32 protein-coding genes and 1 pseudogene are annotated in these 45,588 nt (G+C 42.5%); 3 read left to right on the top strand and 30 right to left on the bottom strand.

Annotated elements, in window-relative coordinates; translation table 11 throughout:
* Positions 1-557 precede the first annotated feature (557 nt).
* From H065_RS0123945 to H065_RS0123915, 7 genes are all read right to left on the bottom strand, one after another.
* Complete coding sequence (locus tag H065_RS0123945) at positions 558-2,258, bottom strand: glycosyl hydrolase (protein WP_017815640.1); 1,701 nt, start codon at positions 2,256-2,258, stop codon at positions 558-560.
* A gap of 280 nt (positions 2,259-2,538) precedes the next feature.
* Positions 2,539-4,227: an ABC transporter substrate-binding protein gene (locus H065_RS0123940; RefSeq protein WP_017815639.1), complete on the bottom strand. Its 1,689-nt coding sequence runs from the start codon at positions 4,225-4,227 to the stop codon at positions 2,539-2,541.
* Positions 4,228-4,299: 72 nt separating this feature from the next.
* A complete protein-coding gene (locus tag H065_RS0123935; protein ID WP_017815638.1) occupies positions 4,300-5,238 on the bottom strand; it encodes a carbohydrate ABC transporter permease in 939 nt (312 codons plus the stop codon).
* Positions 5,239-5,248: 10 nt separating this feature from the next.
* Positions 5,249-6,214 (bottom strand): ABC transporter permease, encoded by a 966-nt coding sequence (locus tag H065_RS0123930; RefSeq protein ID WP_017815637.1) that lies wholly within the window; start codon positions 6,212-6,214, stop codon positions 5,249-5,251.
* Positions 6,215-6,299: 85 nt separating this feature from the next.
* Entirely contained in the window at positions 6,300-7,850 is a 1,551-nt protein-coding gene (locus H065_RS0123925) for a response regulator transcription factor (RefSeq protein WP_017815636.1), read from the bottom strand.
* The gene (locus H065_RS0123920; RefSeq protein WP_017815635.1) at positions 7,847-9,628 is read right to left on the bottom strand and encodes a sensor histidine kinase; all 1,782 of its coding nucleotides are present in this window, start codon (positions 9,626-9,628) and stop codon (positions 7,847-7,849) included. The genes H065_RS0123925 and H065_RS0123920 overlap by 4 nt, the downstream gene beginning before the upstream one ends.
* A gap of 108 nt (positions 9,629-9,736) precedes the next feature.
* On the bottom strand, positions 9,737-11,908 hold the full coding sequence (locus H065_RS0123915; protein ID WP_017815634.1) for an alpha-galactosidase: 2,172 nt from the start codon (positions 11,906-11,908) through the stop codon (positions 9,737-9,739).
* A gap of 271 nt (positions 11,909-12,179) precedes the next feature.
* On the opposite strand from H065_RS0123915, the gene H065_RS0123910 reads away from it, so the two are divergent.
* Together H065_RS0123910 and H065_RS0123905 are read left to right on the top strand one after the other, a co-directional pair.
* Positions 12,180-13,022: an AraC family transcriptional regulator gene (locus tag H065_RS0123910; RefSeq protein ID WP_017815633.1), complete on the top strand. Its 843-nt coding sequence runs from the start codon at positions 12,180-12,182 to the stop codon at positions 13,020-13,022.
* Between the two features lie 355 nt (positions 13,023-13,377).
* Positions 13,378-14,676, top strand: a complete 1,299-nt coding sequence (locus tag H065_RS0123905) for a molybdopterin-dependent oxidoreductase (RefSeq protein ID WP_017815632.1) — start codon at positions 13,378-13,380, stop codon at positions 14,674-14,676.
* A gap of 326 nt (positions 14,677-15,002) precedes the next feature.
* Here H065_RS0123905 and ligA read toward each other — a convergent pair whose 3' ends face one another.
* The 21 genes from ligA to H065_RS27245 form a co-directional block, all read right to left on the bottom strand.
* Complete coding sequence (ligA, locus tag H065_RS0123900) at positions 15,003-17,024, bottom strand: NAD-dependent DNA ligase LigA (protein WP_017815631.1); 2,022 nt, start codon at positions 17,022-17,024, stop codon at positions 15,003-15,005.
* Positions 17,025-17,231: 207 nt separating this feature from the next.
* Entirely contained in the window at positions 17,232-19,571 is a 2,340-nt protein-coding gene (pcrA, locus tag H065_RS0123895) for a DNA helicase PcrA (protein ID WP_017815630.1), read from the bottom strand.
* Between the two features lie 297 nt (positions 19,572-19,868).
* Positions 19,869-20,558, bottom strand: coding sequence for a heptaprenylglyceryl phosphate synthase (gene pcrB / locus H065_RS0123890; RefSeq protein ID WP_017815629.1), 690 nt, complete (start codon positions 20,556-20,558; stop codon positions 19,869-19,871).
* 243 nt (positions 20,559-20,801) lie between these two features.
* On the bottom strand, positions 20,802-22,226 hold the full coding sequence (locus H065_RS0123885) for an undecaprenyl-phosphate glucose phosphotransferase (protein WP_017815628.1): 1,425 nt from the start codon (positions 22,224-22,226) through the stop codon (positions 20,802-20,804).
* Positions 22,223-23,128: a glycosyltransferase family 2 protein gene (locus tag H065_RS0123880; RefSeq protein ID WP_017815627.1), complete on the bottom strand. Its 906-nt coding sequence runs from the start codon at positions 23,126-23,128 to the stop codon at positions 22,223-22,225. The genes H065_RS0123885 and H065_RS0123880 overlap by 4 nt, the downstream gene beginning before the upstream one ends.
* 216 nt (positions 23,129-23,344) lie before the next feature.
* Complete coding sequence (locus H065_RS0123875; RefSeq protein WP_017815626.1) at positions 23,345-24,301, bottom strand: glycosyltransferase family 2 protein; 957 nt, start codon at positions 24,299-24,301, stop codon at positions 23,345-23,347.
* Positions 24,302-24,454: 153 nt separating this feature from the next.
* Positions 24,455-25,327 (bottom strand): dTDP-4-dehydrorhamnose reductase, encoded by an 873-nt coding sequence (gene rfbD, locus H065_RS0123870; RefSeq protein ID WP_017815625.1) that lies wholly within the window; start codon positions 25,325-25,327, stop codon positions 24,455-24,457.
* Positions 25,327-26,346 carry a dTDP-glucose 4,6-dehydratase gene (gene rfbB / locus H065_RS0123865; protein ID WP_017815624.1) on the bottom strand — a complete coding sequence of 340 codons (1,020 nt, stop codon included), beginning with the start codon at positions 26,344-26,346 and terminating at the stop codon, positions 25,327-25,329. Before rfbB ends, rfbD begins: the two co-directional genes overlap by 1 nt.
* 85 nt (positions 26,347-26,431) lie before the next feature.
* Complete coding sequence (gene rfbC, locus H065_RS0123860; RefSeq protein WP_017815623.1) at positions 26,432-26,977, bottom strand: dTDP-4-dehydrorhamnose 3,5-epimerase; 546 nt, start codon at positions 26,975-26,977, stop codon at positions 26,432-26,434.
* A gap of 11 nt (positions 26,978-26,988) precedes the next feature.
* Positions 26,989-27,732 (bottom strand): sugar phosphate nucleotidyltransferase, encoded by a 744-nt coding sequence (locus H065_RS0123855; RefSeq protein ID WP_017815622.1) that lies wholly within the window; start codon positions 27,730-27,732, stop codon positions 26,989-26,991.
* Between the two features lie 17 nt (positions 27,733-27,749).
* Positions 27,750-28,112: a GtrA family protein gene (locus tag H065_RS0123850; protein WP_269430635.1), complete on the bottom strand. Its 363-nt coding sequence runs from the start codon at positions 28,110-28,112 to the stop codon at positions 27,750-27,752.
* Positions 28,105-29,040, bottom strand: coding sequence for a glycosyltransferase family 2 protein (locus H065_RS0123845; protein WP_017815620.1), 936 nt, complete (start codon positions 29,038-29,040; stop codon positions 28,105-28,107). The genes H065_RS0123850 and H065_RS0123845 overlap by 8 nt, the downstream gene beginning before the upstream one ends.
* Positions 29,021-30,118 (bottom strand): DegT/DnrJ/EryC1/StrS family aminotransferase, encoded by a 1,098-nt coding sequence (locus tag H065_RS0123840; protein WP_017815619.1) that lies wholly within the window; start codon positions 30,116-30,118, stop codon positions 29,021-29,023. Before H065_RS0123840 ends, H065_RS0123845 begins: the two co-directional genes overlap by 20 nt.
* A gap of 17 nt (positions 30,119-30,135) precedes the next feature.
* A complete protein-coding gene (locus tag H065_RS0123835) occupies positions 30,136-30,699 on the bottom strand; it encodes an acyltransferase (protein WP_017815618.1) in 564 nt (187 codons plus the stop codon).
* Positions 30,696-31,118: a sugar 3,4-ketoisomerase gene (locus H065_RS0123830; RefSeq protein ID WP_017815617.1), complete on the bottom strand. Its 423-nt coding sequence runs from the start codon at positions 31,116-31,118 to the stop codon at positions 30,696-30,698. Before H065_RS0123830 ends, H065_RS0123835 begins: the two co-directional genes overlap by 4 nt.
* Positions 31,119-31,249: 131 nt before the next feature.
* Positions 31,250-33,400: a glucosyltransferase domain-containing protein gene (locus H065_RS0123825; protein ID WP_017815616.1), complete on the bottom strand. Its 2,151-nt coding sequence runs from the start codon at positions 33,398-33,400 to the stop codon at positions 31,250-31,252.
* A 192-nt stretch (positions 33,401-33,592) separates the two neighbouring features.
* Positions 33,593-34,564, bottom strand: a complete 972-nt coding sequence (locus tag H065_RS0123820; protein WP_017815615.1) for a glycosyltransferase — start codon at positions 34,562-34,564, stop codon at positions 33,593-33,595.
* A 17-nt stretch (positions 34,565-34,581) separates the two neighbouring features.
* On the bottom strand, positions 34,582-35,862 hold the full coding sequence (locus tag H065_RS0123815; RefSeq protein ID WP_017815614.1) for an ABC transporter ATP-binding protein: 1,281 nt from the start codon (positions 35,860-35,862) through the stop codon (positions 34,582-34,584).
* Between the two features lie 43 nt (positions 35,863-35,905).
* Positions 35,906-36,688, bottom strand: a complete 783-nt coding sequence (locus H065_RS0123810) for an ABC transporter permease (protein WP_036630733.1) — start codon at positions 36,686-36,688, stop codon at positions 35,906-35,908.
* A gap of 33 nt (positions 36,689-36,721) precedes the next feature.
* Positions 36,722-39,895 carry a glycosyltransferase gene (locus tag H065_RS0123805; RefSeq protein WP_017815612.1) on the bottom strand — a complete coding sequence of 1,058 codons (3,174 nt, stop codon included), beginning with the start codon at positions 39,893-39,895 and terminating at the stop codon, positions 36,722-36,724.
* Between the two features lie 161 nt (positions 39,896-40,056).
* A complete protein-coding gene (locus H065_RS27245) occupies positions 40,057-41,193 on the bottom strand; it encodes a class I SAM-dependent methyltransferase (RefSeq protein WP_017815611.1) in 1,137 nt (378 codons plus the stop codon).
* Positions 41,194-41,573: 380 nt separating this feature from the next.
* Here H065_RS27245 and H065_RS0123795 point away from each other — a divergent pair, with 380 nt between their 5' ends.
* Complete coding sequence (locus H065_RS0123795; protein ID WP_017815610.1) at positions 41,574-44,036, top strand: Wzy polymerase domain-containing protein; 2,463 nt, start codon at positions 41,574-41,576, stop codon at positions 44,034-44,036.
* A 184-nt stretch (positions 44,037-44,220) separates the two neighbouring features.
* Here the strand turns inward: H065_RS0123795 and galU are convergent, their stop codons facing one another.
* On the bottom strand, positions 44,221-45,117 hold the full coding sequence (galU, locus tag H065_RS0123790) for a UTP--glucose-1-phosphate uridylyltransferase GalU (protein ID WP_017815609.1): 897 nt from the start codon (positions 45,115-45,117) through the stop codon (positions 44,221-44,223).
* Positions 45,118-45,393: 276 nt separating this feature from the next.
* Positions 45,394-45,588 (bottom strand): annotated as a pseudogene (locus H065_RS26665) (UTP--glucose-1-phosphate uridylyltransferase); the annotation flags it as partial.

Raw genomic sequence — 45,588 nt, 5'->3', positions numbered from 1 at the left:
TAAAGTGTTTGACTTGCTCATTCCTTGCTGACGTTCGATTACTCGAACATTTTAATTCAAATCCCATTTGTTCAGTTTTCAAGGAACTTACTTTTCTTAACAACTCTTAGAGTATATCATTTTCAGAAAAGCGTGTCAACCTCTAAATTTTCTTATTGATTTGTGATGTCTCAAGGCGACTTAAATAATATATCATATCTTTTTTAAGGAAGCAAGTGTTTTAGCATTTTTTATTTTGAGGCGGTTATATCATATAGACTGCTGCTTTATGAAACAGCTATTAGATCGCTTCCTTCTTCTGTGTAGGTCGCTTCTTTCTTCTATATAGTTCTCCTCTTCTTTCTTCTATTCATTCTTCTGTAATATAGAAGAACCCTCATAATCGTATTTGATTCTGTAATTCAATCCACATTGGGTATCTCTATCTGAATGAATTGACGCTAAATCGGTAAAAGCGCTGGCTATGCCATTCTGGCACGTTCTGGCGCTTTTACCGATTTGCTTATCCTCAACTTATCCAGGGAATCAGATTGGTCTATTTATACTGCTGTCGGTTCTCAGTTGTTCTTTTGATGAGGTGTAACAGCAATTGGTGCGGAACTTGCACTGCTTCCGGCTTTATTTACGGCCTGGATCGTATAATAGTAGGTTTGGTCATTGGTTAATCCCTTGTTGGTATAATGGGCGTCCTTGCGTTTTGAGGTGATTGCTTTGCAGGGACCCTTTACTGTATCCGCACGCAATAGGGTATAACTGTCGGCTCCGGTTACTGGATTCCAGCTGATCTTTACTTTTTCGCTGGATGGTTTGGCATCTATTCCACTTGGCGCTGCAGGAACAGCACCGTCTGTTGAAGGATAGTTTTTGATATCCGGCAGTTCATCCAGGGTTATGACATAAGGGTGATTGTAGACTTTCTTTAAATGTGCCAGCGAATTGGTCTTTTCATCATGAGTTCCCCATGTACTGAACCAGCTCCAGTCGGCATGATGGGATGCCAGTAGATCCGGATCGGGAATAGCGCCGTTCTCTGTCATTGCTATCAGCTTGCGATCTTTAATAAGTGAAAGCAGCTGATCGTATTTGCCGACCTGAACATTATAATCTCCTCCCGGAGGATAGGAATCGTAGCTTACGATATCGACAACATCATCGCCAGGATACCATTCTGGCGAAACCGAGTTCCAGACCCAGATCAGATTGTTCAATTGGTGTTCATTGGTTAACCGATCATACAGCAGACGGTACAGCTCTTTGGAAGGTTCCGGTCCTTTTGCTCCCCACCAGAACCAGCCTCCTTCGGCTTCATGCAGTGGACGGAAAAGGACGGGGACGTTGGCTTCTTGCAATTTCTTCAGCTGTACGGCGATTGTATCGATGTCTCTCAGCAGAAGGGTGTATTCTTCCGAGTCACGGTGGGACAACGCATACTGAACATCAAAGGTAGTAGAATCGGTATAGAATCCTCTCCACCACTCTTTGCCCGGTTGGTCAATCAAGTCCTTCGGGGCATTCCAGTGCCAGAGAAAAGTAACGATGCCTCCCTGACGATCCCAATCAATCGCTTTTTCCGTCTCGGTAGTGGCTGCGCCATACGCTATACGTGATGGCGAATAATCCATCAGGTCAAAACCGACGATAGCCGGCTTTTTGTCCAGATGGTTCTGCAGCCATTCCACATTGGAATAATCCTGCTGTCCGGACAGAATCTGATGGCCGTAACTGTCGACCAGATAACTCATCAGTGATCGGGCTGCCGGGGATGCATCAGGATTCACCAGCGATTTGGAAATGGGATGGGCAGGCTCCTTTGTTACCTTTTCAATAGCGAAATAGTCGATGTCATAATATCCCCAACCTTTGTCGAGCCGGATCGTGTTGGCGCCCTTTTTCAATATGGATTTGGTGACGGCAATTTCCTTAAAACCGTTGGTTGATGGAAAGTCTACAATTCCGGCTGAAGATCCGTTCACAAATATATTGGTCTGTTTGGCTCCTTTGGACGCGTTATATCGAATCTTAATTTGATACAGACCCGCCTTGGGAGGATTGACGGTTACGGTAATCGCATCTCCCTCCTCATCGAATCCGGTAACATAGCCGCTGCCGGAATAGCCTTTGGCCGACGTGGATATGCTTACTCCTTTTAATGCTCCTTTCTCTGCTTCGTAAATACGGGATTTTCCTTCTGCCGGAGATAATGCAATTGTGGAGCTGAGCATCACAGCAGCCAGCAGTACCATACCTGTTTTTTTCACTTTATTTCCCTCGCTCTCATTTTTTTGTTTTGGTTTTGATTTTTCAAGATATGCTGTAGTCGTGGAAATGTTCAGCGTTGTCGAGTTATTGCCTGCTTTACTGTTTTAATTTGGGTAAGTTTATTGAACGCATATTTGTAATCGCTTACAATACAGGGCTGTAATTGGCGGCTTGTTTATGTCATGGTTTGGACAAGCCGCCGTGTGCATCATCTTTTCTATTTTATTTGTATAATTACATATCTCCTGGAAAAGTCATCAACCTATACTTGGAAAAAGATCATTTGGTGGACCAGAGTTGAATTCGATCCTGGATATGCTGTGTATAGACTTTCTCCATTTCCTGCACACCGGCTTGGTCCAGCTCTGCCATGTATGCATCCCATACCCGGTCGAAATCTTCCGGCTTGGCCATAACGGCTTCGGGAATCCGTTTCCATGTAATATCCTTCATCTTGACACCCAAAATGACGGAAGGATCTTCATTAGGCAACGATATGGTGTAGGCTGCTCCATACGCTCTTGGCTGAAAGTCTTCTTCAGTCGGAAAAAGGTCTTTCCAATGCTCGGCTTTGTAAGCTTTTAATGTCTCTTTCTCTGCCTCGCTATAATTGGAGCTTAGCAGTTCCGGATAATTGCGGGTAAAGTAATTGCCGGTAGAGTCCTTGATGCCATCGCCATAATGAACCATCAGGTTCCAGTACAACGCGAGACCGGATTCTTTCTGGAAAGCTGCACCATCATTGTTGGCCCGCTCCTGTACTTCCGGTATAAGTGAGCGTTTGCCATTTTTGACTGTATAATGCTTGCCTTCTATTCCCCAGTTATTCAGGATCTGTCCTTCCTCTGATGCGAGAAAATCAAGGAACTTGATCGCACGTACCGGATCTTTGCATGTGCTGGAGATCGAGATACCGTATCCTCCGTCAAAGCCGGCGAGCCAGAAACTCGTATCTTTGTATTCCTTGCTCATGGTGACTGGATAATGACCATACGTCTGGTCGAACTTGCCTGCTGCTCTCAGGGCGTTCTGTCCGTCTCCATAATCCCACTCCGGATCAGCCAGACCGAGAATGCGTCCTGATGCGACTTTTGCCTTGAACTGATCGGTCTTCTGCACAAAGCTCTCCGGATCAAGCAGACCGATCGCGTTCATATGATTCAGCCAGCGGAAAAATTCCTTTTCCTCGGGGCGACGGAAATGATAGGTCGCCTGATGTGTATTTTGGTCGATATAATATTCGCCATCATCAGGTCCCCCAGTAGTCTGAAATCCAAGATTGGTCACCTGATACATATGCCAATCATCCGCGTTCAGGGACATACCGATATTCTTATTGCCATTCTCATCGGTCGGATGCTTGGTGATGTAGGACTGGATCGTCTTTTCAAAATCCTTGACGGTACGGATATCCGGGTATCCGGCTTCCTTGACGACACGGTGCTGAAGTTCAAAACCGGCGTCTGCCCTGATCTTCTTCTCCTCTACAGCGGACCAGGTTGGAATCGCATAGATGGATGGGTCCTCCAAGCTGTACTTGGTACGTACCAGCTTGTCTCCGAGCATTTTCTTGATATTCGGCGCATGCTCGTTAATTAAATCGGTCAGATCCAGCACGGCACCTGCGTCGACAAGTTTGCCCACATCCGCCTTGGCTGCGATCAGATCCGGGTAATTGCCGGTTGCTGCAATCAAAGACAGCTTTTGTACCGGATCTCCTACGGCGAACTCCGCATTTAGCGTAACTCCCGTTTTTTCCTTGATCACTTTGCCGACTTCATCGTTCATATTGTTCCAATTGGTACTGGAATCTTCAGAAAAATAAGTAAATGTAATGGGCTGTGTATCATCGCCGCTGGTCCCGGACGTATTCTCTCCCGGGGTATCTGTACTGCTGCAGCCTGCAAATGCTGTCACCATTGTTAATGATAGTAGCGCAGCTGCGATCGTTTTGTTGCCTGGCTTCATGAAGCTATCCCCCCATTTATAATAAATCATTGACCTGAAGCGAAATGGAACCTGAGTGGATTGGCAGCGGTTTTAACTTTTGACGGCTCCAAGTGTCATTCCTTTTACAAAGTATTTCTGCAGGAATGGGTATACGACAAGAATGGGTACTGTCACGATAATGGTGATCGCCATTTTGACGGACTCGGGTGATACCTGGGTCATCCGGTCAGCTATATTCGAAATATCCTGGGAATTGGTAGCGCTGGTCGTTGTACTCTGCAGAATCTTCATCAGTTCATACTGCAGCGTCGTTAGCGACTCATTGGAACCATTGAACAAATACGTATCAAACCAGGAGTTCCACTGTCCCACTGCCAGAAAAAGCGCTACGGTCGCCAGTGCCGGTTTGCAAAGCGGAAGGATAATACGCCAGTAAATCATAAAGTCGTTGGCTCCATCCAGTTTGGCAGATTCCTGCAGCGCATCAGGCAATCCGTCAATAAAAGAACGAATAACGAACACATTAAATGCACTGACCAGCCCCGGTAAAATGTAAACTGCAAAGGTATTAATAAAATGCAGATCTTTCATCAGAATAAACCCGGGAATCATTCCGCCGGATACATACATGGTGATCGCCAAAAAGATGGAGATCCATCTTCGGGCGCCAAAATCGCGGCGGGCCAGTGTAAAGGCCAGCATGGAACCGCTGATCAAGCCTGCTATCGTCCCGATCACTGTTCGCAAAACGGAGTTCTGAAATCCGGTAATCAAACCGCTGTACGTAAAGATCAAATCATAGTTTTTTAATGTGAATTCTCTTGGCCATATGGTGATCCCTCCTCTGACGGTATCGACCGAATCATTCAGGGAGATGGCCAGTACGTTCAAAAACGGATAAAGCGTCAGAATCGTTACGATAACCATCGACACATAAACAATCACTTCCAAAATCCGGTCCTGCGGTGATTTCATCTGCAGCTTGCTTTTGGTTCTACGGACCGGTGCAGTGCTGTTGACAGTTCCCATTTCGTCCTCCTTACATAATGCTTTCTTTGGTAAAACGCTTAAAAATGCCATTGGCGGCAAACAATAAAAGCAGACTAATCATCGAATTGAAAATATTGATCGCTGTCCCGAACGAATAGCGTCCCATGGCCAGTCCATGGTTAAGCGCATACAAATCAAGCACTTCGGAATAATCGATAACCATGTGATTGCCCAGCAGAAACTGCTTTTCAAAGCCGTTACCCAGCAGATGACCAATGGACATGATGAGAAGGACAATGATGGTTGGCCGGATGCCAGGCAGTGTAATATGCCACATCTGTCTTAATCGACTCGCTCCATCGACCCGTGCGGCTTCGTAAAGCTCCGGACCAATTCCTGAAATGGCAGCCAGATAGATGATCGCGTTCCAGCCTGTTTCTTTCCAGATATCTGCACTGGTGACGATATACCAGAACCAATGTCCCTGTGACATAAAAGAAATCGGCTGATCGACCAAGTTCAGGCTCATTAATATGCTGTTGACCACACCGCCATCCGTGGACAGCATTTTGGAGACGATCCCTGCAGCGACTACCCAGGAAACAAAGTGAGGCAGGTAAGAGACCGTCTGTACAAATCGTTTCATGACTCCCATACGGACTTCGTTAAGCATCAGGGCAAAAATGACCGGAACTACGAATCCTGCAATCAAGCCCATAAAACTCATGGCCAGTGTGTTGCGAAGGACCTGATAGAAATGATCATCCTGGAACAATGTGCGAAAGTGCTCCAGGCCTACCCACTTTTGTTCGAAAAAGCCTACCCCCGGTCTATATTTTTGGAAGGCCATGGTCCAGCCCCATAAAGGAAAATACTGAAAAACAAAAACCCAGAGCACAAATGGAATCGACATGTAATACAGATACTTTTGGTTGTTTAATGCTTTCCATCTGCTTTTTTTCGCTTGGGCAGTGTTTTTGTATACGCTTTCCTTCTTCGATAATATTCTGCTCATATTCCCCCTCCTTTCCTGATTTCCATCATAAATCAGAGAGAGAACATCGCCCATACAGCGGATTTCGGTAAAAATCATCTACTAATTATGGATTTTTAAAGTCGGATGGTGAGCAGCCTTCGTATTTTTTGAATTTGCCGTGGAAATAATTAACGCTTGTGTAGCCGACCTGCTCGGATACTTCATATACTTTCATTCCCTGCTGCAGCAGTTCTTTGGCTTTTTGGATCCGTACTTTGTCCAGATAAGTGTTGAAGTACTCTCCTGTTTTGTTTTTAAATATCTGACCGAGGTATGCTGTGCTGTAATTGAGCATTCCAGCCAGTGTCTCCAATCTCAAAGGGTCACTGTAGTGTCGATGGATAATATGGATCATGATCTTGAGTTCTTTTTCCTTGCCTTCCGGTTCTGCGTGTTGGGCTAATGCCAGCAGAAAGGAATGTGTCTCGTCCAGCAGATCTTCCAGATGCTCATAGGCAAAAATGCCTTTCATAAATTGCGAAATCTGTTCAGTCTCCCGCCTGGTTGCAGGGAACCCGTTTGTCAGTTTGTGTACGATCGCGTTGATTAAATGGAAAAACGATTCCTTGATATAGCGCTCATCATACTGTTGTGCAAGAAAAAAGGACAAACCATTCTCCAGTAGCGGCCGAACCATCGACTGATTGCCTGTATCGAGACTGTAATACAGCTGCAGGATCAACTCCTCCATGATCTCCTCGGGACTGCTATCCTGTGCATACGGGTTATCCGGCAGCGGACAGCGTGAAGCATTATGCCTGAGCAATTGTCCCTTTTTGCTGAAAAAGGCATGCTTCAATGACGATTGGGCATGTAGAAAAGAGCGGCTGATCTCTTCTACAGTTGATACCGCGCCACCTGTAGCCGCAATAAAATGACAGCTGCCAAGTGTGTTATGAAGCAGTTGGTACAATTCCGCCTGCTGCTTCCGGCCACGCAGCGGATTCTGAAGGAACAGCACCACATAAGGAAAATAGACGGTCACCGTCCCTCTTCCGGTATGCTCTATGCGTGATTTTAAACTCTCCCTAAATGAATGTACCTTCCCGGATCCATCATCTTCAGCACCCTTCGGAAGCAGGGCAACTATCTCATAACTATCCCATACTATTCCGGCTGCCCGGGCTGTACTATGTAAAGCAGCAGCATCTTCGCCGATATTCCGGGGTACAAGCAGACGCTGCAGCAGCCAGTCACGATCGGCTGTGGTGATTCGATCCTCCTCATATTGACGCTGCTGCTCTTCAATCTGCTCACGAATCCCCTGGAGCATCTGGGTCATCTCCCGTGTATCTACCGGTTTGAGCAGATAGCCGGCAACCCCGTACTTGATCGCCTGTTTGGCATATTCGAAATCAGCGTAGCCACTCAGTATAATGACATGCAGCTTGTAACCGCAGGACGACATACACTCAAGCAGCTGTAATCCGTCCATCAGCGGCATCCGAATATCAACGATAGCCATATCCGGGCGCTCCTGCTCCATTACTTTCAGTGCTTCTTCTCCATTAGCTGCTGCAGCAATAACCTCAAAGCCCAATTCCTTCCATGGAATCAATGTCTGAAGTCCAAGGCGAAGCTTCGGCTCATCATCCACAATTACGACCTTGATCAATGATCATCGCCTCCTGGCACAAAAAATGTGACTGTAGTCCAGCTCCCGTACCTGCTCTCGATCTGCAAAGCGCTGTCTTTGCCGTACAGCAAAACAAGCCGATCGTTAACATTGTGCAGGCCGATTCGCTGCTCTTTGGAATCATCTGCAGGAGAAGCGAGTTCCTGCTGCAGATACTGAAGATGCTCATCCGTAAAACCGGTACCGTTATCGCTTACTTGAATTTGTGCTCCGCCCGAAACCTTTTTTACTTCCACGCAAACAGAGCCGCCTTCGGCACGATGATCCAGACCGTGCACAATGGCATTTTCCACCAGGGGCTGGATAATGAGCGGGAGCACCTGGATGTCTTCCATGCCTGCCTCTACGGTTAATTGATACTGCAAGCGGTCTTCATACCGGAACTTTTGAATATCCAGATAACCACGCACACGCTTCAGCTCCTCGCCAAGCGAAATCATGCGGCTGCTGACTTCAAGGCTGCTGCGCAGCAGCGTACTGAGCAGCCATACCACTTCTGCGATATCATCCTGCTTGCGAATATGGGCTTCCATCCGGATCGATTCAAGCGAGTTGAACAGAAAGTGAGGATTAATCTGGCTGGCCAGCATTTTGAATTTCATTTCATCCTGTCTTTTTTCGATCAGGTTCTTCTCCCGGTTCGTGGCCTCCACTTCATGAAACAATCGGTCTATATCCTGGACCAGCGCATTAAACTGCCTGGACAAAAGACCAATCTCATCATTCCCGTCAATATGCAGCAGCGTCTGCCAGGAACCGGAACGAATCCGGGATACATGCCGGCTGAGCCGATGCAATCTTCGGGACAGCAGCACTGCAGAAGCATAGGTAAGCAGAGCCGCAAACATCAGACTGGATACAATTACAACAGCTCCCAGGAAGATCACATGATTGGCATCACGGGTAATCTCCGAAATGGAGAAGATGGAAATGGTTCGCAAACTGTTCCAGCTATCCTGCGGCTGTAATGTGGCTACGACGACTTTGGATGCTTTTCCATGCAGCGATATATTATAGCTGCCTGCCGGAAGACGCAGTATATCGGAATTCGTACCGACCTCCGCTATGTCACGCCCGGATACTTTGACAGTATTGGAAACGATCAGCCGATTCTGACTGTCCACGATCATCGTGGGGAAGGACTCCTGTGCCAGAATGGAGCGCAGCCGCTGCTTGTTGACATTAATAACCATCACTCCCTTTTGCCCGGAAACGTATAAAGGAAACGAACGAGCCAGGCTCAGTTCGTCCGCTTCTTTTCGTTCATCTGGAATCCGGTTCCAGCCGACGAGACCTTTTCGTGCTAACGCTTCCTGGTACCATGGCTGGGTGGTGATCGCTGCATCCGGCTGCATAAACTCCCAGTTATTCAGCGCACCCGGATTGGTCGCATAGATACGAATGCCCGAGATCTCCGGGTGCAGCTGAAGATATTCGCGAATGTTAGTGTAGTTATGATAGGCCTGAATCACTTCCGTATAGCTGCTGTATGTCTGACCGGCAGTCTTTTTCAACTGATTGTCATTCATCAGACGATTCGAAATGTCCAATGGCACCTTGATCAGTTCCTCTGTCCGTTTTTGCACGCGTTCCACATTATCGGATACCTGTACAAAAGCGCTCTCCACGACCACTTCGCGCAATCTTGCGGTCAGAAAAAGGCCGCAGAGCAGCAGAGGAAGAACGGCTGTTGAAATGAACGTCACTGCCAGCTTTTTTCTTATTTTCATATCATTCATTATTCGGACCAAAAACATAATTCATCCTCCGGTAACAAGACTTTCCTATACTTAAAAAAAGCCCCTTCCTGCTTAAAAGGGGCTTATCTTATCTCTATCCGTGGGTACGTACTCGCCTTGATTTTCCTATTGTATGGCTTGAAGTCTAAAGCAGCGGCTCTGGTAGTCTTTCGGTTCGTAGCTAAGCGGCAGGCCCAGCTGCATCAGTCGATCTCCTCCATACAGGCTGCTTTCCCCGCCACCTTCACGTTCCACTGTGTATTCCAGCTCCGGGTCCAGTCCGTTCAGACGCAAAATTCGTTGAGGTGCATTGGGCACAGCCATCACCTGGAAGGCATAGACCAGCGCCTCTGTCTTATCCGCCGAAACGAACATCCATGATGATCCATTGCCTTCAAAAGGACTTTGCAGACGGTATAGATCTCCCTGCTGAACCAGACCGCGAACCTGCTTGTAGCTGGCGACCTGGCGCTGAACGGTGTCTTTTTCCTCATTGGTAAATTGTGTAAGATCCAGTTCGTAGCCAAAATTACCGGACATGGCCACACTGCCGCGGAAATCAAGCGGTGTATTCCGTCCTACTTGATGGTTAGGAACGGCCGACACATGGGCACCAATTGTACTTACCGGATAAACCAGACTTGTTCCATATTGGATCTTTAGTCGTTCCACTGCATCGGTATTGTCGCTGGTCCATGTCTGCGGCATATAATACAGCATTCCCGGATCAAACCGGCCGCCTCCACTGGAGCAGCTTTCAAATAGAATATCGGGAAACTGTGAAGTGATCCGTTCCAGCAGTTCGTACAATCCGAGTACATAGCGATGAGCGGTCTCGGCCTGACGTTCCGGCGGCAGTGCTGCCGACCCGATCTCGGTCAGGGCACGGTTCATATCCCATTTCACATAGGCAACAGGTACCGTCGAGAAAATCTCCGCGAGGGACTCATAAATATAATCTCTTACTTCCGGACGGGTATAATCAAGTACAAGCTGCCATCTGGCTTCGCTGCGTCTTCTGCCCCGCACATGAAGACACCAATCGGGATGCTGGCGGTACAGCTCACTATCCGGTGAAATCATCTCCGGTTCAAACCAGAGTCCGAATTGCATGCCTAATCCGTTAATGCGCTTCGCCACATCGGCCAGCCCATCCGGCAGCTTACGGCGATCTTCATACCAGTCGCCCAGAGAGGAATTGTCAGCATCACGTTTGCCAAACCAGCCGTCATCCAGTACGAATAATTCAATTCCCAGTCTGGACCCTTCTTCTGCAATGGCAACCAGCTTGTCCGCACTAAAATCAAAATAGGTCGCTTCCCAGTTGTTGACCAGAATCGGTCGTTCCTGATCCCGGTACTTTCCACGGCATAACCGATTACGATACAAACGATGGTACGTCCGCGACATCTCTCCCAGTCCCTGTGCGGAATATACCATCACGGCTTCCGGCGTCTGGAATTGTTCTCCGGCATGCAGCAGCCAGGCAAAATCAAATGAATTCACACCGATGCCCAACCGGGTACAGCCAAAAGAATCCACCTCTGCCACCGCTTCAAATCCGCCGCTGTAGACGAGACTGAACCCATAAGCTTCTCCATGATTCTCTGAGGTCTCCGGCGTAACCAGAGCAGCAAACGGATTGAACTGATGACTGCTCATCCCCCGTTTGCTGTCGATACGAATCTCGCCCTGCAGAAGTGATCTGCGCTGGATATTGCCTTCCCTTGCCCAGGCTCCGGACAGGTACATCATTTCCATATTATCGTGTCCGAACATATCCACACTTGTGCTCAGGGCACGCAGCAGGCGTATCTTCTGCTTTCCCTGGTTGATCAAGCGGGCCGAGCGCACGATAACATTACGCTCTGCGAAGATGGAGTACAGCAGCACAACCTGAAGTCCCGAATAGCCATCTCTCAAAACGAGCTCAAGCGTATCCGCTTCCGATTCATTCTCCACATATACTGCCGGAAGTCCGTCTAATTCCGGTTTCCCTTTTAGCAGCCGATAACTGTCGTACTTTAGCTCCGTGACCCGGGTCCCGTCCTCCAGTTCAACTTGATACGCCGGGTTGCGAAAATCTCCGCTGCCGTACTGTGGATATTCCTGCGGCAATCGATCGAGTCCTGTTCCCGGAGACGTATGGATCAGAAGTTCATTCATTGTGGCCCGGTGCTTCAGCGTGGCTCCCCAGTACACATGTACAGGATAACCATCCACGATCTGAATCAGATAGCTCATCCCGGAAGATTGCAGATGAAATAAACCCTTCTCCTCTTGAACAATAATGCTCATCATCAACACTCCTTCATTTTCGTTAAGCGTTATGTATGCTGGATATCTCATAAACTACTGTGGCTTTTGCAATTTTTATACCATATGGTTTGAGACTTCCAGAATATATGGTTTGAGGATTGTTTTAACCTTGACAGAGAATAAGATTTACATATAGAAACAATATATGAAATCGTTTTCTTCGTACATGGCATGATGATTAGAAAATATGGTATTTTGATAGATACTATTGAATTTCCGATAGACAAATTAGAAATAAGGAGATTAGCGGATGATTGAGTATTTGCCAAGAAGCAAACAGCACACCGAACTGTATCTTACTCAATTCGGCATGGAGGACTGCATACCCAGTCACCAGTTTGGTCCTGCTGTACGAACGCACTATTTGCTGCATTATGTTTTCGAAGGGGAAGGAATTTTTGAGGTGGACGGAGTCAGGCACTCTATTGGGCCGGGACAAGGATTTTTGATCTGTCCTCATGTCGTTACGTATTATGCAGCGGATCAAGTGAACCCTTGGTCCTACGGATGGATCGGATTTAACGGAGCGCTGGCTGAATCGCTGCTGGAACAGGCAGGGCTGAACCTTTCTACACCGATCTTGGAGTACGAACCAAAAGAGCGGATCTATGAGCATTTGCAGTGGATGATTCAGTCCAATGAAAATCAGCAAGCCCGGGAAACCCGGTTGATGGGATTGTTGTACCTGATGTTGTCGCTGCTGGTAGAAAAGGGACCCAAAACACTGCCTCCTCCGGTGAACAGCCGGGCGGATGTCTATGTGGAGCAGGTGAAAGATTTTATTGAAATGAACTTCTCCCAGAAGATTACGGTGGAGGATATTGCACACTTTATCGGACTGAATCGGAGCTATTTGTGTTCGTTATTTACAAAAACAACCAAAGGGAGCATACAGGACTACCTGATTCGCTACCGGATGGAGATGGCTGTAAAAATGCTGGTAAATACGGATCTTACGATCGGCAATATCGCTCGTTCGGTTGGCTATGTGGATCCTCTGCTCTTCTCCAAGATTTTCAAAAGGATAAAAGGCATGTCTCCCAAAGCCTATCGCAGTGCATCTCCGCTTCAGGGTAAAATGCCGATAGACTGAAAGAGCAGTGGATGGGGGAGCGGTTCATCTTTCTTTGGCCTGTATAGAATGAGTTAGCATACCCGCGTCTATGAATTGCTGGGGTCCAGTTTATTCTCTCGCGTTCTTCTTGCTCAAAGGTTTATAATAAATTTTAGATATTAGCTTAACTTTGTATATCAGATTTTGAAAAGTTTCAGATGGATATGACCGCTGCATTTGTACGAATCGGAAGATAATTTTTGATCTATTTTGAGCATGGCTGCGAATATGCTGATAAGGTGTATTTTGCTCGTGGAATATCTATATAGAATGTTCGTCTGGACACCAATATATGATTTCAGGCGGATGACCGATTTTGAAGGGGGAACTATGAATGGGACGCTGGATTGCTGCAGTACAAAAAGGATTTGGTAAAAAGCTGATCCGGCTGCATAGCTGGAACGCATGGTTGGTCGCCCTGCTCGCGATTACCGGACTCGTTCTCGTAGGCGGGTTCTGGAGGGAGATTCTCGGGGAAGGAAGAATATGGATTCGCTGGATTCATATTATAGGAGGATTGGCACTGCTGGTACCTGTTGTGTACTATCTGTTCCTGGCATCCAAGCACTGGAAACAAATCCGGGAGAAGCCGAATCAGAAAATGAATGTCATTCTGGTCATGATTCTGCTGGTTGGATGGATCATCTCCGGCATTCTGTTATGGCTGCTTCGGCAAGTAGGCCCTGCTGTAGCAAATACCGCTTTATTTATACATGATCTGCTCACCTGGGTGGGACTGCCTTATATTATTTATCATTCGCTTACACGCACAGCTTGGCTTAAAGATCCCAAAAAGCGCAGTATCCGTCTGTCCGATGATTCTGCTGGCAAACCTGCGAATGCAGCGCCAAAGGGAAATGCTGCTGCATCTGTAACAAGCAGACCTTCTGCTGCACAGACTCCTTCTCCTTTTTATACACGTCGTGCCTTTTTGCGTTCGGTGATCGGTGTGGGGCTGGCAGTCTCGGTGGGTCCAACCTTTATCCGCTGGCTGGGCAGCTCCTTGCAGGGCGGAGGTGGCTGGGAGGAAATGGCGGCAAGTAATCCAAACAAAATGATTCCCGATCCCAAGCCGATGCCGGCTTCTCTGCCACCGGAAGGCGGAGGTGCTCAGGGCGAATTCCGCGTCTACACGGTTACACCGATTCCTTCATTTGATAACAGCAACTGGTCGTTTACAATCGATGGCTTGGTCGATCGTCCGCAGACATGGAACTGGGAGCAGTTTTTGAAAATCAAACGCTCGGTACAGGTAAGTGACTTTCACTGTGTAACTGGCTGGTCCGTATACAAAAACACATGGGAAGGCATTCCACTGAACGACTTTTTGAAAATGGCTGGTGTTAAACCAACTGCCCAAACGATCAAGTTCTATTCCGGTGATGGCGTGTATACAGACTCGATCACACTGGAGCAGGCGCAGCTAAAAGATATCATGGTTGCTGTACTGCATGACGGCAAAATTATTCCAGCTGATCTGGGCGGACCGGTACGACTGGTTATTCCCAAAATGTATGCCTACAAATCGGTAAAATGGCTTAACCGTATCGAGCTCATTGCAGAAGATCATATCGGATATTGGGAACAGCGTGGTTACGACAAAGATGCTTGGTTGCCGGATAATCTGTCCTGATCGTTTTCGTAATAAATATATGTATTTACTGGATCATGATACAAATCTGATGCAGGACCTTGAGAATGTAAGGAAGGTTCAAATACATTAAACACATCGCAAATTAGCGATAGACATACCAAAAAAAGACGAGAGCCCTTATTACGGGGGCATCTCGTCTTTTTAATATGCAACTATTTGTAATACAAATGCTCTTGCTTAGAGGCTTGAGTGAGCATAAGATCTCTACATGCCAAGGTCTCTACATATATCCTTGTAGATACTTCGGTACATGTATCGCTTGAGACTGCCCCATGCCTCCCAACCCCAGCTTCAGATTCGGTTAGCTATTCCAGTTCCAGCAGCTGACGAAGCTGCTCTTCATCTTCGATGACTTCGATACCCAGATCGCGGGCTTTGGTCAGTTTACTGCCAGCTTTTTCGCCAGCGATAACGATATCCGTTTTTTTAGATACACTGCCGGTTACTTTGGCTCCCAGTTCTTCCAGACGCGCGGCCGCATCATCACGAGTCATCGTATGCAGTGTACCGGTGAGTACTACTGTTTTATTGGTAAAGTAGGAGTCGGATACGACTACAACAGGTGCTTCCGGTACCTGAGGCTGTACGCCAAGTTCCAGCATTTTCTCAATACTTGCACGCATGAATGGATCTGCGAAAAATTCTACGATACTCTCTGCGACAATCATGCCTACATCCGGTAGCTCCACCAGCTCTTCGGCTGTCGCATTCATGATCTTGTCCAGATCCCGATAATGTTCGGCCAGCATCCGCGTTGTTGTTTTACCTGTATTCGGTATACCGAGTGCATACAGGAAGGAAGCCAGATCACGGGTTTTGCTGTCTTCGATAGCCTGGAGCAGATTGCTCGCTTTGCGTTCGCCAAAACGCTCCAGACTGACCAGATCATCAAACTTCAGGTTATAGAGGTCAGCAGGCTCGCGAACCTGCAGCTCACTTTGCAGCTGCGTCGCCGTTTTGACGCTGAATGTCTCGATATCCATCGCATCTCTGGAAGCAAAATGAGTAATTCGCGCAACGATCTGCGGCTCACAGCCCAGCTTGTTGTTACAGAATAAATGCGCGCCACGCTGTTCCAGCGGGAATCCACAGGCCGGGCAATTCTCCGGATATACAATCTCTTCGCCGTCATTTTCCTCGGATACCTTGCCCAGGATCTCGGGGATAACATCATTGGAGCGGCGAATATAGACACGTGTACCCAGAGCATGCTTCAGGTTTTTGCGTTCAATATCGCCAATATTGTTCAGTGTACAGTTCTGTACGGTTACACCGGCGAGCTCTACCGCTTCCACACGTGCGAGCGGCGTGATTTTACCGGTGCGTCCTACATTCCAGGATACGGATTCCAGAATCGTACTGGTCTCTTCCGCTTCAAATTTATAAGCAATCGCCCAGCGCGGGAACTTGTCTGTATAACCGAGCACTTCACGGGTACGCATATCGGTGATTTTTACAACTGCTCCATCAATCAGATAATCCAGACCGCTGCGGCGTGTCTGAATCTCTTCCAGCTGGACAATCACATCGTCAAAATTCTCGAAATACGAAATATACGGATTGACCCGGAAATGATTATCTTTCAGGAACTGCATCATTTCCTGCTGTGTAGCGAACCGAATACCATCCATGTAACCGATATTATAGAAATAGGCACTCAAACGGCGCTTGGCGGTTACTTTGGGATCCAGGTTGCGCAAAGCACCTGCTGCTGCATTGCGGGCATTTTTGAGTTTGTCTTTGTCCGAAGCTGTCTCGTTATAGGCAGCCAGTACGGACAGGTTCATAATGCCTTCTCCCTGTACTTCAATCTTGCCATCCTTAAAAGGAATAGACAGCGGAATGGAACGGATCGTTTTGATCTGCTCCAGTATGCCTTCTCCGACAACGCCGTTACCGCGCGTAGCTGCTTGAACAAGGCGACCGTTTTCATAAGTCAGATTGAGTGTAAGACCATCAAACTTGAGTTCGACCGCATAGGTTGGTTCGGGAAGTGGTGTATCCGGGTTCTTGGTATTGTAATCATTGATCAGCTTGCGGGCACGGGTATGCCAGCTGGACAGCTTCTCCAGATTTTGCGCTTTGTCCAGACTCCAGAGCGGAGCCAGATGACGATGCGGCAGAAATCCTTTGAGCAGTTCGCCACCTACGCGCTGTGTTGGTGAGTCCGGCAGGACAACACCACTTTCCTGTTCCAGCTGCAGCAGACGATCATACAGGGCATCATACTCTTTGTCATCGACCAACGGCTCATCCAGTGTGTAATAGTGGTAACTGTAATTATTCAGCTCGGCGACGAGCTTTTCCATTTCGTTCATCGGGTCCATGAATGGCATCTCTCCCGTATCTAATATGTAAGTCCCTGATCAGCCAGCGTAAAGGCGATCATGGACTCGGCTATTTCATTTTCGTCATGCAATGTATTCCCTTATTCGAAAAAATAGAACCGAATCCTAAAATATCCGGTTCTATGAGGAGACATACGATACTAGCTGTCTTATCGTTGGTTAAACCCTATCGTGCTGTATCCGATTTTATTCCACTTTGGTAATAGGTGCGAAGCCTGCCAGCAGACGCTTCAGCCCGGTAGGTGCAGGGAAAGCAATCTGCAGTTCCATATCATTGCCTGTTCCTTTGACTGCAACAATCGTACCGATGCCCCATTTGCCATGAGACACTTTGTCCCCTGCCTGGAATCCATCGCCGCTGCCAGTGGCTACCGGCTTCGGTGCCGATCCATTACCTGTAGTAACAGTTACGCCGGAAGACGTTGGTGTCTGGCGCGGAACCGCACGTGCGGAAGATCCGCTACCAAAGGCGCTGGAGTTATCCCGTTTGCCGCCAAAGCTGCTGGTCGATCCGCCAAATCCACGGCTTCCGCCTCCATAGCTGCTAGTGCTGCCACGACGATAATTATTCGGTGCCACTTTGGTATCTTCCTTGTATTCTTCGGGAATCTCTTCCAAGAAACGGGATGGTGGATTCGCGGTTGTCCGTCCGAACAATGTACGCATCTGCGCGCAGGAGAGGAACAACTGCTTCTCTGCACGGGTGATACCTACATAAGCAAGGCGGCGTTCTTCTTCCAACTCATCATTATCCATAAAGGCACGGCTGTGCGGGAAGACTCCTTCTTCCATACCAATAATGAAAACGGTCGGGAATTCCAGACCTTTGGCACTGTGCATGGTCATCAGTACAACCGCATCTTCCTGCTCCTCCGGCTTGTCCCCTACGGTATCAATATCCGCAATCAGAGCCAGATCGGTCAGGAACGAGATCAGTGATTTGTCTTCGTTGTTCTTCTCGAATTCCATCGTTACCGACAGGAACTCTTCAATATTCTCTACCCGTGCTTTGGATTCGAGTGTATTCTCGCGTTGCAGTTCGACCCGGTATTCCGACATTTCCAGAATCTTCTCGGTCAGTTCGGTTACGGACAGGTACTCTACCATCTGATGCAGAGCTGCGATCATATCATAGAATTCCACCAGTGCATTACGCGTACGACCGGCAAAGCCCAGGTCATCTACAATCTCTAACACCCGGAAAATAGAAATTCCGCGCTCACCTGCAGCTGCAGCCAGCTTGGCTACACTCGTATCACCGATACCACGCTTCGGTACATTAATGATCCGCGTTAAGCTGATATCATCATCCGGATTAGACAATAGACGAAGATATCCGAGGATATCTTTAATCTCTTTGCGATCATAGAACTTGATGCCGCCGACGATCTGATAAGGAATATCGGATTTGATCAGAATTTCCTCTATAACCCGGGACTGGGCATTGGTACGGTACAAAATAGCGTGATCCTGATAAGGTCGGCCTGTTTTTACACTTTTATGAATTTCCGAAGTGACGAAATATCCTTCATCATGCTCAGAGTCGGCACGATATACTTTGATCTTGGCTCCGCCTTCTTTATCGGTCCACAATTTCTTGGGTTTGCGGCCGCTGTTGTTGCCAATAACTTCGTTGGCTGCACTCAGAATATTGGAAGTGGAACGATAGTTCTGTTCCAGCAGAATCGTCTTGGCTTCCGGGTAATCTTCTTCAAAATTCAGGATGTTGGTAATATCCGCTCCACGCCACCGGTAGATCGATTGGTCACTGTCACCGACTACGCAGATATTATGGTGCGCATCCGCCAGCATTTTACAAAGCATGTATTGTGCACGGTTGGTATCCTGATACTCATCGACGTGGATGTAGCGGAATTTCTTCTGGTAAAATTCCAGCACTTCCGGCACTTCCTTGAACAGCTGGATCGTCGTCATGATCAAATCATCAAAATCGAGCGAGTTGTTGGCACGCAGCTTGCGCTGGTACATCGTATAGACTTTGGATGCCAGACCTTCAAAATAATCACCGATCTTCTGCTCGTACTGGGCAGGCGTTACCAATTCATTTTTGGCAGTGCTGATCATTGCCTGAACAGCCTTCGGCTCGAATTTCTTGGTATCCATATTCAGATCCTTCATGCAGGAACGGATAACAGACAGCTGATCACCGGAGTCCAGAATGGAGAAATTGGAAGTAAAACCAATCCGTTCGATATCTTTGCGCAGAATACGAACACACATGGAGTGAAACGTAGATACCCAGATCTCGCGGCCATCACGGCCTACCAACTGGGAGACACGATCCTGCATCTCACGTGCAGCTTTGTTGGTAAATGTAATCGCCAGAATTCCCCATGGAGCTGACTTGCGGGAATCAATAATATGGGCAATACGGTGGGTCAGTACCCGAGTTTTACCACTGCCTGCACCTGCCATAATGAGTAGCGGTCCATCTGTGGCGAGCGCGGCTTCTTTTTGTCTGGGATTCAGGCGGTTGATTGCATCCTGTATATTTACAGTCGTCATTTAGAAGTCTTGCCCCTTTCAAAATGGGAATAGGATATAAAAATAAAGTGTCAGGCGATTGGTTTGCTTGATAAAAGCCTGTATATGTTGAACCATGTCATGTGGTGTGTACAAATCAAAGCGTGGATAGTGAGTCAAGTATGGTTAAACGTTAATGGGCTGCCTGCTGTAACAGGCACAGATTATTGAGGTACATTACATTATTACATTAAACTGTTTAAGCAGTTCGTATTATCATTGTTAGGATCACATTGTATTTTGAATCATCCATATAAATGATCCCTGTAAAAGAAAGATTCAGCTTTTCACTGCAGTTACCGTCTCCAGTGCATGGTCCAGATCGCTATAGAGGCTGTTGCCCACAATAATTGTATCACAGACCTGCCGGGCTATTCTGGCCGTCTCTGCATTATGAATACCTCCACCGTAAAACACACGGGCTTCACCGGCAGCACGACGGATATCCGCAGCAAGCTCCATGTCTCCAAAGCGGCCGCTGTATTCGATATAAATAATCGGTAGCTTCAGCAGACGGTTAGCTGCCTGCGCATATGCTGCAGCACGGTCGCCATCAATAGCAGTCAATGCATCAGTCAGACGGGCTACCGTCGAATCCGGATTCAGTACAATATACCCTTCCGGCAGCATCCGTTCCCAGGGAATCAAATGGCTGTACTGCTCAATCGCCTGTACATGCTGTCCAAGCAGCCATTTACTCTGGTCGGTGTTCAGCACCATTGGAATCATATACAGATCGAATCCCGGTACAACTGCTTGCAGATCCGATACTTCCAGTACACAGGAAAGCTCATACCTGCGCACACGGGACATCAGATCCACTGTATTGTCATAGGTTACACCGGACGAACCACCAATCATGATAGCATCGGTACCGGACATACAAATACGATCCAGATCTTCGTCCGAGATCAGACGGTCAGGGTCCAATTTGAATACGTGCTGCCACGTTTTAATTTCATCTCTCAACCTTCATTCCTCCGTCTTTCTGCAACCTTCAGAATAAGTCTATGACAGTGCTTGTACAGTGTCAATTTTTTGTTCGTATTTGATGGGAACAAAGTTATATTATACGATATTTCGCCGTGTGTTTGCACCTTAATTTGCAAATAAAAATACCCCGTCTGTAAGAACGAGGTATTGAGATGTAGATCTCTTCTCTAAGGTTGTTCACTTACATTAAATTTTGATGCGTAATTCGGATATTAAATCTTAATACGCATTCTTATTCATAAATCCATTACGGATCGTTTTGAAAATAATCTTGATATCGAATAACAGCGACCAATTTTCAATATAGAAAATATCGTGATTGATTCGTTCCTCGATCGATGTGTCTCCACGCAGTCCATTGCTCTGTGCCCAGCCGGTAATACCTGGGCGAACATGGTGCTTGACCATGTATTTGGGGATTTCCTCCCGGAACTGCTCCACGAAATAAGGACGCTCCGGCCGTGGGCCGACTACGCTCATATCTCCAATCAGTACATTAAAGAATTGCGGAAGTTCATCCAGACTCGTACGCCGGATAAATGAACCAAACTTGGTCTTGCGTGGATCATCCGCTGTTGTCCAGCCCGTATCAATCTGCCCTTCCGGAATGACACGCATAGAACGAAACTTGAACATCATAAATGTACGCCGATTGAGACCAACGCGTTCCTGCTTGAAAATAATCGGTCCGGATGAAGTCAATTTGACTCCAATTGCTACGAACAGCATAATCGGCGAAGTTACGATAATAGCTGCCAGTGAGAATATAATATCGAACAGCCGTTTGAAAATACGGTTGGCTGCAATATCCAGCGGAATATCACGTACATTGATCATTGGCATTCCGGCAAAATTATCAAAGTAAGGACGTGCCGGCAGATAGTCAAAGAAGTCAGGAATAATCAGCGTTCGTACCCCTGCTTTTTCACATTCAGCGATAATAAGCGGATACTTATTATGCGCATCCAGTGGCAATGCCAGAATGACCTCATCGATCATCATCTCATGAAGCTTGCGCCCCAGATCATCGATTTTGCCTAGTACCGGTTTGTACTTTTTCAATTCAATTCCATCGAAGGTACGATAGTCATCGAGGAAACCGACAATTTCATAGCCCATTTCCGGGTACTGCATGAGATTGTCATAGAAACGCTTGCCGAGAGAACCAGCACCCAGGATAAGCACAAACTGCTTGTTAAATCCCTTTTGACGGGCACGTTTCAGTACCAGCTTGATTACATAGCGATAAGTCATAATCAGCAGCAGATTCAGTACCACATACAGCAGCAGATAGTAACGCGAGATATTGATCTCTTTGAAAAAGAACAAAGCACCAAGCAGCATAAAGATACTGACTGCATGGGTCTGCACAATTTTGAGCAGTTCATCGGCAAAACGCTTTTTGCGTTTGGGAGAGTAGAGACTGCTTATCGTTCCGATCAGGATAGCAATTACACCATAGATCAGACTCCATTTACCATACGTCTCGAACGGCAGTGCCCCGTATCCTGCAGGCGGGCTGTCATAAGGCAGAATATCACTCTGGAACTTGATAAACCAGGCGATCAGAAAGGAAATTTGAATCACAGAGAAATCCGCCAGAATATACAGTCTGGTCAAAAAGCGCTGATTTTTGCGGATCACGTATGGACTCTCCTTTCTGAATCGGATACCGGCGCCGGAGTGGCACGCAGTAATTTATTTTTGAGAAGGGATAGCACCAGTTTGACACAGATCCCTGTGTAGACAATGCCATTGGTGATAAAAGAATACTTTTGCCGGTAATGCTTGCGATGGAATAACCACATCGCCCGGTGGAACTCATAAATAATCTTGAATGGTTTGCGCCGGCTGCTGGCACCCTTGTGATGCACGATAAAGGTATCGGCGCAATAATGGATCTCCCAGCCTGCTTCCTTGATCCGGTAGCACCAGTCGATATCTTCGCCGTACATAAAGAATTCTTCATCCAGTCCGCCGATCTGCTCAATCACTTCGCGGCGTACCAGCATAAAGGCACCTACGAGGGAGTCTACCTGGTACGATTCATCCGGACTGAGATAACCCAGCTGGTAACCATTAAACTTCGGATTGTCCGGGAACAGCTTCGAGAAACCAAAAGCATAATAGAACGATGCCGATGGAGTCGGGAAGCCGCGCTTGCACGCTTTGTCCAGCGAACCGTCCGGTAGAATAATTTTGCAGCCTGATGCTCCTGCCGTGGGGTGTGCATCCATGAAAGACACCATCGTCTCCAGGGTATCCGGCTGAACGATGGTGTCAGAATTGAGCAGCAATGTATATCGTCCCCGGGCAATCTTCATCCCGATATTATTGCCTTTGGCAAAGCCACCATTATCCTGATTAGCGATGAAGACAATATTCGGGTAAGCTGCTGGAATACGCGTAGTGGAATCATCGCTCGAATGGTTATCGACAACGATAATTTCATAGGAATATTGGGTACTCGAACGGTAAACCGATTCGATACAATCCATTGTCAGCTGACAAGTATTATAATTTAAGATTAAAACGCTAACGTCCATAATAACGCTCCTGCCTGAATTGAAAGCATTCTATAAATAAATGTAAAAATTAATTTTTGAATTGATGAACAGATTCCAATACACTTAATAATCTACTACATCGAAATTATATCATAGATATGAAGTAAAGAGTTAGTTTGAAGATTATTCCAGAAACTCTGTTCTTATTTTCGCTTCATATCATTATGCGAGATATAAATTATCTAAAATATACTCTTAAATATAACCGATTATAATCAGAAAACGAAAAAGCAAATTTTCTATAAAAGATTGTCTATATAATCTGCATTTTCGCAAAAACTTTAGTTTGGCTGCAAAATCAGTTCTTGGAGTAACAAATGCCTGAAGCTGTTCAATCATGCTCTGATTTGTCAGTTGAGCTCCATAGATTTTTTGGAATTCCTGTGCTTGTCTAACTAGTAGCTTCTGATCTTTATGCTTTTTATAACTGCGCCATTTCTTTTTCACTTTTTGAAAAGTAGTTGCTTCACCGCCAACTGCATTGTTGCTATGCTGCCGGTAATAGATTGAAGGCTGCGGATCAAATTGTACCTTCCCCATACTGGAGATGACTAGGTACATCCACCAATCATGCATCTGAATATTGGATAAGTTAACATCGTCCTGAGTATTCATTAGAAGCCGAAGCGTCTGGTAATTAAATGAGACAGTAGCTCCAACTGCTATATTTTGAATAAGTGCATTATAAAAAGAGGGCTCTCGTGCAGGCTTTCCCGGCCAGATCACAGTGGGATTTAGCTGAGCATCTGTTAACTGAGTTGCAGTAAATATCATTGCCGGAATTGTGATTCCGTATGGTTGTTCTTGTTCCATTTTTTCTAACTGATGTACAGCACGTACAGTTTTATCAGACATCCATACATCGTCCTGATCACAAAAACAAAAATAGGCTGCTTTTTGATCAGCTTGCTGCATTAATGTCCAAAAGCTGGGGATCACACCGATATTTTTTCCCTTTAGCAACTGGATCCGTCCTCTATAGCGATTACAATAGTTTTCTATTATAGCAACTGTGTTATCACTGGAACCATCGTCCCGTATCAATACTTTAATATGTTCATATGGTTGCTGTAATATGCTATCCAGTTGATCACCTATGTATTTTTCTCCGTTATATGTTGATAAAAGCACCTGCATTGTGCGACCAGACATCGATTTTCCCACCTTTTATCCTTTGCTGGCTTATAGTTTTAATTACATGTTATAAGTGAATAGATATAATTACAAAGGCATTCTTCGCATTATAACAACGAAGAATGCCTTTGTAATTATATCTCTAGATAGATTATAGATTCAACTCACTATTTAGCTTAAATTCTGCTTGTACTCCAATAAGAAAGCTGTTAATCCCTCTTGCCAGGAACGTATATCCTCAAATCCGTTGGTACGAATGGATAGATGTTCCATTGTAGAATTGATCGGGCGTGGAGCAGGTCTTGGGAAATCTGCTGTAGTACATGGTTCAAGCTTGGCAGTAATAGTGATTCCAAGAATATCCTTGGCTTGTTTAAAAATCTCACCAGTAAATTCATACCATGTGCATGCTTCGCTATTAGAAGCATGATAAATACCGTATTTCTCTGTAAGCATTAACTCCGAAAGAAACTCTGCTAGATCCACGGTATAGGTTGGCGAACCTTTCTGATCATTCACTACTTTCAATTCCGGCTTTTCTTGTCCCAACTTCAGCATTGTTTTCACAAAATTACTACCATGCATTCCGTATACCCAGGATGTCCGCACAATAAAATAGCGACTGGATAACGTCTGCGTTAATACTTCGCCAGCACGTTTGGATTTGCCATAGATCCCTTGTGGATCTGTAGTATCATATTCGTGATACGACGCCGTACTTTTTCCGTCAAATACATAGTCTGTGCTAATATAGATTACTTTAGCCTGGATAGCTTCGGCAGCAACTGTAACATTCCGGCTACCGATAGCATTTACTTTATAAGCACTATCTATGTCTGATTCAGCGGCGTCTACAGCTGTATAAGCTGCGCAGTGAATAACTACCTCTGGATGAAATGAACTTATTACTTGCTGGCATTGCTGCTGATTGGTAATATCCAATTTCGTACGGTCACATGCCATGACCGTATGTCCTTTACGTTCCAATACAGCTACCGTATCTATACCAAGTTGCCCTGAGGCTCCGGTAACAAGAACTTTCATTATTGGTCACCCAGACGGCTGCCATATTGTTTTTGGTAGTATTCTTGATATTCACCTGAAGCGATACGACTCCACCATTCCTTATTATCCAAATACCATTGAATAGTAGCTTTAATGCCCGACTCGAAATTGTGCTTCGGTTTCCAGCCAAGCTCATTCATTGTTTTGGTAGGATCAATACCATAGCGACGATCATGTCCTGGGCGATCTTCTACATATTTAATAAGAGATTCAGGCTTGTCCAGTTGTTCCAAAATCGTTTTAACAATATGAATATTGGTACGTTCATTATTACCACCAATATTGTATACTTCGCCATTTTTCCCTTCATGGATAACGAGATCGATCGCACTGCAATGATCTTCTACATACAGCCAATCGCGAATATTCAGACCATCACCATATACAGGCAAAGACTCATCTGCCAGTGCACGGGAGATGATTAACGGGATCAGTTTTTCCGGGAACTGGAATGGACCATAGTTGTTGGAGCAGCGAGTAATATTCATTGGCAAACCAAATGTCTCATGATAAGCACGTACTAACAAATCACCGCCGGCTTTACTTGCCGAATAAGGGCTATTCGGTGTAAGTGGTGTTTCCTCGGTAAAGAGGCCTGTTTCGCCCAACGTACCGTACACTTCATCGGTAGATACTTGAACAAATTTGGTAATCTTGTGCTTCTTCGCTACATCAAGTAATACCTGCGTACCCAATACGTTTGTTTTTACAAACACGTCCGGTTCCAGAATACTGCGATCGACGTGAGATTCAGCCGCAAAGTTGACAATGATGTCTACTCCTTGCGATACCAATTCATCCATTTTGGAGGCATCACCAATATCAGCTTTGACAAAAGTATGATTCGCATTACCCTCAATAGCTTTCAAATTCTCCAGATTACCTGCATATGTCAATGCATCCACATTGATAATCTGGTATTCCGGATGCTCACGCAGCATATACAGTACAAAATTGCTGCCGATAAAACCAGCTCCGCCAGTAACAAGTAGTTTCATAATTATTCCTCCTATATCAATGAACAAGATTCAGCTTAAACGCTGAATCTTGTCTAATCGTTTGTCTGCAGAACCATATTGATCCTTAGAAATTCAATTCGGCATCTTTTAACAGTGGATGTTTTTTATCTTTCTCCGATAAAATAGGTTCTGAGACAGGCCAGTCAATTCCTATAGCAGGATCATTCCATAATATTCCCCGATCATGTTCAGGTGAATAATACTGATCTACTTTGTAGGATACTTGAGTATTAGCTACAAGAGTGCAAAACCCATGTGCAAACCCTTGTGGAACAAGCAACTGGCGTTTATTATCCGTACTCAGAATAAATCCCATCCATTGACCAAATGTTTCTGATTCCTGCCGTATATCGACAATCACATCATAAATGGCCCCAGAAATCACATGGATAATTTTCGTTTGTGCTTTGGGATTTAATTGATAATGTAGTCCTCTCAAAACTCCCGCTTCTACAGAAAGAGATTGATTATCTTGAATAAAACGATGATGTACCCCTAGTTCATTCATTACACGTTCGTTATAACTTTCCATAAAAAATCCCCGGTTATCTCCGTGAATAATCGGTTCGAGCAGTTTTGCACCTTCCAGTTTTAGAGCCGTCGACTTCATGGTGTTCCTCCTTACAGTTTGAGCTTACCGAATTCTTCACCAAATACGATATCCTGCGCCAGCTCATTGGCTCTTGCCAGAGAAGCATGAGTTCCTGCATCTGTCCACCAACCCTGCAAAATATCGAAAGATAGATCACCGCTAGCAATATAAGCATTGTTAACATCGGTAATCTCAAGCTCGCCACGATCAGAGGGCTTCAATGTTTTAACAATATCAAATACTCGGCTATCAAACATATAAATACCGGTCACTGCAAAATCACTTTTCGGATTTTTAGGCTTTTCTTCGATCGATACAATACGATCTCCTTCCAGCTCAGCCACGCCAAAACGTTGAGGATCCTGCACTTGCTGCAGCAAAAGTTTTGCACCCTTTTTTTGTTCGCGGAAATTCTGTACAAATGGAGCAATATCATCCGCAAATACATTATCGCCAAGAATAACTACCATCTGATCACCGTTCACAAACTGTTCTGCCAGATCAAGGGCCTGAGCAATGCCGCCTGCTTCATCCTGAACTTTATATGTAAAGGTAACCCCCATTTCATGTCCACTTCCCAACAGATTAACAACGTCTCCCATATGCTCCTTACCTGTTACAATCAATATATCCTGAATACCGGATTGTTTAAGTTTTTGCACAGAATGAAAAATCATTGGATATTTGCCTACTGGCAGAAGATGCTTATTAGTCACTTTGGTTAATGGGAATAATCTTGTTCCTGTACCACCTGCCAAAATAATGCCTTTCATAATAAATATGCCTCCGTTCATTTTCCTTTGATAATAAATTTGGTTAGTAAAAAAGTTATGGGTATCGTAATTACAATCGTAATAATAGGTACGATTTTCGTAGATAAACCTGCATACTCAATAAGTATATTAAGCAACACTAAATTAATCAAATATTGTACTATATATACAACAGGATATTTGATGAATTTACGCAATGAGATTTTTTCCTGAAATACAAAGACCGAATTCAAATAATATGATAATAAAATTCCTGCTACATATGAAATGGAATAGGCCATATTATAATTCATAATATTAAGTAGCAACAAATACATGAGATACGTAACCAATGTATTAAAGCCACCACTCAACAGATACTTGATAAATGGTTTATTCATATACTTCATCAACTATGAATGAAGGTCTGTTTCGACTTTCATCCAATATTCTCCACAAATACTCTCCGATGATACCAAGCATTACCATAATGATACCAAGCAAAAATGTGATTAATGCAATAATAGTCGTCCATCCCTGAATTGGTATTATACCTGATAATGCACCAGCCACTACATAGACACCATACAAAAAACTTAATAATGCCGTGATCACGCCCAACGCTGACATGAAACGAATAGGCATATATGAGAAACTAACAAATGAATCGATAAACAATTTTATTTTTTTGGACATTGTCCAGCGTGATTTGCCTAGCTTGCGTTCTTGGCGAACATATGGTAAATATTCGCGATCATGACCAAGCCAGTAGATCAGACTCATTACATTCGTATTTTTTTCTCCAATATCGATTACTTCGCGGGCAACCTGGCGATCTACCAACAGAAAGTCAAAGCCGCCCTTCGGATAATCTTTAAGAGCAAATTTTTCCAGTAAATAGTAATAGGAATTAGAAAACATTTTCTGCGAAAGTGATTCCTCACGATCAGAACGGGTAGCCAGTACAACCTTTTTACCATTGCGCCATTCCATAATCATATCAGCAAATAGTTCAGGTGGATCCTGTAAATCAGCTGCAATTACACCGATGCAGTCACCTGTGGCAAATTGTAAACCTGCCTGAATAGCCGACATGGACCCAAAATTACGGCTTAGTTTGATTACTTTAATACGATCATCCTGTTTTTTGGCTTCCAATAGTAATTGAAAAGAATCATCCTTAGACCCATCATCGACAAATACAAATTCCAATTCACAATCCGGCAATATCTGCTTCAGTTTTTGTAACCTTGGTACCGTATGTGGAATGTTTAAGGCATTAAAGTATATCGGCACCACAATTGAAAATTTAATTTTGTCCGTATTCATTAATGACTTCCACCACTTTCATAACTTCTTCCATAGGCATTACCGGACTGATCGGGATGCTAACTATATGCTTATGAATCTCTTCGGAGATCGGGTATACATGATCATTCCATTCTGCATATGCTTGCTGCTTATGAGGCGGGATCGGATAATGAATGATTGTTTGAATACCATTGTCAGTCATATACTGCATAAAATCCGCACGATCTGCTACTTGAACAACAAATACATGCCACACATGGGATTCTGGATTATGCTTTACAATAGGAAGTGTAATTAACGTATTATGAATATGCTCTATATAATAATTAGCAATATCTCGACGATAGGCATTATCCGCATCCAAATGCTTGAGTTTCTCCTTAAGAATCGGTGCTTGGAATTCATCTAATCGACTATTATATCCTTTGTAAAGATTCTCATATTTTTTATGAGAGCCATAATTTCGTAATGCATACAGCTTAGTATACAATTCTTCATCATTTGTTGTGATTGCACCTGCATCACCAAGCGCCCCAAGATTTTTGCCAGGGTAAAAGCTGAACGCTGCTGCATCGCCCAGATTCCCAGCACGTTGGTCTGCGTATAAAGCTCCATGAGACTGTGCACAATCTTCAATAATTTTCAAATCAAACCTTTGTGCGAGTTCACGAATAGGTTGCATATCACAAGTTTGACCATAGAGATGAACTACCATGATAGCTTTCGTCTTTTCAGTAATTTTCTCTTCAATTTTGGCAGGATCAATATTATAAGTTTGCGGATCCGGTTCGACCAGAATCGGGGTTGCTCCGTTCGCAGAAATTGAGAGAATCGAAGCAATATACGTATTGGATGGAACGATAACTTCATCTCCTTCACTAATGCCGTATGCATGAATAATCAGCTCAAGTGCATCCAAACCATTAGCCACTCCTAGACAGTAACGAGTTCCGCAATAGGAAGCAAATTCGGCTTCAAAGCTTTTCACTTGTTCTCCTAGTATGTACCAGCCAGAATGAAGTACCTGGGCTACGCTCTCTTGAATCGCCTGTTCATGACGCAAATTAATTTTTTTCAAATCCAAAAATTGAATCATGTATGCACCTTGTTCCCTTATAGATTATTATCTTCCTCAATCAAACCATTCACCAAATAATATGATTTTCCACATTTGGAGCAATGCAGTTGCTTATCAAGCTGTTCTCCGCAATTACAAATATATGCGCGAAACTTAGCAGGATTACCAAACCATAACGTATTATTAGGAACATCCTTTGTAACTACTGAACCTGCACCAATCATAGCATATCTCCCAATTGTGTGACCGGCTACAATAGTGGCATTGGCTCCGATAGAAGCCCACTGCTCTAGTCGAGTCTTCAAAAAAGCATCGGGATACTGCTTAGAACGTGGTTTTAAATCATTAGTGAAAGTAGCATTAGGACCAATAAATACATTATCTTCAACTGTAATACCATCCCAAATATAAACGCCTGATTTAACAGTAACATTATTACCAAGTACTACATCATTTTCGACAAAAGTATGATCATTAATATTACAGTTTTCACCAATGATCGCACCTGGTAGAACATGAGAAAAAGCCCATATCCTTGTATCTTTGCCAATATTATTGCTTTCCACAATCGCGTGCGAGTGAATAAAATAATTACTCATAGGCCATATACCTCGATAAATTGATCATAGTCTCGAATATAGTCTTCTGCCTGATACAGCTCAGAAGCCATAACCAGAAGTACACAATCCGGTGAAAAGTCATACATTTCATGCCAATCATTTGGTTCCAATAGAAGTCCTACCGATGGTGAATCAAGCAAAACCTCTTTTTTTCGTTTCGTATTGTCTAAATGAACTTTGCAGCTTCCACATACGCTAATCAAAACTTGTCTGGTTTTATGATGTGCATGAAATCCTCTTCGTATACCTTTTGCTGTACCATAAATATAAAAAACACGCTTGATGTCAAAAGGGATGTTCTTCATTGATTCTACTACTGCCAACGCCCCTCGATTATCACCAAGTTCCTGAATGTCAAAAAGGTGACTCTCATTCACAGAAAAAGCATTATTATTCATTTTTCCCCCATAAGTAGTAAATTATTCAAGTATAAGTCGAACGTCCAAATTAATATAAATAGATTACTACACGAGCTGCAAATTTGATACCATTGATATAAAATTGTTATTTTCAAAAATCGACCCATCTATCAATTGAGTTTGATAATAAAGATGCCATTTTCACTTTGAACTGATGTTATGTCCGGCCATGGTTTCATTTTTTGCAATTTTTTATTTGCTACCTCTATATCCTGCTCTGAAGGTTGTTCAAAGCTATATCCCGTTACTTCATTGAATAGAAACACTTTGGAAAATTGCTGCGATGCAGGTACATTATAATCCCCAAAAGTAGTATATGAAATAGATTTCAAATTTGGGACTCCTGAAATAACCAATTTCGCATTAGGATTGAATGCTTGATCTGCTTCCATACGCTCTACTATTCTGGTTACCATACTGTTTTCCATACTGTTAAGCCTATGTTGATCCAGAGCACTTCTACCGATCCGTCCTATATTTCCTACAACAATAATAATAATAAGCCCTGAGATTAGAACATTTCGATAAGAAGGTTTTAGCTTTAAGAGCATAGTGATTCCATATACAATAATTAATAATAGTGCTTGATACAATCCAAACGCTGTAAATGATCGGGATGAGATCTCTTCAGGACGAAGCAATGAAAATCCAAGACATGTAACCAAACCCAAGAAAGACAAAATAAATACACGAATAGATACGCTTGCAAGTCTCGTGATAGAAGTTTTGGCGAACATTCCATTAAAAGTAACGTAAGCAGCCAGAGCAGTAAAAAAGATTCCCCATACAAAAAAGTTAATCAACTGAGAATTAAATGGATTGTTCTCCAGTATAAATCGATCAATATTGTTGAAAACACTTATCCAGTATGGTTTGTGTGTAAAATTATACCACAATTGTCCGATATCATTGCCAGAGTAAGCAAGCTGTGGTGGCCAAATAAGAAATACAATTTTTAATAAGATTGAATATACTAAAAAAGCGACAACATATATTACTAGCGGGATAAACTTTGCCAAAAATGATTGTTGTTCTCTACCTGTATCTTCTTGCTCGAAAATTCGCAGCTCTGCAGGAATAATAAGATTATAAAGAAAGACAAGAAAAACAATGGGATAAAATATTTGATAGGTTGTAAGTGAGATGATATAAAAACCAATTGATAAAAATCCAAAAATAAACCTTCTATTTGTACTATATTTGTGGCCAAATATTAAGCCACCTGCCAAAGCTATAACAGCAAACGCACTGTAAGCTGGCACGATGCTATAATGGAAAATTTCTCCGAAGAACGGATTGCTCACCAGCAAAAGAATTATGCTTAACGACAAGATAAAAGAATTTATTTTTAGCAATCTAGTAATGCAAATACCCAGAAGTGAAAGTGAAGCAATAAATAACAATGGCCCCAAAGGTTTGGTAAGGGGTTGAATATTCATGTAATAAAATAACTGTGATAATATGGCCTGTGTATATCTACCTGTTGAATGGAAATTGTATCCTAAAGTTTCCACATTTATATTGTATAATTGATCTAAATAATAATCGTCTATAGAATATAATGTATTAGTTATATACGGTAGGTAATAAAGCACGCCAATACCAAAACTCCACATAAACAATTTATATTCACGGCTATAATTCGAGAACGAAAATGGAGACAATGGTTCAGCCGAATGACGGTTAGTAGAGCTTAAGCGAATAATCAGATATATAACTCCTAAGTAAACTACAAACATTGCAAGGAAAAACAACCAAAACAGCGATACTTTGGAATCAAGCATTAGATTAGCGGATACGACCTGCAAAGAAACTCCTTTTTGATCCGTTAAATCCATCCGGATGCTTTGAACAGAAGTGTTATGGGGAAATGAAATTTCATTCAATCCATTTTTTAGACTATAGTCTACATATCTGCCTTCAGAAAAATCATTTTCTTTATCTGAATAATAAATTTGTGCATAAGAACTATCAATACTTAAATCAGATATATTAAGCTTCAGCTTTTGGGGAGTCAATGTCTTTCCAAAATTCACTTCAACCCACGGATCGTTTGATGTAGCTTTTAATACATTGTTTTCATTCTTAAAATCTTTAATATTCGCCTGTAAATCGCTTTGAGATACAGTCCATGTATTAGAAAAACGCGGAAGTTCAGTTACAATTTTTCCACATAACATTAATGATAAAAAAACGTATAATAGCAATGTACCAATAATACCGAAAGCAATCGATCGGATAACGTTTGTTTTATTTGTCATTCTTTTTTTGCAATCCTCCCAACTAGGATTCCGGATCAATGTTCCTTTCCGGCACCCCTTATCGAATTTATAGCCCTTTATTTCAATAACTTGGCCTGCACACGATTAATCGTACCATGTACCTGTCTTCGACATTGAATAATAAAGGGCTGCGCATACTAAAATATTTTACTTTACATTACTTTTTCACTTTTATTCGTTAATGTATTTAAAGAGAGATTCGCGCAACTCCTGATTGTCCAAAAACTGCAATTCCGGCTCCAATTCACCTTTTTTTCTGGCTCCATTCAAATAAGAGCGCAAAAGCCAAAGTAACTTGTCATTATTTTGCAGATTAATAGATTCAGCCATCTCTTGTAAATCTTCAATCGCATTGCCTCTAAAAATATTTTTACCTTCAAAACGATCCAAATGGGCAGCATAAATCCAACAAATTTCAAATAGCATATGTTTTCTATTGGTACTAATTGTATTAGTACCATGAATCCGGTAACCCATAAGTGCTTCTTCAATTATTGCACACTTTCCGTATTCTGCTGCCCGCAATGCAAAATCCCAATCATGGGCAAAGCGTAAATTACGCATTCCCCCAATAGATTCATATAACTTTTTGGTGAAAACCATATTACTGGTTGTAGAAATGAAATTGGACATCAGCAAATTTTTGAGAAAATCATTGGTAGCAGCAAAAGACAGATTTCGATTTGGAACCGCCCAAGGTTCCATGTTTTTCCAACCCTGTTTAATGCCTAATTTTTTGCTTTTCTCATCAATAACTTTGATATAGGAACACACCAAATGAACATCCTGATTAGTTCTGAGAAATTGAATACATTTCTCCAACCGTTCCTTTTCATAGCAATCATCCGAATTAAGAACAGTCAAATATTGACCAGAAGCCATATCCAATCCACGATTAATTGTATTGTGGGCTCCTCTATTTTCCTGAGTGATAATAGTTATTCTCGGATCATTGAATTTACGTGCAACCTGTACTGAGTTATCTTTGGAGCCATCATCAATAATAATTAGTTCCAGATTGGCATAAGTTTGCTTTAATACACTCTCAATAGCTTCTTCGATATACTTTTCATGATTGTATAGTGGAATAACGACCGAGATTTTCTCATGCTGCTCAATAGCAGTTTTTTTTTTGAAAAACATAGTATTTTAAACTCCTTTTATTGAATTGAACTAAATTTTATGTCCTTGGGAACTATATATCCACGGCCTTCCTGATATGGCTTTGGATCCTTTACAACAATAACTAATGCATCATTAATCCATTGTATCTGCTCATGCGCCTGGTATGTACCGGTAGCCAAAGCAATATCCAATGAATACTTTCCACTTCTCAAGTCAGGAAAAGTCATCTGAAACTGATAATGGTAAGTTTTTCCCTCTAATAAAGGTGTAAGTTCAATTTTTTCAAAATGAGTGTTAGATACTATAACTGCATTTCCCAATGCATCTTTGAGTGTAAAACCGAAAATGGGCATCTCCACCGTTTTATTAATTCTAATTTTAAAATCGATAGATATGGCATCTCCACCTGCTACTACAGTAGATTCTTTACCGGTATCCGAATGTATCAATCTTACCATCTCAAAACTGCCATCTCCATTACCGAATGCTTTGGCTCTAGTAAGACCCGATAAAACATCATGCGTTTCCTCTTCTTGCCCTTCAGCTGCATTACTATAAGTTGTGACCGATTGCATCTCCTTGATATCATAGCTCATGAATGCTTGATATTCATCGAGAATTTTATCAGGACGTCCTTCTTTAAAAATTTTACCTTCGTCCATCCAGATAATCCGATCACAAAAGCTTGCAAGTGCGCCAGTATCATGACTAACAAACAAAACAGTACCTGTCTTTTTTACTTCTCTGATTTTCCGATAGCATTTCTGTTGAAAACGCATATCTCCCACACTCAATGCTTCATCAACAATTAAGATTTCTGGATTAATATTGATAGCTATAGCAAAAGCAAGTCTTACAAACATACCACTGGAATATGTTTTAACAGGCTGATAAATAAAATCTCCGATATCTGCAAATTCAAGAATTGCTTTGATACTCTTGTCTACATACTCTTTACTATATCCCAGAAGAGTACCATTAAGATAAATGTTCTCGAGACCAGAAAGATCACCATTAAATCCAGCACCCAACTCAAGTAAAGCAGAAACATTTCCTTTCACTTCAACTTTGCCTACGGAAGGTGACAATACACCAGCAATCATTTTGAGCAAAGTTGATTTGCCAGAACCATTTTTTCCAATAATCCCTACAGTTTCTCCTCTTTTTACACTAAGAGAAACGTTATCAACTGCATAGAAATTTTTGTGATATTTTTTTTGAGTTACACTTAAAACTTCTTTAACACGATCCATGGGTTGTTTATATAATTTATATATTTTAGTAACATCCTGGATATCAATAAGACATTCTTCCAAGATCAAAACCTCCTGCTCCATATACTACGCTTAATGGATTCACTTATAAAACATCTGCGAAATGGGACTTCATTCTTTTGTAAAATAAAAAGGATATGATACCTATAACTACCGTTACACCCCAAAAATAGAGCGTCTGCAGTGGATGTTCAAAAAACCATACCCGATTAATTAAAGCATCCCGATAACCATTAATAATGTAATAAATAGGATTCAATTTTACAATCCAACGGAAGCTTTCAGGAATAACAGACTCTTGCCACATAATTGGTGTCAACCATATTCCAAATTGCAGGAAAATACCTACAATCTGAGTAGTATCTCTGAAAAAAACATTCAATGTAGATAAAAAGTAAGATAGCGCCGTGATCAGAGCTGCGAGACAAATATTAAAGTATAAAATACTAAGCAGATGAATGCCGGGGAAATCCCCATACATACTGTAGATTAAAATCAGCAGTACATTAAAAGCAATATTCAAAAAGAATGAAGCCATAACTTTAACCAGAGGGAGTAAAGCTATTTTAAAAACAAGTTTTTTAACAACGAAGGAATAATTGGTAAACGCTCCTGTTGCATTGATAATCGCATCGGTGAAAAAGTTCCAAGGTATAATTGCTGCACATAACCACAAAATGAAAGGAACATCGGAAACAGGCTTTGCTCGAAATCCAATCTGAAAAACAAACCAGAAAATCAAGATAGTCATCAATGGCTGTATAATTGCCCAAACAACACCAAAATAGGAACCTGAGTATCTGCTTTTGAAGTCACTTTTAGACATATTCATTAAAAGATGTCTAGAGCCCCAAATATCACGAATCATATTCAATACAAACTCTCCTTTAATAACTGCATGTTAACGATACTTTTCCAGAGCTTTATGAAATGAATCCCGCATAAGCTGTGCTGCTCTCGCGGATGAGAAGAATTCAATATTTTCCTCAGTATGCGCCAACGAATTTTGTTTATAGGATTCAAGATTCGAATGAAACATATCGACTGCTTTTTGCAGGCTTTCCAAATCGTCCTGTCTTGAGATCAATCCTGATTGTTGTTCTTCTACAAAAAGAGCAATATCTCCAACGTCTGTTGCAAATATAGGCGTTCCAACGCACATTGCTTCAATTGTAACGATTGGTAACCCTTCATAAATAGAAGCAATAAATAACGCATCTATAGATTTAACAAACTGGAATACATTTGCAATATATTTGATACGATGAACCCTGTTACCTAGTTGATGATCTACAATAAACTGTTCTACTTCTGCAGAAAGCTCACCATCGCCTACCATGACAAAATCGATATCATCATACTTTCTGACAATGTACTTGGCCAGCTTCAACATTTTTAATGGCTGCTTCTGCTCTGTAAAGCGACCAATAAAAGCAAAATGTCTACGGCTCGGATCAAGATCAAACTTTTGTAAAACGGCTTCTTTTAAATAGGATTGCTCGTTCATAACCTTGACCTTGTCTGTATCAGCCGCTGGATAAACTAGGTCAATGTCTGTAGCAGAAATTCCATACGTACCAATAAATTTTTCTTCAATTTTTTTATTGATTGCAATAAATCGGTCATACGCATGAATAGCAGGTTGATCGTAATACTCAATCCATCCATATTTATAATCATATACATCCTGCATTACAATAGGAATATCATTAAATATTTTACGCAATGATGTATTGTTATCCATTGTCCATGGAGAGCTGTTACACATCCAGACAAGAGAAGGTTTATACATTGCTTTTAAGTTTTCTAGCAAATATAAATAATTGTCAAACTCTGAAATTTCCGCAAGGTCGTAATAGTCACTACCCAAGCGTGCTACCTGATAAAATAAACTTCCCTGTTCTTTACGATGACGTTCAAAAGTAATAACAACAAAATCGTACTCCTGCTTCAACCGCTCCATAACTTCAATTGTATTTCGTTCTACTCCCCCTACTGCCATAAATATAGGCAGCACAAAAATGATAGGTTTGGGGTTGACAATAGGTTTCAGTTGAAGCTGATTGTTGACTGTAAGAGTTTTCTTGTTTTTAACAAACAATAAGCTATTATTCGTACAGGTCACAGATCGAATATCAGCAGATAAGTCCACAGTATCATTTAACGTCTCCCTACCAGGCAAGCGAATCAGTTTACCCGTCATTTCCACTTCTCCGCTTACTAGAGACTCATACGAGTATGAAGAAGATAATAAGAGTGCATTCTTTAATGATTTTGCATGAATCAGTGGGAATTCACTTAATCCATTTGATAACAAAACAAAGTCATAATTGTATTCCAGCAAACATAAAACAACATTTAACAATTGACTTTTATCTAATGCTCCATCAAGATGTTCAATGGCATACACATATTCCTGATAGTCCTTTGAAGGGCATGGAGATTGTTCAACACGTACATCTGGCAAAGCAGCTATCGTTTGTTGATACATAGCGACCAAGGGTGCAATCGCTGAAGAATCGGAAAACTGTACCTTAATCCATATTTTTCTTTTCTGCTCGCTTTTTTCGATTATAATTGGATCCTGATTTATTATGGTTGCACGGCGATTCATTAATTTTTTTATGACTTTTTTGAACAATACTATGCCTTGTTTTAATTTTATGAGTATTCTTTTTCCTAGCAGATAATTTATTTGGTATTTTATCTCAACCGATTTTGTAGCACCAGGCAAAATCTCACTGATAATTACAGGATCTATTTGATCGGAGAAATTATAATGGCTGTCTCTTTTTCGAGTTGCATTTGTATATTCAAAATGAATAGGTTCCTTATCTCCGTTGCTTTTAACAGCAACTGCTTTCAAAATTTTTATTTTACAAAAGCTGTCCAGCGCATCAAGACGAATCTTTCCAAGTTCAACTTGAGGAAGATCCACTTTCAAATCAATAATTTTAGCACCAGCTGTTCGAAATACTATACTGTTCTGTTCATTAAATTTGTTTTTACGATCATAAAAAATTTGTGCTTTTCCAAAAAACAAATAATTGAAAGTAAATCGTTTAGCCTGTTTGATTGATGCATGATTTTGAACATCAGATCCTAAAGCCAATCCCAAATACATATAGTAACTGAATATGATGGAATAGAACTTGGAACATACTTTTTTCAAAAAGGAAGAGGATCTATTTTTTAGAATTTTTTCGATTATTTTTGTGCCTTGAATCATGAGATAGATAAGCATTCGGCCTACATCTGCCGTAATATCAAAATAACGATTGGCATTTGTATAATCTAAATATCTGTCATGAAATTCATCAATATTAACTTTGATCTCATGATAGCTGAGATCTGGATGTAATCTTTTGAACGTATTTAATTCTTCACCAGCAGATAATTGCCGATTGCAGAATTTCATCACACTATTATAGACATGATCGTGATATGCCAGTGCATTGGGATTGTAAATGATCTGCAAACCATTTTTGTATAAACGATAGCCTAGGTCGATATCTTCAAATCCATATTTCTTGAACTCCAAACTAAACAAACCATCAAGTTCTTCCAGCTTCTCACGGGCCACACTAATATTGGAAGTGTAAAAATGTCGGAAATCTACAATCTCAAATGGGCGCATTCCAACAAATCCAAATTGTTCACAGCCAATGTCTGTAATATGCTTCATTAAATGATTCATTTCGATTCCTTCACGCCATTCGATACATCCCAAAGAAGCAAAGTCACTTCCATGTTTCAGATAGGCTTCGTAATGTTCATTTACAAAATCTAGGGTAGGAAAAATATCATCACCTGTAAAGATAACTATTTCACCCTGCGCATACTGATACGCATGATTTCTAGCACGCGAAGCCCCCCCATGCTTGTTTTCCAACACTCGCATCGGGAGTCCAGTGTGTGCTTTAAGTATATCGACTGAATTATCGCTTGATTCGTCATCGCTAAATATAAGCTCATATTTATACTTAGTATTTTTATCAACTTTTTCCCACTGCCTTAATAAATCTGGTAAGAGTGCAGCACGATTATATACTGCGATTATTATACTTACTTGCATCTAGACACCACCAAATAATGATTATATTAATTTAAACAAATATACCGGATATCAATTTAAAATCCTGCCTTAGTATATAAAAATGTATACTAGGGCAGGATATTAAATAATTTTTAATCATGTTGTATTTTAAAAGCATTGTACGTTTTGCACATTAAATTTCAGGCTTTTTCTGTTGCCTCTATCATTTTTTTATAAAAATAATCAACAAACTCGCTGATTTCTGACTGACTCAAGATTTTAAAGTAACCTTTAATTGTAATATAGGAAGCATTAGCAAAGTCTCCATTAATCTCAAATTGGGGATCAATATTCATAAATAAAAAACCCTGCTTATGATAATTCAATGCGTTTAATGGAGAAGTCGATTCCACTGTTCCATCAGTCAATACTTCCTCGATACTGCAAATACAAAAATTATCTTCAACAGGATCAAACCTGAATTTGGAAATGTGCTCATAAGCAGACAAATCAAAAGTAATCGAAAACCTGTTGTCTTCCTGATTTAGAAGCACACCGGTTTCTTTTTGTGCTTGCGAGTATTCTTTGTTATCAGTGCCTACGTAAAGACTGGAAAAATGAATCCCGCCTGGATTATCAAACTTGTATACCGAGTCTAACTTTATTGTTGGAATAACTTTATTAGTATTGGAGCATAGTGCAATCATATACTTTCCTGCTGAATCCAGTGACGAATGCTGGAACATCTTTACACCAGCAGTAGTATGGTGATCTTCATAAATACTGGAAACCGTATAGAGCGATTGATTATAAAATTTCGTAACCAGGAATTCCTGATTTAAAAATTGTTTGAATTCATCTTCATAAAATTCGTGAATATGAAATGGATTATGGTATCCACTTTTATCTGTATAAACAAGTTTATTGGGTGTGGAAATAATTAAAACACCATTCTTTTTCAGTACTCTTCTTGCTTCTCCCAGAAAAGTTCGCTGAATACTTGGGTCTACATGCTCGATAACCTCAAAGCTGACTACACAATCAAATTCTTCTCTATCAAAAGGAATAGCTTCCAAAGAACCCTGAATAAATTCAAGATTTTTTTGCGAGGCATAATTCTTATTGCACCAGTCAACTGCTTCTTGTGAAATATCTATACCGACTACTTTTTTTGCAAATTGTGATATTAGAAATGAGCCATATCCTGTTCCGCATCCCGCATCTAATACGCGCATGCCTTTTAGGCTCTCCGCTATACTGCTATAACGGTGCATATGCTCAGCTTCTATTTCCAAGCCGTCGTTATTGGGTATAAATCGTTCACCTGTATAATCCATAATTGTAATAAGGCCTCCTGAGACGATTCAAAATACTAAAACAAATCTTTTCTATTGAAGAATGCATAGTATTTATGTAAAAGCAAGCAAAACTAACCCAATGATATCACTAACTATAATAGCCATGCAAGCACAGAACGACAGAGCTTCCACAAAATAAATAGGCATAAATGTTTAAATTTTATGCACTTATTTGGAAAGTTGCCTAATTGTTCTTTCAAAGGATCAACTCGTTGGCATAGACAAGTATAACTGTTCTTTATTGCATCTTATTAAATTCCCAGAACTCTTCTACTACTAAAACTAGATGTACATCTTAACGTATGATAAAATTCATTAGAAAAGTTTCTCAAAGTAGATGATAAAAGGAGTTTAAAACATTGGCTAATCCAGTATACGGCAAACAGTTTAAAGCGTCCACTGAGGACGACAAACGCAGTAGCATGTTCTGGGTCGTTAACATCTGTCTTATTTTGTTCCTGTTATGGACCCCATTTCAAATTGCATTGTTTAATGGCCTCGGCGTAAGTTTTGAGCAACCGATTTTCTGGGCAGTCATGGCTGCCGGTGTCCTGTTGATTCTGGGATTGATTCAATTCCACAAAAAAATCAAATTGGAAGATCAGAGAGATATGGTGGCACTGCTCATTATTCTGCTGCCCATCTCGTATATGATCTCCATGTTTTCGGCCGCCTCTTGGCATTATGCCGTAAATATGGTGCTAATACAATGGATGTATGCATTTATTTTCGTGATTGGTGTGTATATGCTACGTGACCGGTTGTCCAACAAAATTATTCAAATTACTATCATGGGTTCTGCTTATCTGATTATCCTATTCGGATTCCTCAACTGGTTCGGTCAGGGAGTTCTAGGTGGACATCTGGTCTCATGGTTCTCGATAGCTGTGGCTGACGGTGTGTATGTCGACGCAGTTATGAAAGATTCCAACGGTTGGCGTCTGACTTCTGTATTCCAATATGCGAATACATATGCTGCTTTCCTGATGGCGATCCTGTTCGCAGGACTATTTAATGTAAGCCGTCTGAAAAGATCGTATGACCACTTTATCCACGGATTTATGCTGGTACCGATCATTTTGTCCCTGATCCTGACGCTGTCACGTGGTGGTCTTGTAGTACTGCCATTCGTACTGCTCGTCCTGCTGCTGATGCTGCGTCCTGCCCAGCAGATTCTCTGGGTCATTTATATCGTAATCGCCGGTATCGCTTCTGCCGTGATTCTGAATCCGGTAACGACCATCGGTCTGCAGGTCATCAACCAGTATGATGGCGGCGTAGCTGCCAAAGGCTGGGCTTACCTGCTGATTACATCGCTGATCGTAGGATTGATCGCTGTAGTTATCGGACGCTTTATTGCTCCAAAACTGGAACATAGCGTAGAAGGCTGGACAGCCAAACGTTTCTCCAGCATTTGGCTGCCGATCGGCTCGGCCGTAGTCGGCGCAATTATTCTGATTCTGCTGATTGCTACGAATCTGCGCAATCTGCTGCCGGAAAATATCCGCGTTCGTTTTGAGAACATCAACTTCCAGCAAAGTAGTGTACTGGAACGTTTTACGTTTTATCGCGATGCCATGAAACTGCTGCGTGACTACCCGTTCTTCGGCGGTGGTGGCGGTGCATGGGGTGCGGCTTTTGAAGCGTACCAGAATAACCCGTATGTCAGCCGTCAGGCGCATAACTTCTTCGTGCAATATCTGGTCGAAGTCGGGATTATCGGATTCATTATTTTCATTTTGTTTGTTGGATTTATTTTCTACAAATACATTCGCGGTTATATCAAATCGGATCGCGAGAAAAAGGAATCGCATTTCCTTTACTTTATACTCGTCGTATCCATTCTGATGCACAGTCTGCTCGACTTTAACTTAAGTTATGTTTATATGAGCATTCTGGTATTCCTTGGTCTCGGTGGTATGGCTGCTGCAATGGATGCACAGCCGCTCAAACGACTCAAGCTGGGTACTGGAGCAATTCGCGGTATTTATGTTTCATTGATGGGTCTGGCTGTTATTCTGGTCGCATTTACGGCCCTACGTTTCAAAGAAGCCTCTGCTGATGTAATAGAAGTAACTTCTATGGCAAATACTCCACAAGCTACGTATGAAGGACTGCGTAAGCCTCTGGATGATGCATTGTCAATCCGTAGCACGTTCCCGGATGCATCCGTTTTCTTGAGCTCCCTGCTTGTACAGGGTTACCAGCAGACCAAAGATGACAAATTCTACAACGAAGATCTGGCTCTGTTAACCAAAACTCATGAAAAAGAGCCATTTAACAAGGACATCCTGAAGCAGCTGGTTACTCTTTATCAGGTACATGGCGATACCGACCAGGCATTCAATTTGATGATTGATAATATTCCGAAATACAAATGGGATATTTCCTGGTATGAAGGTGTCATTTCTCAGGCTTATATTCTGGGCAACCAGGCTCATGAGAAAAAAGATAAGGCTGCTGAGGATAAATACTTCCAGGCAGGTCTTACGATTTACCAGCAAGTGCTTGATGGTATGCAGTACCTGACCACTTTGCCGGAAGGTCAGCTGCAAGGTCGTGAGTTCGATGTCACTCCGAAGATTGCTCTGAGCATCGGTCAAATTCAGTTGATGCAAGGTAAAAATGCCGATGCAGCAGCAACATTGAAGCGCGGATTGAAAGATGATCTGAGCGATGAGACGAACAAGCAGGTAGCACGTTACTATCTGGCTACTCTGCAAAAAGAAGGACAAAAAGATCAGGCTGTCTATGACAAACTGATTGCTATTGATGCCAAAGAAAAAGAACAAATTGATCAGCTGGCAAAAGTGACTTATTAATCCCAAACATCACCAAATGCAAGCTAATCAAAAGAAAGAGGCTTCTCCTATACGGGAGAAGCCTCTTTTACTTTTTAATCAGATCACGTGTAGTTTTACAATACTCTTCGATCATGCCACGCATCACTCATCTATTGTCTATCCTGTTTGAAGTTATTATCGCCATACAGAACCTATGCTTTGCTTATGCAGTAGGGTGATCAATCTCATTTATTACTTTACGCAGATATTCAATAGTGTCTTCCCGCAGTTCTGGATGCTTGAGCGCATAGTGAATTGTTGTCTGGATAAATCCGCTCTTCTCTCCTACGTCGTGACGAAGTCCTTCGAACTGGTACGCCAAAATATCCTGCTGCTCACCGAGCTTGGAAATCGCATCGGTCAGCTGGATCTCACCACCTGCTCCAGCATCCTGCTTGCCCAGAATATCGAAGATTTCCGGAGTAAGAATATAGCGACCCATGATCGCCAGATTGGATGGGGCATCTTCACGCTTTGGTTTCTCCACGAGACCTGTAGCTTTGTAAAGACGGCCCGATTCATCGCCAGGCATCTGGTCGCCGGCTACCAGACCATAGCGGGACACATGCTCCCAAGGAACTTCTTTTACACCTACAACAGAAGATTCATGCTGTTCATATACATCCATCATCTGCTTCAGACAAGGAACGTCGGATTCCACAATATCATCACCAAGCAGTACAGCAAATGGTTCGTCACCGATAAACTTGCGGGCACACCAGATGGCATGTCCCAGTCCTTTGGGTTCTTTCTGACGAATGTAATGGATATCTGCCATCTCGGACGATTCACGAACGGCATCCAGCAGCTTCCACTTTTCTTTCTCCTCCAGGTTCTGTTCCAGTTCTACAGAGTAATCAAAATGATCTTCGATCGCGCGTTTGCCTTTACCGGTCACGATAATAATATCCTCGATACCAGAAGCAACGGCCTCTTCAATAATATACTGGATCGTGGGCTTGTCTACGATCGGCAGCATTTCTTTGGGCATAGCTTTGGTGGCTGGCAGGAAACGGGTTCCAAGTCCTGCTGCGGGAATAATCGCTTTGCGTATTTTCATCATTAAATCTCCTTTAGCCATTTATACGGCAATACTTTGAGACTACACTATACTATATTCATACAGGAATTTATACCTAACAGATAGGCAGCTCCGATTATCCTTACTGTAGACAAGTTGGCCTGTGTTATTTCAAGAATAATTTATACGACTAAGAACATCTTCTGTTCAAATCATGAACCAATTTATGATATCAAAAAAGGTACACCGTTCTCTATCTACAACAGAAAACGGTGTACCTTTTATATACTTTTACTTACTATTCGGCAAGATGATTTACTTATCGATCTCTGCCATTACTTTACGCAAATAGTCTACGGTAGATTCGCGCAGCTCCGGATGCTTGAGTGCATAATGAATTGTTGTCTCGATAAATCCGCTCTTCTCTCCTACGTCATGACGAAGTCCTTCGAACTGATAAGCCAGAATATCCTGCTGCTGACCCAGTTTGGAAATCGCATCGGTCAGCTG

Source organism: Paenibacillus shenyangensis, from assembly GCF_000346635.1.
In the GTDB taxonomy this organism is placed as follows: domain Bacteria; phylum Bacillota; class Bacilli; order Paenibacillales; family Paenibacillaceae; genus Saccharibacillus; species Saccharibacillus dauci.
Note: the sequence above shows the minus strand (reverse complement) of the source record. Positions and strands in the feature narration are given on the sequence as shown.

Coding starts and splice junctions, on each gene's coding strand:
- H065_RS0123940 (WP_017815639.1), bottom strand. CDS start 4,227: ATGAAGCCAGGCAACAAAACGATCGCAGCTGCGCTACTATCATTAACA.
- H065_RS0123935 (WP_017815638.1), bottom strand. CDS start 5,238: ATGGGAACTGTCAACAGCACTGCACCGGTCCGTAGAACCAAAAGCAAG.
- H065_RS0123930 (WP_017815637.1), bottom strand. CDS start 6,214: ATGAGCAGAATATTATCGAAGAAGGAAAGCGTATACAAAAACACTGCC.
- H065_RS0123920 (WP_017815635.1), bottom strand. CDS start 9,628: ATGTTTTTGGTCCGAATAATGAATGATATGAAAATAAGAAAAAAGCTG.
- H065_RS0123915 (WP_017815634.1), bottom strand. CDS start 11,908: ATGAGCATTATTGTTCAAGAGGAGAAGGGTTTATTTCATCTGCAATCT.
- H065_RS0123910 (WP_017815633.1), top strand. CDS start 12,180: ATGATTGAGTATTTGCCAAGAAGCAAACAGCACACCGAACTGTATCTT.
- H065_RS0123905 (WP_017815632.1), top strand. CDS start 13,378: ATGGGACGCTGGATTGCTGCAGTACAAAAAGGATTTGGTAAAAAGCTG.
- ligA (WP_017815631.1), bottom strand. CDS start 17,024: ATGGACCCGATGAACGAAATGGAAAAGCTCGTCGCCGAGCTGAATAAT.
- pcrA (WP_017815630.1), bottom strand. CDS start 19,571: ATGACGACTGTAAATATACAGGATGCAATCAACCGCCTGAATCCCAGA.
- H065_RS0123880 (WP_017815627.1), bottom strand. CDS start 23,128: ATGGACGTTAGCGTTTTAATCTTAAATTATAATACTTGTCAGCTGACA.
- H065_RS0123875 (WP_017815626.1), bottom strand. CDS start 24,301: ATGTCTGGTCGCACAATGCAGGTGCTTTTATCAACATATAACGGAGAA.
- rfbD (WP_017815625.1), bottom strand. CDS start 25,327: ATGAAAGTTCTTGTTACCGGAGCCTCAGGGCAACTTGGTATAGATACG.
- rfbB (WP_017815624.1), bottom strand. CDS start 26,346: ATGAAACTACTTGTTACTGGCGGAGCTGGTTTTATCGGCAGCAATTTT.
- rfbC (WP_017815623.1), bottom strand. CDS start 26,977: ATGAAGTCGACGGCTCTAAAACTGGAAGGTGCAAAACTGCTCGAACCG.
- H065_RS0123855 (WP_017815622.1), bottom strand. CDS start 27,732: ATGAAAGGCATTATTTTGGCAGGTGGTACAGGAACAAGATTATTCCCA.
- H065_RS0123850 (WP_269430635.1), bottom strand. CDS start 28,112: ATGAATAAACCATTTATCAAGTATCTGTTGAGTGGTGGCTTTAATACA.
- H065_RS0123845 (WP_017815620.1), bottom strand. CDS start 29,040: ATGAATACGGACAAAATTAAATTTTCAATTGTGGTGCCGATATACTTT.
- H065_RS0123840 (WP_017815619.1), bottom strand. CDS start 30,118: ATGATTCAATTTTTGGATTTGAAAAAAATTAATTTGCGTCATGAACAG.
- H065_RS0123835 (WP_017815618.1), bottom strand. CDS start 30,699: ATGAGTAATTATTTTATTCACTCGCACGCGATTGTGGAAAGCAATAAT.
- H065_RS0123830 (WP_017815617.1), bottom strand. CDS start 31,118: ATGAATAATAATGCTTTTTCTGTGAATGAGAGTCACCTTTTTGACATT.
- H065_RS0123825 (WP_017815616.1), bottom strand. CDS start 33,400: ATGACAAATAAAACAAACGTTATCCGATCGATTGCTTTCGGTATTATT.
- H065_RS0123820 (WP_017815615.1), bottom strand. CDS start 34,564: ATGTTTTTCAAAAAAAAAACTGCTATTGAGCAGCATGAGAAAATCTCG.
- H065_RS0123810 (WP_036630733.1), bottom strand. CDS start 36,688: ATGATTCGTGATATTTGGGGCTCTAGACATCTTTTAATGAATATGTCT.
- H065_RS0123805 (WP_017815612.1), bottom strand. CDS start 39,895: ATGCAAGTAAGTATAATAATCGCAGTATATAATCGTGCTGCACTCTTA.
- H065_RS27245 (WP_017815611.1), bottom strand. CDS start 41,193: ATGGATTATACAGGTGAACGATTTATACCCAATAACGACGGCTTGGAA.
- galU (WP_017815609.1), bottom strand. CDS start 45,117: ATGAAAATACGCAAAGCGATTATTCCCGCAGCAGGACTTGGAACCCGT.